Source organism: Sphingobium limneticum, from assembly GCF_008710155.1.
GTDB classification, from domain to species: Bacteria; Pseudomonadota; Alphaproteobacteria; order Sphingomonadales; family Sphingomonadaceae; genus Sphingobium; species Sphingobium limneticum.
The window spans coordinates 170,023-226,305 of record NZ_VYPZ01000006.1 but is presented as its reverse complement, the minus strand read 5'-3'; the positions used below and the strand labels follow the sequence as shown (position 1 = coordinate 226,305).

54 protein-coding genes and 2 tRNA genes (1 of these 56 only partly in view) are annotated in these 56,283 nt (G+C 64.2%); 22 read left to right on the top strand and 34 right to left on the bottom strand.

All coding sequences use genetic code 11. The features are described from left to right. The 4 genes from cobA to F4U94_RS10330 form a co-directional block, all read right to left on the bottom strand. Positions 1–803 carry the 5' portion of a uroporphyrinogen-III C-methyltransferase gene (gene cobA, locus F4U94_RS10345; protein WP_120249643.1) on the bottom strand. It extends 13 nt beyond the left edge of the window, so only the first 803 of its 816 coding nucleotides appear in the window; it begins with the start codon at positions 801–803; its stop codon lies off the left edge, out of view. Positions 804–916: 113 nt separating this feature from the next. Continuing rightward, positions 917–2,350: a succinylglutamate-semialdehyde dehydrogenase gene (gene astD / locus F4U94_RS10340; protein ID WP_120251977.1), complete on the bottom strand. Its 1,434-nt coding sequence runs from the start codon at positions 2,348–2,350 to the stop codon at positions 917–919. 68 nt (positions 2,351–2,418) lie between these two features. Further along, positions 2,419–2,796 carry a hypothetical protein gene (locus F4U94_RS10335; protein ID WP_120249644.1) on the bottom strand — a complete coding sequence of 126 codons (378 nt, stop codon included), beginning with the start codon at positions 2,794–2,796 and terminating at the stop codon, positions 2,419–2,421. A gap of 80 nt (positions 2,797–2,876) precedes the next feature. Further along, positions 2,877–4,277 (bottom strand): protein adenylyltransferase SelO family protein, encoded by a 1,401-nt coding sequence (locus F4U94_RS10330; RefSeq protein WP_120249645.1) that lies wholly within the window; start codon positions 4,275–4,277, stop codon positions 2,877–2,879. A gap of 37 nt (positions 4,278–4,314) precedes the next feature. Between F4U94_RS10330 and F4U94_RS10325 the strand changes: the two genes are divergently transcribed. From F4U94_RS10325 to F4U94_RS24340, 6 genes are all read left to right on the top strand, one after another. Next, the gene (locus tag F4U94_RS10325) at positions 4,315–5,184 is read left to right on the top strand and encodes an alpha/beta fold hydrolase (protein WP_120249646.1); all 870 of its coding nucleotides are present in this window, start codon (positions 4,315–4,317) and stop codon (positions 5,182–5,184) included. Further along, positions 5,177–6,307: a glycosyltransferase family 4 protein gene (locus F4U94_RS10320; RefSeq protein ID WP_120249647.1), complete on the top strand. Its 1,131-nt coding sequence runs from the start codon at positions 5,177–5,179 to the stop codon at positions 6,305–6,307. The genes F4U94_RS10325 and F4U94_RS10320 overlap by 8 nt, the downstream gene beginning before the upstream one ends. 90 nt (positions 6,308–6,397) lie before the next feature. Continuing rightward, the gene (locus tag F4U94_RS10315; RefSeq protein WP_120251978.1) at positions 6,398–7,801 is read left to right on the top strand and encodes an NAD(P)H-dependent flavin oxidoreductase; all 1,404 of its coding nucleotides are present in this window, start codon (positions 6,398–6,400) and stop codon (positions 7,799–7,801) included. A gap of 2 nt (positions 7,802–7,803) precedes the next feature. Continuing rightward, complete coding sequence (locus tag F4U94_RS10310; protein WP_120249648.1) at positions 7,804–8,016, top strand: DUF2093 domain-containing protein; 213 nt, start codon at positions 7,804–7,806, stop codon at positions 8,014–8,016. A gap of 394 nt (positions 8,017–8,410) precedes the next feature. Next, entirely contained in the window at positions 8,411–8,791 is a 381-nt protein-coding gene (locus F4U94_RS10305; protein WP_120249649.1) for a VOC family protein, read from the top strand. Positions 8,792–9,002: 211 nt separating this feature from the next. Next, on the top strand, positions 9,003–9,155 hold the full coding sequence (locus F4U94_RS24340) for a hypothetical protein (RefSeq protein WP_170271925.1): 153 nt from the start codon (positions 9,003–9,005) through the stop codon (positions 9,153–9,155). On the opposite strand, the gene astD (F4U94_RS10300) is transcribed toward F4U94_RS24340, so the two are convergent. Both astD (F4U94_RS10300) and F4U94_RS10295 read right to left on the bottom strand, forming a co-directional pair. Continuing rightward, a complete protein-coding gene (astD, locus tag F4U94_RS10300; protein ID WP_120251979.1) occupies positions 9,152–10,552 on the bottom strand; it encodes a succinylglutamate-semialdehyde dehydrogenase in 1,401 nt (466 codons plus the stop codon). The two genes, F4U94_RS24340 and astD (F4U94_RS10300), sit on opposite strands and share 4 nt — an antisense overlap. A gap of 5 nt (positions 10,553–10,557) precedes the next feature. Next, complete coding sequence (locus F4U94_RS10295; RefSeq protein ID WP_120249650.1) at positions 10,558–11,586, bottom strand: DUF1338 domain-containing protein; 1,029 nt, start codon at positions 11,584–11,586, stop codon at positions 10,558–10,560. Between the two features lie 86 nt (positions 11,587–11,672). Between F4U94_RS10295 and gcvA the strand changes: the two genes are divergently transcribed. After that, positions 11,673–12,575 (top strand): transcriptional regulator GcvA, encoded by a 903-nt coding sequence (gene gcvA / locus F4U94_RS10290; RefSeq protein ID WP_120249651.1) that lies wholly within the window; start codon positions 11,673–11,675, stop codon positions 12,573–12,575. 114 nt (positions 12,576–12,689) lie between these two features. On the opposite strand, the gene F4U94_RS10285 is transcribed toward gcvA, so the two are convergent. Further along, the gene (locus F4U94_RS10285; RefSeq protein WP_120249652.1) at positions 12,690–13,718 is read right to left on the bottom strand and encodes an SPOR domain-containing protein; all 1,029 of its coding nucleotides are present in this window, start codon (positions 13,716–13,718) and stop codon (positions 12,690–12,692) included. 204 nt (positions 13,719–13,922) lie between these two features. Here F4U94_RS10285 and F4U94_RS10280 point away from each other — a divergent pair, with 204 nt between their 5' ends. From F4U94_RS10280 to F4U94_RS10270, 3 genes are read left to right on the top strand one after another with little or no spacing between them, the layout of a single operon-like run. Then, positions 13,923–14,642 (top strand): ParA family protein, encoded by a 720-nt coding sequence (locus F4U94_RS10280; RefSeq protein ID WP_120249653.1) that lies wholly within the window; start codon positions 13,923–13,925, stop codon positions 14,640–14,642. Positions 14,643–14,656: 14 nt separating this feature from the next. Next, a complete protein-coding gene (locus F4U94_RS10275) occupies positions 14,657–15,196 on the top strand; it encodes a hypothetical protein (RefSeq protein WP_120249654.1) in 540 nt (179 codons plus the stop codon). Between the two features lie 19 nt (positions 15,197–15,215). Continuing rightward, positions 15,216–16,568: an SPOR domain-containing protein gene (locus F4U94_RS10270; protein WP_120249655.1), complete on the top strand. Its 1,353-nt coding sequence runs from the start codon at positions 15,216–15,218 to the stop codon at positions 16,566–16,568. 128 nt (positions 16,569–16,696) lie between these two features. On the opposite strand, the gene F4U94_RS10265 is transcribed toward F4U94_RS10270, so the two are convergent. The 4 genes from F4U94_RS10265 to moaA all read right to left on the bottom strand — a co-directional run bounded on the left by F4U94_RS10265 (position 16,697) and on the right by moaA (position 18,900). Continuing rightward, a tRNA-Asn gene (locus F4U94_RS10265) sits at positions 16,697–16,771 on the bottom strand. A gap of 193 nt (positions 16,772–16,964) precedes the next feature. Further along, positions 16,965–17,039, bottom strand: a tRNA-Asn gene (locus F4U94_RS10260). 77 nt (positions 17,040–17,116) lie between these two features. Then, a complete protein-coding gene (locus tag F4U94_RS10255; RefSeq protein ID WP_120249656.1) occupies positions 17,117–17,893 on the bottom strand; it encodes an NAD kinase in 777 nt (258 codons plus the stop codon). Further along, a complete protein-coding gene (moaA, locus tag F4U94_RS10250; RefSeq protein ID WP_120249657.1) occupies positions 17,890–18,900 on the bottom strand; it encodes a GTP 3',8-cyclase MoaA in 1,011 nt (336 codons plus the stop codon). Before moaA ends, F4U94_RS10255 begins: the two co-directional genes overlap by 4 nt. 145 nt (positions 18,901–19,045) lie before the next feature. Here moaA and F4U94_RS10245 point away from each other — a divergent pair, with 145 nt between their 5' ends. Further along, positions 19,046–21,061, top strand: a complete 2,016-nt coding sequence (locus tag F4U94_RS10245; protein WP_120249658.1) for a putative bifunctional diguanylate cyclase/phosphodiesterase — start codon at positions 19,046–19,048, stop codon at positions 21,059–21,061. Here the strand turns inward: F4U94_RS10245 and F4U94_RS10240 are convergent. The 5 genes from F4U94_RS10240 to F4U94_RS10220 form a co-directional block, all read right to left on the bottom strand. Continuing rightward, positions 21,058–21,453 carry an MAPEG family protein gene (locus F4U94_RS10240; RefSeq protein WP_120249659.1) on the bottom strand — a complete coding sequence of 132 codons (396 nt, stop codon included), beginning with the start codon at positions 21,451–21,453 and terminating at the stop codon, positions 21,058–21,060. The genes F4U94_RS10245 and F4U94_RS10240 overlap by 4 nt on opposite strands. Before the next feature lie 96 nt (positions 21,454–21,549). Then, the gene (locus F4U94_RS10235) at positions 21,550–22,287 is read right to left on the bottom strand and encodes a TorF family putative porin (RefSeq protein ID WP_120249660.1); all 738 of its coding nucleotides are present in this window, start codon (positions 22,285–22,287) and stop codon (positions 21,550–21,552) included. Continuing rightward, the gene (locus tag F4U94_RS10230) at positions 22,274–22,684 is read right to left on the bottom strand and encodes a hypothetical protein (RefSeq protein ID WP_120249661.1); all 411 of its coding nucleotides are present in this window, start codon (positions 22,682–22,684) and stop codon (positions 22,274–22,276) included. The genes F4U94_RS10235 and F4U94_RS10230 overlap by 14 nt, the downstream gene beginning before the upstream one ends. Before the next feature lie 531 nt (positions 22,685–23,215). Continuing rightward, the gene (gene mfd, locus F4U94_RS10225) at positions 23,216–26,689 is read right to left on the bottom strand and encodes a transcription-repair coupling factor (RefSeq protein ID WP_120249662.1); all 3,474 of its coding nucleotides are present in this window, start codon (positions 26,687–26,689) and stop codon (positions 23,216–23,218) included. Positions 26,690–26,826: 137 nt separating this feature from the next. Further along, on the bottom strand, positions 26,827–27,093 hold the full coding sequence (locus F4U94_RS10220; RefSeq protein ID WP_120249663.1) for an FAD assembly factor SdhE: 267 nt from the start codon (positions 27,091–27,093) through the stop codon (positions 26,827–26,829). A gap of 86 nt (positions 27,094–27,179) precedes the next feature. Between F4U94_RS10220 and recG the strand changes: the two genes are divergently transcribed. Next, positions 27,180–29,243 carry an ATP-dependent DNA helicase RecG gene (gene recG, locus F4U94_RS10215; RefSeq protein ID WP_120249664.1) on the top strand — a complete coding sequence of 688 codons (2,064 nt, stop codon included), beginning with the start codon at positions 27,180–27,182 and terminating at the stop codon, positions 29,241–29,243. Positions 29,244–29,493: 250 nt separating this feature from the next. After that, the gene (locus F4U94_RS10210) at positions 29,494–30,585 is read left to right on the top strand and encodes a mechanosensitive ion channel family protein (RefSeq protein ID WP_170271924.1); all 1,092 of its coding nucleotides are present in this window, start codon (positions 29,494–29,496) and stop codon (positions 30,583–30,585) included. Here the strand turns inward: F4U94_RS10210 and F4U94_RS10205 are convergent. Further along, positions 30,557–30,907: a PilZ domain-containing protein gene (locus F4U94_RS10205; protein ID WP_120249666.1), complete on the bottom strand. Its 351-nt coding sequence runs from the start codon at positions 30,905–30,907 to the stop codon at positions 30,557–30,559. The two genes, F4U94_RS10210 and F4U94_RS10205, sit on opposite strands and share 29 nt — an antisense overlap. Before the next feature lie 85 nt (positions 30,908–30,992). Further along, positions 30,993–32,225 (bottom strand): tyrosine--tRNA ligase, encoded by a 1,233-nt coding sequence (gene tyrS / locus F4U94_RS10200; protein WP_120249667.1) that lies wholly within the window; start codon positions 32,223–32,225, stop codon positions 30,993–30,995. 242 nt (positions 32,226–32,467) lie between these two features. Between tyrS and F4U94_RS10195 the strand changes: the two genes are divergently transcribed. Together F4U94_RS10195 and F4U94_RS10190 are read left to right on the top strand one after the other, a co-directional pair. After that, on the top strand, positions 32,468–33,238 hold the full coding sequence (locus F4U94_RS10195) for a prephenate dehydrogenase (RefSeq protein WP_197716421.1): 771 nt from the start codon (positions 32,468–32,470) through the stop codon (positions 33,236–33,238). Positions 33,239–33,425: 187 nt separating this feature from the next. After that, positions 33,426–34,511, top strand: a complete 1,086-nt coding sequence (locus tag F4U94_RS10190) for an anhydro-N-acetylmuramic acid kinase (protein WP_120249668.1) — start codon at positions 33,426–33,428, stop codon at positions 34,509–34,511. Positions 34,512–34,666: 155 nt separating this feature from the next. Here the strand turns inward: F4U94_RS10190 and F4U94_RS10185 are convergent, their stop codons facing one another. Both F4U94_RS10185 and F4U94_RS10180 read right to left on the bottom strand, forming a co-directional pair. Further along, positions 34,667–35,212, bottom strand: a complete 546-nt coding sequence (locus F4U94_RS10185; protein WP_120249669.1) for a DUF4136 domain-containing protein — start codon at positions 35,210–35,212, stop codon at positions 34,667–34,669. A gap of 58 nt (positions 35,213–35,270) precedes the next feature. After that, positions 35,271–36,446, bottom strand: coding sequence for a vWA domain-containing protein (locus F4U94_RS10180; RefSeq protein WP_120249670.1), 1,176 nt, complete (start codon positions 36,444–36,446; stop codon positions 35,271–35,273). A 146-nt stretch (positions 36,447–36,592) separates the two neighbouring features. Between F4U94_RS10180 and F4U94_RS10175 the strand changes: the two genes are divergently transcribed. Further along, positions 36,593–37,957 carry a methyl-accepting chemotaxis protein gene (locus F4U94_RS10175; RefSeq protein WP_211363296.1) on the top strand — a complete coding sequence of 455 codons (1,365 nt, stop codon included), beginning with the start codon at positions 36,593–36,595 and terminating at the stop codon, positions 37,955–37,957. Positions 37,958–38,048: 91 nt separating this feature from the next. On the opposite strand, the gene F4U94_RS10170 is transcribed toward F4U94_RS10175, so the two are convergent. From F4U94_RS10170 to F4U94_RS10130, 9 genes are all read right to left on the bottom strand, one after another. Then, positions 38,049–38,402, bottom strand: a complete 354-nt coding sequence (locus F4U94_RS10170) for an endonuclease domain-containing protein (RefSeq protein ID WP_232015852.1) — start codon at positions 38,400–38,402, stop codon at positions 38,049–38,051. A 124-nt stretch (positions 38,403–38,526) separates the two neighbouring features. After that, positions 38,527–39,564, bottom strand: a complete 1,038-nt coding sequence (locus tag F4U94_RS10165) for a hypothetical protein (RefSeq protein WP_172598751.1) — start codon at positions 39,562–39,564, stop codon at positions 38,527–38,529. 86 nt (positions 39,565–39,650) lie between these two features. Next, positions 39,651–39,815, bottom strand: coding sequence for a hypothetical protein (locus F4U94_RS10160; protein WP_232015854.1), 165 nt, complete (start codon positions 39,813–39,815; stop codon positions 39,651–39,653). Between the two features lie 113 nt (positions 39,816–39,928). Continuing rightward, positions 39,929–40,774 (bottom strand): AAA family ATPase, encoded by an 846-nt coding sequence (locus F4U94_RS10155; protein WP_120251982.1) that lies wholly within the window; start codon positions 40,772–40,774, stop codon positions 39,929–39,931. Positions 40,775–40,850: 76 nt separating this feature from the next. Next, the gene (locus F4U94_RS10150; RefSeq protein WP_120249672.1) at positions 40,851–41,531 is read right to left on the bottom strand and encodes a DUF6975 family protein; all 681 of its coding nucleotides are present in this window, start codon (positions 41,529–41,531) and stop codon (positions 40,851–40,853) included. A gap of 302 nt (positions 41,532–41,833) precedes the next feature. After that, positions 41,834–43,879, bottom strand: coding sequence for an RNA polymerase sigma factor RpoD (rpoD, locus tag F4U94_RS10145; RefSeq protein WP_120249673.1), 2,046 nt, complete (start codon positions 43,877–43,879; stop codon positions 41,834–41,836). A 44-nt stretch (positions 43,880–43,923) separates the two neighbouring features. Beyond that, positions 43,924–45,834, bottom strand: a complete 1,911-nt coding sequence (gene dnaG / locus F4U94_RS10140; protein WP_120249674.1) for a DNA primase — start codon at positions 45,832–45,834, stop codon at positions 43,924–43,926. After that, on the bottom strand, positions 45,831–46,244 hold the full coding sequence (locus tag F4U94_RS10135; protein ID WP_120249675.1) for an endonuclease domain-containing protein: 414 nt from the start codon (positions 46,242–46,244) through the stop codon (positions 45,831–45,833). The genes dnaG and F4U94_RS10135 overlap by 4 nt, the downstream gene beginning before the upstream one ends. A 59-nt stretch (positions 46,245–46,303) precedes the next feature. Further along, positions 46,304–46,756, bottom strand: coding sequence for a GatB/YqeY domain-containing protein (locus F4U94_RS10130; protein ID WP_120249676.1), 453 nt, complete (start codon positions 46,754–46,756; stop codon positions 46,304–46,306). Between the two features lie 154 nt (positions 46,757–46,910). On the opposite strand from F4U94_RS10130, the gene carA reads away from it, so the two are divergent. The 6 genes from carA (at position 46,911) to F4U94_RS10100 (ending at position 53,755) form a co-directional block, all read left to right on the top strand. Beyond that, positions 46,911–48,089 (top strand): glutamine-hydrolyzing carbamoyl-phosphate synthase small subunit, encoded by a 1,179-nt coding sequence (carA, locus tag F4U94_RS10125; protein ID WP_120249677.1) that lies wholly within the window; start codon positions 46,911–46,913, stop codon positions 48,087–48,089. Continuing rightward, complete coding sequence (locus F4U94_RS10120) at positions 48,086–48,454, top strand: ribonuclease E inhibitor RraB (RefSeq protein WP_120249678.1); 369 nt, start codon at positions 48,086–48,088, stop codon at positions 48,452–48,454. Before carA ends, F4U94_RS10120 begins: the two co-directional genes overlap by 4 nt. Before the next feature lie 424 nt (positions 48,455–48,878). Continuing rightward, entirely contained in the window at positions 48,879–49,199 is a 321-nt protein-coding gene (locus F4U94_RS10115) for a hypothetical protein (protein ID WP_145986195.1), read from the top strand. Beyond that, positions 49,199–52,534 carry a carbamoyl-phosphate synthase large subunit gene (carB, locus tag F4U94_RS10110; RefSeq protein ID WP_120249679.1) on the top strand — a complete coding sequence of 1,112 codons (3,336 nt, stop codon included), beginning with the start codon at positions 49,199–49,201 and terminating at the stop codon, positions 52,532–52,534. Before F4U94_RS10115 ends, carB begins: the two co-directional genes overlap by 1 nt. Before the next feature lie 82 nt (positions 52,535–52,616). Beyond that, on the top strand, positions 52,617–53,093 hold the full coding sequence (gene greA, locus F4U94_RS10105) for a transcription elongation factor GreA (RefSeq protein WP_120249680.1): 477 nt from the start codon (positions 52,617–52,619) through the stop codon (positions 53,091–53,093). A 2-nt stretch (positions 53,094–53,095) separates the two neighbouring features. Then, entirely contained in the window at positions 53,096–53,755 is a 660-nt protein-coding gene (locus F4U94_RS10100) for a rhomboid family intramembrane serine protease (protein WP_120249681.1), read from the top strand. Positions 53,756–53,874: 119 nt separating this feature from the next. On the opposite strand, the gene F4U94_RS10095 is transcribed toward F4U94_RS10100, so the two are convergent. The 5 genes from F4U94_RS10095 to F4U94_RS10075 all read right to left on the bottom strand — a co-directional run bounded on the left by F4U94_RS10095 (position 53,875) and on the right by F4U94_RS10075 (position 56,240). Then, positions 53,875–54,096, bottom strand: a complete 222-nt coding sequence (locus F4U94_RS10095) for a DUF4170 domain-containing protein (RefSeq protein ID WP_120249682.1) — start codon at positions 54,094–54,096, stop codon at positions 53,875–53,877. 105 nt (positions 54,097–54,201) lie between these two features. Then, complete coding sequence (locus tag F4U94_RS10090) at positions 54,202–54,831, bottom strand: DUF883 family protein (protein WP_120249683.1); 630 nt, start codon at positions 54,829–54,831, stop codon at positions 54,202–54,204. Then, positions 54,824–55,147 carry a hypothetical protein gene (locus tag F4U94_RS10085; RefSeq protein ID WP_120249684.1) on the bottom strand — a complete coding sequence of 108 codons (324 nt, stop codon included), beginning with the start codon at positions 55,145–55,147 and terminating at the stop codon, positions 54,824–54,826. Before F4U94_RS10085 ends, F4U94_RS10090 begins: the two co-directional genes overlap by 8 nt. Further along, positions 55,144–55,548, bottom strand: coding sequence for a phage holin family protein (locus F4U94_RS10080; protein ID WP_120249685.1), 405 nt, complete (start codon positions 55,546–55,548; stop codon positions 55,144–55,146). The genes F4U94_RS10085 and F4U94_RS10080 overlap by 4 nt, the downstream gene beginning before the upstream one ends. Positions 55,549–55,610: 62 nt before the next feature. Then, positions 55,611–56,240 carry a hypothetical protein gene (locus F4U94_RS10075; protein ID WP_120249686.1) on the bottom strand — a complete coding sequence of 210 codons (630 nt, stop codon included), beginning with the start codon at positions 56,238–56,240 and terminating at the stop codon, positions 55,611–55,613. Positions 56,241–56,283 lie beyond the last annotated feature (43 nt).

Here is a 56,283-nt window from a genome sequence, read left to right as displayed (position 1 = left end):
TTCCCGTTCGGTCCGATCGATGCCGGATCTTCGATATTCAATGTCGTGTCCCGATAGGCCATCAGCACGTCCTGTGCCAGCGCATGCGCGGCGACGTCGCCGACCACGATCAACGCCGGGCTGACCACCTGTTCCCGCACAACCATGTCGCCCAGGTCCGCGAGCAGCGTGCGCAGCGTCCGCATGTCGGCGCGGGTGCCGTTTTCCAGCACCGCCACGGGCAGCGTGGGCGATACACCGTCCGCGATCAGCTTTTCGGCGATGTCGGCAGCGGTCGCAACGCCCATATAGATGACGAGCGTGCGTCCTGTACCCGCCAGCCCGGACCAGTCCTGATCCGTCAGCCCCTTGCACTGGCCAGCGACGAAGCTGACGGCGCTGGATGCGGCGCGATGGGTGAGGGGGAGTTGCGCCGACGCCGCGCTGCCGATCGCGGCGCTGATGCCCGGCACGACCTCCACCGGCACGCCGGCGGCGCGGCAGGCTTCGACTTCCTCGCCACCGCGGCCGAAGATGAAGGGATCGCCGCCCTTCAACCGCACGACATTGCGGTCTTCGCGGGCAAGGTCGACCAGCAGGGCGTTGATAGCCTCCTGCGGCATGGAATGGCGGCTGCGCTGCTTGGCGACGGAAATGAGGTCTGCGTCGGGCGAGGCCAAAGCCAGGATGGAGTCGGACACCAGCCCATCATGCACGATGACATCGGCCGCGCCGATCAGGCGCGCGGCCTTGATCGTCAGCAGGTCCGGATCACCGGGGCCTGCGCCTACGAGATAGACTGTCGAGGGTGCTGTATCAGCCATGATGGCCAGATGGCGAAAGCGCGCCTGTAGTTCAATTCAGAATGGGTATGCAGGGGATTAGGAAATGTTTTTGCGCCCGGTTCTTGCACCACCTTCTTGCGCCAGGTCCGGCGTCAATCGCCCATCACGCTGACGTCGATATCCTTGAGGCCCACGCCGATGGAGGCGCGCGGCGTCTCGATCTCCGCCGAAACGACCGGATAGGCGCAATAGTCGGCGGCATAATAGGCGCTGGGCCGGTGATTGCCCGATATGCCGGTGCCGCCGAACGGGGCGGAGGAAGACGCGCCGTTGGTCGGGCGGTTCCAGTTGACGAGACCGGCGCGGATATTGGCCCAGAATTGATTATATTGTTCGGGCGACCCGCCGATCAGCGAAGCGGACAGGCCGTAGCGCGTATTATTGGCCTCCGCGATGGCATCGCCGAAATCCGACACGCGGATCACTTGCAGCAGCGGACCGAACAGTTCGACGTCGGGCCGCTCCTTCATGGCGGTGACGTCGATGATGGCGGGCGACAGGAAGGGCAGGCCCTTGTGCGGGCGGACCATATGCTTGATCGGCTTGCCGCCGTTGCTCATCAGATAGAGGAAGCTTTCGGTCAGCCCGTCGGCCGCCTGATTGTCTATGACCGGTCCCATATAGGGAGCAGGGTCGGCATGGGGATGATCGACGATCAGCCGGTCGGCCAGCTTCTTGATCTCGCCCACCAGCTTGTCGGCGATGCTGTCACGCACGATCAGGCGGCTGGCGGCGGTGCAGCGTTGACCGCTGGTCATGAAGGCGGATTGCACAACCAAAGTGGCCGCGGCGCTGATTTCGGGCGTGTCCCAGACGATGACCGGGTTGTTGCCGCCCATTTCGAGCGCGAGGATCTTGGAAGGCTGGGCTGCGAATTGCCGGTTGATCGCGATGCCGGTCTGCGCCGATCCGGTGAAAAGGATGCCGCTGATATCGGGATGGGCGGCCAGCGCCTTGCCCGTTTCGGCCGTGCCGATCAGCAGGCGGACGACGTCCACAGGCACGCCGGCCTCATGATAGAGTTTGACCAGATATTCGCCGACCGCCGGGGTCTTTTCGGACGGTTTGAATATCACGGCATTGCCGGCCAGCAGGGCGGGGATGATGTGGCCGTTGGGCAGATGCGCGGGAAAATTATAGGGGCCAAGCACCGCCATGACGCCATGGGGCTTGTGCCGCACCGACTGGCGCGCGCCCAGCGCCGCTTCCAGCCGGCGTTGTCCGGTGCGTTCGGAATAGGCGGCGACGCTGACGTCGACCTTTCCCATGACGGCGGCGACTTCGTTGCGGGCGTCCCACAAAGGCTTGCCGGTTTCGCGGGCGATCAGGTCCGCCAGCGCATCCTCATGCTTGCGCACGACATTGACGAAGCGGCGCAGCGTTTCGATGCGATAGGCGATTGGCTGGGCCGCCCATCTGGGCCAGGCGGCGCGGGCGCGGGCGACCTCTGCATCGACGTCGCCGGGTTCACCCTGCCAGAGCAGGGTGCCGGTGGCAGGTTCATGGGATGTGAGCGGCGCGACCATTTGGGGAACGGTATGGCGGAAATTGGTTAACGAAAAGGTGGCAATGGCAGGATGGCGCAAAGCGCCCTTCATTCCGGCGGCGGGAGGTCGTCGGCCATCAACCACATTTCAGCGGGCAGGCGCGAACTGAAGGCCGCGACTTCCGACCCGCGCAGCCGTTCGCGCAGCCATCGCTTCGACGATGGTCCAGGCGTCAGGATCGCGACCTGGTCGCCGGGCTGATAGGTGCGGTGGCATTCGTCCAGAATATGGTCGTTTATGCCCATATCATCGGTGCACGCGCTGCTCAGGTCCGACAGGACACGTATGGGATCGCCGTTTCGGCGCCTGCTCGCGACGATTTCGCGTAGCGCCGCGAAATGTTCGTCGATTTCTGCGCGGGTCCAGTCGCCGGACGATCGGACGGTGATGATCCCGTCCGGATCAGACAAATCACGCTCGATCATGGTCCCACCAAAATTGCATAATCTTCGATGGACTAACCCGCTTTGGTCTTCGCGTCATTAACATCGGTTCTTTACCCTGGTTATTTTCCGGGCGCGCCGGCGCCTTGCATGGCATCGCCCATGCGCCGGATCGCGGCAACCTTTGCCTGGAGCGGGGTCCAGTCGTCGTCCCTGTCGATCGCGCTCCAGATCGCCTCCACTTCGTCGATGTGCATGGAACAGGGGGCCTGGTCGGTCCAATAGGCATGATCCTTCGCGCCGGACACGGGCGTGAAATCGGCGAGCGCCATGTGCAAGGGGGCCCAGGCCGCGTCGGCATAGGCCGCGCCGTCGCGGGCTGCGCCCCCGCGCCAGTCGTGAAAGAAGCTGTCGATCGGGGTGCCGGTCGTCACCATGGCGCGGACGGCGGCCTCGATCATCGGGCCGGGATCGGCGCCGGGCTCCACGCCCAGCCGCCAGCAGAATCGGCGCTGCATCGCCTGCGCATACAGGTTCGGAAAGCGCTCCAGCTCTGCGATCAGCGGCGGCGCATCGGTCAGCGCGCGCAAGGATATGGCCAGTTGCGCCACGTCCCAATGGATTGCTTCGGCCTGTCGCCCGAAGGCGTAGAGGCCCTGATGGTCGAAATAGGCGGCGGTGAAATTGGCGTCCCAGAGCGGGGTGAAGCGCCATGGGCCATAGTCGAAACTCTCACCCGTCACGTTGATATTGTCGCTGTTCAGTACGCCATGGACGAAGCCCGCCACCATGTAGCTGGCGGCAAGGTCGGCGGTGCGCTCCGCCACATGGCCCAGCAATTGCGCCGGCGGATTGTCACCGGGCGCCTCTTCATACAGGCGGGTGAGGGCGTAGTCGGTCAGCTTTTCCAGCAGCGCCTTGTCTTCATGGAAAGCCGCGCGCTGGAAGGAACCGATGCGGATATGCGAATGGCTGAGGCGCACCATCGCCGCGCCACGCGTGGGGGATGGCTCGTCATTGCGATCCAGCGCCTCGCCCGTTTCGATGATGGAGAAGGTCTTGGACGTGTTGACGCCCAGCGCCTCCAGCATTTCAGTCGCCAATATCTCGCGCACGCCCCCCTTGAGCGTCAGTCGCCCATCGCCGAAACGGCTATAGGGTGTCTGGCCCGATCCCTTGGTGCCCAGGTCCAGCAACCGGTCCCGATCGTCGCGCAATTGCGCGAACAGGAAGCCGCGCCCGTCGCCGATATCGGGATTATAATGGCGGAATTGATGGCCATGATAGCGCAGCGCCAGCGGCCGGGGCAGGCTGCCTTCCAGCGGCGCGAAGCGGCCGAAATGGGCGATCCATGCCTCATCGCTCAGCCCATCCAGCCCGACCGAGGCGGCGGCCCGGTCGTTGCGATAGCGCAGGATCGTCTGCGGAAAGTCCGCCGCCGCGACCGGTGCGGCGATGTCCGGCATCAGTGCGTCGATTTCGGTGGCGGGGCGATATTTGGCGGCTTGCGGCATCTGGATCATATGGCGATATGGGGGAAGGTCACCTGAAGGATCAAGCTTGAGCGGCTATAAGGACGGATATTGGTGGTCGCCCGATGGACTTCGGCTCCATTATCGCGACTATGAAGGCGGCGACGATGGCCGTCCGCCCTTGCTCTGCCTGCCGGGGCTGACACGCAATGCGCGCGATTTCGAGCCGCTGGCGGGGCGGTTGGCGGGGGAGTGGCGGCTGATCTGCCCGGACATGCGCGGCCGCGCCGAAAGCGCCTATGCCAAGGACGCGATGACCTATGTCCCGCTGACCTATTTGCAGGATATCAGCCGCTTGCTCGCCGATCTGGCCATCACCCGATTCGTTGCGGTGGGGACGTCGCTGGGCGGGATCATCACCATGCTGATCGCCGCGACCCACAAGGAATGGCTGGCCGGCGCGCTGCTCAACGATGTCGGTCCGGCGCTGGATGAAGGCGGGCTGGACCGTATCCGATCCTATGTCGGCGTCGGGCAGTCGCACCCCACCTGGGTTCATGCCGCGCGCGCGCTGGCGGAGGCCAATGCGGACGTCTATCCCGGTTATGATCTGGAACAATGGCTGGCCATGGCCAAGCGGCTCTATCGGCTGAACAGCGGCGGTCGCGTCGTGCTGGATTATGACATGAAGATCGCCGAGCCGATCCGCGCCATGGGCAGCGAAGCGGGCGTCGATATGTGGCCGGTGATGCAGGCGTTTCAAGGCATTCCGACGCTGTTGCTGCGGGGCGAGCGATCCGATCTGCTGTCGGCTGCGTCGGCGCAGCGTATGGCGGACGGGATCGGTGCGACCGCCGAACTCGTCGCCGTGCCGGGCGTAGGCCATGCGCCGGCGCTGGATGAACCGGAAAGCGTCGCGGCGATCGACCGTCTGCTGACGCGGGTGCTGCATGGATAGACCGCCCCATATCCTGCATGTCCATGGCAGCTTCACGCTGGGCGGCAAGGAGGCGCGGGCGGTGCGCCTGATGAACATCTGGGGCGACAAGGCGCGGCACAGTATCGCCAGCGCCGACCCGCAGGCGATGAGCGCCCGCGATGCGATCGATCCGTCGGTCAGGGTGGACTATCCCGATGGCCCGTCCTTTGCCGGCAAGCCGGGGCTGGCGCGCTATCGGGTCATCACCGCTTTCCTCAAGCAGTTCGACCTTGTCCTCACCTATAATTGGGGATCGATGGACGCGGTCATGGCGCACCGGCTGGCGGGGGCATCGGCCGGCCTTCCACCGCTGATCCATCATGAGGATGGCTTCAACGCGGACGAAACCAACGGGCTGAAGACCAAGCGGAACCTGTTTCGCCGGCTCGCGCTGCACCGCGCGCATGCCATGGTGGTGCCGTCGGTCCGGCTGGAGGGGATTGCCCGGTCGGTGTGGAAACAGCCGGCGGAACGGCTGCACCTGATCCGCAACGGGATCGACGTCGATCGCTATGGCGAGGCGCCAGCGCCCGATGCGATCCCCGGCCTCGTTCGCTCGCCTGGCAAGCTGCTGGTCGGTACGCTGGCAGGGCTGCGCGCGGTCAAGAATATCCCGCGTCTGGTTCGTGCCGTTGCCGCGCACAAGGATCGGTTGCAACTGGTGGTGGTGGGCGAGGGGCCGGAGCGCGAGGCGATCCTGACGGAAGCGGCGGCCCATGGCATGGATGACATCCATATGGCGGGCTTCATGGATCGGCCCTGGCGCTTCGTCGGCCTGTTCGATATTTTCGCCTTGTCGTCAGACAGCGAGCAATTCCCCATTTCGCTGGTGGAGGCGATGGCGGCCGGCGTACCGGCAGCGTCCATGGATGTGGGGGACGTCGCCAACATGGTCGCGCCGGAAAATCGCCCCTTCGTCGTGGGGGATGAGCAGGCACTGGCCGACGCGCTGGGCGTGCTGGCGGGCGACGCCGATCTGCGCGCCCGGCTGGGCATGGCCAACCGCCAGCGTGCGACGCGCGACTATGCGGAAGCCGACATGGTAAATGCTTATGCACAGCTGTACGGCGAGGCTCTGGCCAGCCCCATGATTTTGCGCTAGGGCGCCCGCAATTCGTCATAGACAGCCAAAGCTGCTATAGGGTCGCTTTTTACCCGGTCGAGGGGGCCGGGGCATGTGCAGGAGATGTCGTTGTTCAAGGGGTTGAAGCCCATCGTCTATGGTGGCCGTGAAGTGTGGCCGATCGTGGAGGGCGGCAAGGGCGTTGCCGTATCCAACCATAGCAGCTCCGGCGCCTGGGCGGCGGCTGGCGGCATCGGCACCGTGTCGGCGGTAAACGCGGACAGCTATGACAGCTTCGGCAATGTCATCCCTCAACTCTATCACGGCCGCACGCGTCGTGACCGGCACGAAGAATTGATCGCCTATGCCATCGACGGCGCCGTCGAGCAGGTGAAGCGCGCGTTCGAGATTGCCGGCGGCAAGGGTGCGATCAACATCAACGTCCTGTGGGAAATGGGCGGCGCGCAGCGGGTGCTGCACGGCGTGCTGGACAAGACGCGCGGCATGGTGGCGGGCGTCACCTGCGGCGCGGGCATGCCCTATAAGCTGAGCGAAATCGCGGCATCCTACAATGTCAGCTATCTGCCCATCGTGTCCTCCGGCCGCGCTTTCCGCGCGCTGTGGAAGCGTGCCTATTCCAAGGCGGCGGAATGGCTGGCGGCGGTGGTCTATGAAGATCCCTGGCTGGCGGGCGGTCATAACGGCCTGTCCAACGCCGAAGATCCGCGCGCGCCGCAAGACCCCTATCCCCGCGTCCGCGACCTGCGCGCCACCATGCGCGAAGGCGGCATTTCAGACGATGTGCCGATCGTGATGGCCGGCGGCGTCTGGGCGCTCAAGGACTGGAACGACTGGATCGACAATCCCGAGCTGGGATCGATCATGTTCCAGTTCGGCACCCGCCCGCTGTTGACGCAGGAAAGCCCGATCCCGCAGGATTGGAAGGACCGGCTGATGCAGCTGGAGCCGGGCGACGTGCTGCTGCACAAATTTTCGCCCACCGGCTTTTACAGCTCGGCGATCCGCAATCCCTTCCTGCGCTCGCTGGAAGGGCGTTCGGACCGGCAGATCCCGTTCAGCACCGAACAGGCGGGCGACCATACCCACCAGTTGGATGTTGGCGTGAAGGGCAAGAATTTCTGGGTGACGCTGGGCGACCTTCAGCGTGCGCGCGAATGGTTCGGGGCCGGGTTCACCTCCGCGCTCAAGACGCCGGACAACACACTGGTCTTCGTCACCGAAGAAGAGAAAGCGGAAATCCGCAAGGACCAGACCGACTGCATGGGCTGCCTGTCGCAGTGCAGCTTCTCCAGCTGGATGGACAGCGAAACCAATTCGACCGGGCGTCTGGCCGATCCGCGCAGCTTCTGCATTCAGAAGTCGTTGCAGGAATCGGTCCATGGCGGCGACCTGGACAAGAATCTGCTGTTCGCCGGCCATGCCGCCTATCGGTTCAAGCAGGATCCTTTCTATTCGAACGGGTTCGTGCCGACCGTGAAGCAGCTGGTCGACCGCATCCTGACGGGCGACTGACGGTGGCGGACCTTCCGGGGCTGGCGGTGCTGCACTATGGCGCTGCCGATTTCGATATCGTGCGGTCGGGGCAGTTCGTGCTTTGTGCCGTGTCGGGCGCGCGGATCGACCTGCATGACCTGAAATATTGGAGCGCCGAATTTCAGGAGGCCTATCGCGGTCCGCAGGAATCGACTCGGGCCTTCCTGGAGCATCGCGGGCCCGACTTTCGGTAAAATAACAGCCGTTATCGTTCGCAATAAGCGCGTAAGGTCACGGAACGATCGTTCAAGGGGCGGTGAATGTCGGTTCACCGCCCTTTTCATGCGTCCCATCGTAACTTTCCTATTCCGACGCGGTAAAAACTGATGTAATCTTTCCTCAGAGGCGACGCAGATCGCCCCATTTGGAAGGATGTTATCTGATGTCTCGTATCGACGTCTTTGGTGATCGTATTTGCATCGTGTCGAGCCTGCTGATCGTAGGCTGGTTCCTTTACAGCACGATCTTCTGATCCCGACCCGGCCGATGGTCGCCTGACGCAGGCGTCCGACATCTGCGTGGTCAACATGCCATATCCGGGCATGGCGATGGCGCGTCTTCGTCGATATTTCATGCATAGGAGGGCTGATGTTCAGCCATGTCATGGTCGGCGCCAACGATATGGCGGCGTCGAAAGCCTTTTACGACGCGACCTTCGGCGCGATCGGTGCCAAGCCCGGCTTCTTCGATGACAAGGGGCGGGCCATCTATCTTCATGACGGCGCGCTGTTTATCGTGACGACGCCGATCGACGGGGCACCGGCCTGTCATGCCAATGGTGGGACCATCGGTTTCAAGATGGCGTCGCCGCAAGAGGCGGATGCCTGGCATGCGGCGGGTGTGGCAGCGGGCGGGACTGCCTGCGAAGACCCGCCAGGCGTGCGCGAAGGCGGGTTCGGCAAGCTCTATCTTGCCTATCTGCGCGATCCGGCCGGCAACAAGCTATGCGCCCTGCATCGGATCGCCTGACCGTCTGACCCGATCCGGCAGGCAAGTAGGGCTGGAGACGGCCCAAGCAAAGCTATGTCGATTTTCTCGACTCAATCGGTAGACATAGCCGCGAGCATTGCGCTCCGCGGCTTTTGAAGGATGTCAGCTTGCTCCGCGTCACCAACGGCTAAAGCGCACGGTGCCGAAGCGACCACGCCAGGTTTCGTGTTCCCTTGCAAAGGAGAAGACGATGACCCGCACGACCCAAAACCGCCGCCAGTCCCGGATCACTCAGCCGGATGCCGTTTATCTTCCCCATAGCAGCTGGACGCGCGTCGAGCGCAAGCCGGCCGCGAACAAGACGATCGCGCCGGCCGATTTCTGGGCGCGGCTGGGGCTTTAACCGTCCAGCCCGTTGACCGGAACAGCCGCGACCCCCTCCGCTTCGAAACTGGCGATGGGGTAGGCGCAATAGTCGGCGGCGTAATAGGCGCTGGGGCGATGATTGCCCGACGCGCCCAGGCCACCGAAGGGCATGTTGCCTGCCGCGCCGGTGGTCGGCCGGTTGCGGTTGACGACGCCGGCGCGGCTTTCCTCGACCACGCGCTGCCATAGCGCTTCATCCTGCGAGATGAGGCCGGCCGACAGGCCGAAGTTGGTGGCGTTGGCGGCAGCGATCGCGGCGTCGAAGTCTGGCACGCGGATGACGGTCAGCACGGGCGCGAAAATCTCCGCGTCGGGGGCCGTCACGCCGGTCATGTCCAGTATGGCCGGCGTAACAAACGCGGCGCTACGATCGGCTACCCCTTCAAAGGGGCGGATGGTGCGTGCCCCGCGCGCAATCAGGTCGCTGACGGCGCGATGAGAGGCTGCTGCCGCCTGATCCGATATGAGTGGCCCCATGAAGGCGTCACCCGTTTCGTTCCAGGCGGCGATCGGCAAGCGTGCGGCCAGGGCGGCGGTCGCCTCCACGATGGCATCGCCGGTCGCGCCCTGCGGTACGATCAGGCGGCGGGCGCAGGAGCAGCGCTGACCGGTGGTGATGAAGGCCGAATTGACGATGATCGATGCGGCAGCATCCGGACTGTCCCAGGCGATCAGCGGATTATTGCCGCCCAGTTCCAGCGCCATGACGACATGGGGGCGATCGACCAGCGCGCGGCGCAATGCCGCCCCCGCGCCCGCCGATCCGGTGAAGAGCAGGCCGTCAATATCGCCTGCGACCAGCGCTTCGCCGGTCGAACGGCCGCCCTGTACCACCGTCAACAGACCATCGGGCAGGCCCGCCGCCGTCCAGGCATCGGCCATGGCCGCACCGGTGGCCGGCGTGATTTCGGACGGTTTGAAGACGATGGCGTTGCCAGCGATCAGCGCCGGGACGATATGGCCGTTGGGCAGGTGGCCGGGGAAATTATAGGGGCCAAGCACCGCCATCACGCCATGGCCGCGATGGCGCAAGATCGCGCGGCCGAAGGGCATGTCGGCGGAGCGTTCGCCGGTGCGTTCGGCATGTGCCTTGATCGATACATCGACCTTGGCGATCATCGACCCGATTTCGGCGTCGCTTTCCCAGAGCAGCTTGCCCGTTTCGCGCGAGATGAGTTCGGCCAGCGCGGCGCGGCGTTCGCCCAGCACGGCGGCATAGCGGCGGGCGACCGCGATGCGATCATCGACCGGCAGTGCGCGCCAGCCGGGCAGCGCGGTACGCGCGGCGGCGATGGCAAGATGGCAATCATCCGCGCTCGCGACCGGGCCTTCCCAGATGAGTTCGCGCGAGGCCGGATCGAAGGACTGTAGCATGGCGTTCACCGGTTCGCTCCGTTTTGGGCACTGGTCATGGCGAATATGCCGGTGGCGTTGCCGGTGTCGAAGGCCAGGTCGAGCCGGCCCGTTTCCGGATCGATATCGCGGCTGATAAATTCGTAGAAGGAGCCGGGCACCTGTCGCCATTCGCCGTCGGCGAAGGGGCGCTCTACGCTGTCGGCGCGGAAAGCGGTCTGGCGCACGCGGCCGGTGGCGGAGATTTCCAGCTTCGCCTTCATCGGCCTGTCTTCCGCCTTCAATCGCTCAGCCAGCGCCGCGACATCCGCGACCCGGTCGGTGGCATGGTTGAAGCCATTGCCTTCGGTCGCGATCCAGGCGGCTTCGTTGGAGCGGGAGAGGAGCAGTTGATAATCCTCGAAAGCGGGCGGTTCATGCTGGCGGTCGAAAGCGGAGAGGATCACAGGGAGGGCAGCGATGGCGACAGCGAGTTGGACAGGTATGTCGCGTGCATATTGCGCCAGCAGGGCCTTGGTCGGTTCGTCTAGCGGGTCGCGGCTGGTGCCGAAGATACGGGCGGCGGCGTCGGCAAATTCATCGTCGAAACGATCGACATGCAGTTCGGACAGGAAGAATTGCGGGATCGCTTCGGGGAAGTCCCGGTGGCGATAGGCGCGTCCGGTCATGCGCAGGCGGTCGAGTGGATAGAGCGCGGCCATCTCGTACCCCAGAGGCAGGAAGATGCGGGTGAAGGCATCTTCGCCACCCGGAAGCGCGCCGGTCGGGCCGGCCGGGAAGCGGATGGAGCGCAGCGCGCCATGGTCGAACACCACCTTGCCGCCGCGGGCCAGCGTGTCGGCGACATAGGCGTCGCCGCTCGGCACCCGGCGCAGCAGATCGTCGAACAGGGCGACGTTCATGGCCATGGCGAAGGCGGCGCGGGAGACGGTATCGCCGCGCTGTGCCAACAGGGCTGGGTCGATCGCCAGCATGTCCAGCGTCTGCCGGCCAGTCTCCTCGCCCAGCGTTGCTATGACCAGTGTCTCTATCGTACCCATATTCTCATTCGACATGATATGCTCCGGATGACATCACCCTTATCGCAGGATATGCGGGATATTCAAAATGGCGACCTGTCATCTGTTGATGCGAGTTTGGAATGAATGGTGCGCGTAGATATCTGCCGCCGACGCAGGCGCTGATCGCGTTCGAGGCGGCCGTGCGGCATGGCGGCTTTTCCCGCGCGGGTGAGGAAATCGGCCTGACCCAGAGCGCGGTCAGTCGGCAGATTGCGCAGCTGGAGGATATGTTGCAGACGCCCCTGTTCGATCGGATCGGGCGTCGGGTGCGATTGAATGAAGCGGGGCGAGCCTATGCCGACGAGTTGTTGCCGGCGCTCGACGCCATCCGCCGGGCGACGGCGCGGGTGTCGGCGCGGCCATCCCAGACGGCCTTGCGTGTCGCGACCTTGCCCAGTTTCGGCATGCGTTGGCTGGCGCCGCGCCTGCCGCAATTGACGGCGCGGCATCCCGACCTGGTGATCGACTTTGCCGCCCGGTCGCAGCCCTTCGATTTCGGGCATGAGGATTTCGATGCGGCTGTCCATTTCGGTGTCGCGGCCGATTGGCCCGGCGTGGCGATGGACTTTCTGTTTCGTGAGGAGGCGGTGCCGGTCTGTTCGCCGGCCTGGCTGGCGGCGCACCCGCTGCGTGAGCCGGCCGACCTGCTGCATGCGCCGTTGCTCAGCCAGATATCGCGGCGCGATGCCTGGGCGCGCTGGCTGACGATGGCGGGCGTGGATGCGGGCGGATTGGCGCAGGGGCCGGCCTATGAGCATTTCCTGATGCTGGCGCAGGCCTGCGCGGCCGGGGTCGGGGTGGCGCTGATCCCCAGCTTCCTCATTCGGCCGGAGTTGGAGGCGGGGACGCTGGTCATCCCCTTCGCCCGGCCGCTATCCACCGAGCAGGCCTATTATCTGGTCTATCCGACAGGCGCGCTGGGGGCGGGGCCGCTGGCGCAGTTCCGCGACTGGATGGTGGAGCAGGCGCGGGTGAGGGAGTGATAAAACCCGTTCGTCCTGAGTAGGGGCTGAGCCCTTCGATACGCCGCTTCGACTTCGCTCAGCGGCTACTCAGGGCGAACGGGTTGTTTTGAGGAAAGGTGAACTGAAAGCCCCCTACATCTTCTTGGGCATGCAGTCGCCGCCGGCGGCCTTGATCGCGCCGCAGAGGCGGGTGGCGTCGCTGCTGCTGGCGATGGGGCCGGCCTGAAGCCGAGTCACGGCGCCGGCTTTCACCAGATAGGGCTGATAGGCGGACAGGCCGCCCACCTTGCGGCTAAGCTGAGTCCACAAAGCACGGGCGCGGGCGTCTTCACTGAAGGCGCCGAGCTGGACGCGCCATCCGCCCGATGCGGCCGGAGCCGGCGTGGCGGCGGCCTGACGGACGGGGGTGGGCGTGGGCGCGGCGGGCGCCGGTTTCGGCTTGGCCGCCGCAACCTGCACCGGCGGCTTGGCCGGGGCGGGGATCGGTTTGGGTGCCTGTGGAATGCTGGTCGAGGGCGGGAGTTCGGCGGTACGGACCGCCGATCCGCTGCGCGCGGGCGCAGGGGCGGGCGTCGCTACGGCGAGTGCGGCGTTGTTATCGCCCTTTTCCATGCCGGCGGCCATGGCCAGTCCCTGCTTGCGCTGATCCTCCGGAATATATTTGTCCATCTGCTCAAGGCTGGTCGCGGCCTGCGGCAGGCCGGACGCGGAAGCGCGGGTCATCAGCGCATAGGCGCGGACCCAATCCTTGCCGATCGTGTCTCCGTTGAACAGGGTGGTGCCCACGATATATTGGGCGCGGGCTTCACCGCGCATGGACGCGCGTTGCAGATAGGGCATGGCGGCGGCGCGGTCGCCCTGCTGGAACATCAGCAGGCCGAGATTATCTTCGGCGCGCATATGCCCCTGCGCCGCGGCCTTGCGATACCAGTCGATCGCGGTGTTGACGTCGGGCTGCACGCCGCGACCCAGCTTATAGGCCTGACCCAGGTTGAACTGCGCATCGGGATCGCCGGATTGGGCGAGGGGGCGCCATTCGGCGATCGCCTTGGCATAATCGCCCTGCTGCCAGGCGTCGACGCCGGTTTTCACGTCCGCCTGCGCAGGCAAAGTCATACCCAGCATCGCGGCCAGCGCTGCCATTCCCAACACATGCTTCATATGCACAGGCTCCAGTGCGAAAGAATAATTGACGACCGCAATGGCGAAATAAGGTTAAGCTGTTGTTAGCGTAACGGCAAAAGACTGGATAGCGACTTCACCATGGCGGGGCGTGCCGGCCATGAAGTTTCGCGCGTAATTAACCAATTTTTAGCGGCAGTCGTGCCAATCCCTTCCGGAACTGGATTTTCCTGGGGGGAATAGGTGCGGATTTTGGCAATGGCTTCGCAAAAGGGCGGATCGGGCAAGACGACCCTGTCGGGTCATCTGGCCGTGCAGGCGCAGCGTGCCGGCGCCGGCCCGGTGGTCCTGATCGATATCGATCCGCAGGGATCGCTCGCCGACTGGTGGAACGAGCGCGAGGCGGAATTTCCCGCCTTTGCCCAGACCACCGTCGCACGTCTGGCTGCCGACCTGGAAATCCTGCGTCAGCAGGGTTTCAAGCTGGCCGTCATCGACACGCCGCCTGCCATCACCATGGCGATCCAGAGCGTGATTTCCGTGGCCGAACTGATCGTCGTGCCGACCCGCCCCAGCCCGCACGACCTGCGTGCCGTGGGCGCCACGGTCGACCTGTGCGAACGGGCCGGCAAGCCGCTGATCTTCGTCGTCAACGCCGCCACGCCCAAGGCGCGCATCACGTCGGAGGCCGCCGTCGCCCTGTCACAACATGGCACTGTGGCGCCGGTGACGCTGCATCACCGCACCGATTTCGCCGCGTCGATGATCGACGGGCGTACCGTGATGGAGGTCGATCCCAAGGGCCGCTCCGCCGCGGAGGTGGAGGCGCTCTGGTCCTATGTGTCGGATCGGCTGGAGAAGAATTTCCGCCGCACGGTCTTTTCCGTGCCCCAGGGCAGTGTCGGTACCCTGGGTGCCGCGCGTCCCGCCGGTGGTGGCTTCGGCCGCCGCGTGAGCCAGTAAGGGAGGACGCAAAGATGGCCGAACCCAAACCGCTCGCGTCGCTGACATCCGGCCTGCTGGCCCGCAAGGGTGCGGCCCAGCCGGCGATGCGCCGCCCCATGCTCGGCTTTGGCCGGGCGCAGATGGCCGCCGTGCAGCAGGACGATCTGGGCTGGAACGACATGGGCTTCGATGTGGAGCCGGTCTATGAACCCGTCGAGGAGCCAGCCGCACCGATCGGCCTGACGCCGATGACGCCGGTCATACCCGTGCCGCCGGTGGTGGAGGAGCGCAAGGCGCTGGCCAAGCGGCTGGCCGCCAAACCGGTGAAGGCGAAGGCTGAAAAGGTCGTGGTCGAGCAGGCTGCGCCGATCGCTGCGCCCGTCGGCAAACGCAAGGCGGCCTTTACGCTGCGCCTGGATGCGCAGCGGCACCTGAAGCTGCGCCTCGCCTGCGCGATTACGGGCCGTTCGGCCCAGCAGATCGTGACGAAGGCGCTGGACGATTTTCTCAATGACCTGCCGGAGATCGACCGGCTGACTCAGCAGCTGCCGCATATGCGCGACGGCCAGTGAACGAAGGGTGGGTAAGATCATGAAACGCACGACATTCGGAAAGGCGGCCCTGTCATCCCTGCTGGTCGCCACCACCATGGTCGGTTGCACCGGCGCGGCATTCCGCCCGTCTGCGTCGGCCGTTCAGCAAAAGGGTGATCCGGGCAAGCTGGCCATTGCCGCCGAAAAGGCGCTGGCTGACCGTAACGGGAACAAGGCTGTGGAAGCGGCCGAAGCGGCGGTGCAGTTGCAGCCGCAAAATGCAGCCTATCGCCAGATTCTCGGCCGCGCCTATGTGTTGGCCGGTCGCTTTGCGTCGGCGCAAACGGCGCTGAGCGATGCGATAAGCCTGGGCAATACGGATGCCAGCACCATCGTCAGCCTGGCGCTGGTGCAGGTGGCGCAGGGGCGTGCCGACGATGCGCGCAGCCTGTTGGTTGCCCATGCCGATACCGTGCCGGCCAGCGATTATGGTCTGGCGATGGCGATGGCGGGCGATCCGGCCGAGGGCGTGCGGATCTTGTCCGAAGCGATCCATGATCCGTCCGCAACCGTGCGCACGCGCCAGAATCTGGCCTATGCCTATGCGCTGGGCGGCCGCTGGAAGGATGCCCGCATGATCGTGGGCATGGACATGGCCGCGCTGGACGCGAACAAGCGTATTTCCGATTGGGCGCAAATGGCCGAGCCGTCGCTGGCGCCGATGCGTGTCGCCGCGCTGATGGGTGTTACGATCAACGCAGCGGACGCCGGCCAGCCGGTCGCATTGGCGCTGGCGCCCGCCGCCGCTGATGCGCCGGTGCAGATGGCGGAGGCAGCGCCGGAAGCTGTGCCTGTGCCGGCTGCTGAGCCGGCCGTGCCGGTCCAGGTGGTGCAGGCTGCTTCGGTGTCTCAGCCGTCGGTCGCGGCCGCACCGATCATCAAGGCGTCGGCCAAGCCGGTGCGCGTTGCTGCGCGCGATTTCATCGTCGAGGATCATAACGCGCCCAAGGGCCGCGCCAAGACGTCGTCAGCGCAATATGCCGTCGCCGCGCCGGTCGCACGGATGCAGCAGGCCGCCTTCATCAAGCCGGTCGCCACTGGCGCCAGCAATTGGGTGGTGCAGTTGGGCGCCTATGACAATGCGGCGATCGCCAAGGAAAAATGGCAGGGCATGGCCGGGCGTAGCAGCACGCTGGCGGCTTTCCCGGTGTTGACCAGCCAGGCGACGGTGAATGGCAAGGCCTATCACCGCCTGGCCATCAGCGGCTTTGGCAGCCGGGCGGATGCGATGGTGGCGTGCCGGACGATCCGTGCCCAGCATGGCCAGTGTTTCGTGCGGGAAGGTGCCGCTGGTGCCACGCCGCAGCGCTGGGCCGTGGCCAGCCGAGGGCGCCAGTTCGCATCGCGCTGATTTGATCTCCCAAGCGTGACCTATAAAACGCGCGGGGCCTTCGGGCTTCGCGCGTTTTTTTATTGGGCGTGACTGGAGGTGCGGCGGCGAGGGCCGGGTGCTGCGTATGTCGATGCTGGTGGAAAAGGTGGCTCCCCGAGTAGGATTCGAACCTACGGCCATTCGATTAACAGTCGAATGCTCTACCGCTGAGCTATCGGGGAACAGCCGGCTTTCGCCGGGCAGGCCGCGCCTATGCCTTGGCCCGACAGGAATGGCAAGGGCCTTAAATGGTTAAATTCGCAAAAAATTCCACGCGAAAGCAAGACGATGGAATGGGGGTGCTGGGATGAGCTGCCTTGCATTGTCGAAGGCGCCGGACATGTCAGGAGGCCGGAAGCTGTGTCCGGAAAAATGTGGCTCCCCGAGTAGGATTCGAACCTACGGCCATTCGATTAACAGTCGAATGCTCTACCGCTGAGCTATCGGGGAGCAACCCGCTTCCGCTGGGCAGGCCGCGCCTATAGCAGCGGTTTTCCGAATATGGCAAGCGCCAAATGACGGAATTTTTACGCGATGAATTGTTCCGCGGCGATGCGGTCGTCCAGCGTATGTTCGGGATCGAACAACAGGGTCAGCGGCGTCGCACGGTCGATGCCGATTTCCACCTGCGCGACATCGCGCACTTCACGCTGGTCGGCCACCGCGCTGACCGGCCGCTTGACCGGATCGAGCACGGTGAAGCGGATGGCGGTATTTTCCGGCAGGATCGCGCCGCGCCAGCGACGCGGGCGAAAGGGGCTGATCGGGGTGAGCGCGACGAGGCCCGAGCCGAGCGGCAGGATCGGGCCGTGAGCGGACAGATTATAGGCGGTGGAGCCGGCCGGCGTCGCCACCAGCACGCCGTCGCACACCAGTTCGGGCAGGACGGGGCGGCCATTAACCTGCACCTCCAGCTTGGCGGTCTGGCGGGTTTCGCGCAGCAAGGACACTTCGTTGATGGCGGGGATGGAGAAACGTTCGCCATCCACCGTGTCGACGGTCATCCGCAGCGGATTGACCTTGAAGCTCTTGGCCTTTTCCAGTCGCTGGTCCAGCCGTTCCAGCCGCCATTCGTTCATCAGGAAGCCGACGGTGCCCAGGTTCATGCCGAAGATCGGGATGATCCGCCGCGCTTCCAGCATGGAATGGAGCGTCTGGAGCATGAAGCCGTCGCCGCCCAGGGCGATGATCATGTCGGCCTGTTCGAACGGGACGAAATCATAGGCGGCGCGGAGCCGCTCTTCCGCCGCGCGGGCCGCTTGCGTGGGGGACGCGACCAGTGCGCGCCGTGGTTCGCTGTTCATCCGCCGGTGACGCTCATATGCCGTTGTGTGGCGGCGCTCATGCCGGCGCCGATGCGGAAGTCGTGGGCGGCGGGCTTCAATCGCAGCGCCCGGTCGATCAGCGGGTGCACGGCAGCAACGCCCTGTTCGCGCAAGGCGGTCTTGAAATCGACATGGTCTTCATGACCCAGGCACATGAAGATCTTGCCCTCGCACGTCATGCGGATGCGGTTGCAGTCGGCGCAGAAATTCTGCGTCAACGGGGTGATGAGGCCGAGCCGGATGTCCATGCCCTCCACGGCGTGATAGCGGGCGGGGCCGCCGGTGCGGTGGGCGAGCGGGGTAAGTGCATGCTGCGCGCGAATCATGTCGGCCACCTGCGTCAGGGGCAGATAATGATCGGTGCGGTCTTCGCCGGTATCGCCCAGCGGCATCGTTTCTATCAGGGTCAGGTCGAACCCCTGCTCGCCGCACCAGCGCAGCATCGGCAGGATTTCGTCGTCGTTGACGCCCTTCAGCGCGACCATGTTGATCTTGATCGCGAGACCGGCGGCGCGCGCGGCGTCCAGACCGTCCATCACCTGTTCGATCCGGCCGCCGCGCGTCACATGAGCGAAGCGGGCGGGATCGCGGCTGTCCAGGCTGACATTGATCCGCCGCACGCCGGCATCGGCCAGCATGGCGGCATGTTCGGTCAGTTGCGTGCCGTTGGTGGTCAGCGTCAGTTCGTTGAGGCCATGGCCCAGATGCCGGCCGATACGATGCACCAGATCGCCGATGTCCCGGCGGATGAGCGGCTCGCCACCGGTCAGGCGGATCTTGTCGATACCACGCGCGACGAAGAGATCGGCCAGCAGCGCGATCTCTTCCAGCGTCAGCACTTGATTCTTGGGCAGGAACTGCATCCGTTCGGCCATGCAATAGCGGCAACGCAGGTCGCAGCGGTCGGTGACCGATATGCGCAGATAGCTGATCCGGCGGCCAAGGCCGTCGGTCATCGGCGCGCGCGAAGGGTCGGCCATAACCATGCCGACTAGCTAGGCGATGGACAGGGCCGGTGCAAGGGCCAGCACAGCTGCCCCGGTCGCACGTCACGGAAGTTGCAGGCGGGGCAAGAGGTCGGTAACGCCTGTTTGATAAAGACGTCGCGATGCGCGGTGCCGGGGACATATATTGACAAGCGGGGATCAGAGCGCGGAAGGCCAGCGCAGCCTGTTCATCCTGTCGCCGGGCGACCGGGACGGGCTGATCCAGATTGCGCAGAGCCTTGGCTGGCGCGCGATCGGCGCGCGGCGGGCCAAGGACGCGCCGCAACGGTACCTGCATAGCGAGGCGCAGATCGCGCTGGTCGACCTGCGTGGCGGCGGCGACGTCGGCAATCTGCTGGCGCCGCTGGTACCGGCGATGGAGGCTGGTGGCGGCGCGATCCTGATCCTGATCGACGAACGCCATCTGGACCAGGTGCCCGCGCTGCTGGCGGTGGGGGCGACCCATTATCTGGCCGGGCCGGTGACGGACCTGCGGCTGAATGCCGCGCTGACGTCCGCGCATCGGCTGGTCGAGCGGCTGGGCGGCGGGGTCGCCCATAATCAGCGGGCGCAGCGCATAAGGCGCGGGGACGCGCTCTATTGGGCGTTGGGGCATGACGGGTTGCTGCGGCTGAGCGACAGCCTGGCGCAGCATCTGGGCGTGGATGCGGCGCGGATCGCGCCGGCGGCGCTCGTTCGGCGGCTGCCAAGGGTGGAGCGGCGGACGTTGCTGGCGGCGCTCAGGATGATGCGGCTGTCGGGCCGCCCGGCGGTGTTGGCGCATGGATTGCCCGCGCGGCCGGGGCAGCGGCTGGTGCATCATCTGCGGGAGGCCGATGGCGCCATTGCCGCCGATGTCGAATGGCTGTCGGACGGGCAGGCGCAGGATGGCGGCAGCCGCGATCACCTGACCGGATTGCGATCGCGGCAGGCGGCGCTCGACTGGCTGGACCGGCGGGCGGGATTGCCGACGACGATCCTGCTGCTGTCGATCAGCCAGTTCGACCGGATGAACGCCGCCTATGGCCAGGTGGTGGGCGACGCGCTGCTGGGGCGGATCGCCCGGCGGATCGAGCGGATGGTGGACGATGTCGCGCCCGGCACCATGGTCGCGCGCATCGCCGGGACCGAATTTCTGGTCGGCCTGACCGGCGAAGTGGCGGGCAGCGACCGGGCGACATTTTTGGCGCGGCAGTTGATCGGCGCGGTCGGGCAGCCGTTCAGCGCCGGGGATCACCTCATTCGCCTGATCGCCCGCTGCGGCATCGCGCAGGCGCGTGCGGAGGATGATGTGACGCAATTGCTGCGCCGCGCCGGCACCGCTCTGTCCGACGCGCGGCAGGCAGGGGGCGAGGGCATCCGCATCCTGTCGGCCGAAAAGCAGAGCCGGCAGGTGGATGCCGACCGGCTGGAAACCGACCTGCGGCTGGCGCTGGACCGGGGCGAGATCAGCATCGTGTTCCAGCCGCAATATCCGGTCGATTCCGACAAGATCAGCGGTGTCGAGGCGCTGGCCCGGTGGAATCATGCGCATTATGGGCCGCTGGGCGCGGGCATATTGTTCGCTACGGCCGAGCGGTCCGACTATATGCTGCCGCTGTCCGCGCATATTCAGGCCGAGGCGCTGCGGCAGGCGGCGGCCTGGCCACGGGCGCTGGCGGAGTTGCGGCTGTCGATCAACGTGACGGCGGCGGATATCGCGCAGCCGGGTTTCATGGTCGATTTTCTGGGGCTGGTGGACCGCAGCGGCTTTCCCCGGTCTCGGTTGACGGTGGAGATAACCGAGAGCGGGCTGATCGAAGATGTCGGCGCGGCGTCTGCACTGTTGACGGCGCTGCGGGCCGAAGGGCTGGGGGTTGCGATCGATGATTTCGGCACGGGCTATTCCAGTCTGGCTTACCTGAAGAACCTGCCGCTCGATTATCTGAAGATCGATAGCGGACTGGCGCAGGATATCGCCGGGACCGCGCGGGACCGGATCATCGTGCGCGGGGTCATCCACATGGCCAAGTCTCTGGGGCTGAAGGTGATTGCCGAAGGGGTCGAGACGGAAGAGCAGCTTGCCCTGCTGTCGCGCGAAGGATGCGACTATTATCAGGGCTTCCTGCGGTCGGCGGGCGTGTCTTCCGCCGACCTCATCAATCTGGTGCTGGCGGGTTAGAAACCGAGCAGCGGCCAGAGGGCGATCAGCAGCCCGACAAGGCTGGCCATGAAGATGATGGTGCGCACGACCGGCACGCCAAAGCCGTAGAGCGGCAGGTAGACGATACGCGCGCTAAGCCAGATCCAGCCGCCCAGCGCCGTCCATTCGCTCGTCCGCCCGGCTACGACCACGCCGATCAGCGCGACGATGGCGATGGGCAGGGTTTCCTTGTAATTGGCTTCCGCGCGGGCGAGGCGGCCGGCGATGGGGTTGAGCGGCGGCAGGCTTTCGTCGCGCGCGCCCATATTCCATTTGGGGCCATATTGCTTCGTCTTCACATGCGCGGCGGCGAAGATGTGGACGAGGAGCAGGATCATGCCCCAGGCGATGATGGTCAGTTCTACAGGCATGAAGATGTCCTCCCGCCGCACTTGTAGCAAGGCGGGAGGATGTAGGACAGGGCCGTGCTTTCCGTTTCTCGACAGGCTCGAAACGAACGGGGTGGCTTAGAGCGTGAAGCCGACCCTTGCGATCAGGCTGGCGCCGGCATGCGCGCTGTCGGGCGCGTCGATGTCCGTATCGGCATAGCGCAGGCCGGCGGACCAGCGGCCCTGATACCAGTCGAGCGCGACGCCATGGTCCCAATAGTTGCCGTCCGGGCGCAGGCGGGCGGCGCGGAGGGGATCGCGCACGTCGCCCGATGACCGACCCACATGGCCGGACAGGGTGAAGGGCGTGCCGGGGATGCCGACCGCCGCGCTGGTCGAGAGATAGAGATTGTCGCCGCCGATCGCCGACTGGCGCGGGGCGTAGCGGGCGCCGAGATCGAGATTGGCCGGGCCGAGCGTGAAACCGGCGATCGCGCCGACTTCGCCATAGCCCTGGTTCGAGGCGCCGGGGAAGAGGTGGTAGCGGCCTTCGCCAGTCAGGCGGAAACCGCCCAGATCCCTGGCATAGGTGGCGCCAAGATCCAGCACGGCGTCAACGCCGCCATGGCGGTTGCTGCCCCAGAGCGTCGTGGCGGCGCCGTCGAGGCTGAGGCCATCGGCGACGGGCACGGAGACTGAGCCGCGCAGTACCGCGTCGCCATCGCTCCAGCTGAGGCCGCGACGGCGTTCGTCGCTGGCGGCTTCGAGCGTGGCGGTGATGCCGGATGCGTTTTGGGCGGTAGCAGCATGGGCATGGCCGGCGAGCAGGAGCGCTCCCAGCCATGCCGAGCGGCGAAGACGATCAGTTGGATGCAAGATTACGTACCGAGTCCAGTTCAGCCAGAAGAGGCGCGCGGTCGGCCTGAGCGACTGCGACCAGATGCGCTTCTATCTTTTCGCGATGCTGGGCAAGGTTGCGCGCGCCCGAATTGCGACCGGGCGTGCAGGCGCCGGCTTCGCTGCCCGAAAATTGCTTGTCGGTGGCGATGGTGCGGGCCAGCGCCGGGCCATGATCTAGCTTGCGGTCGACGACCACGGTCGCGGTCCACTGGCAACGCTGATTGTCCATGCGGTTGGGGGTCTTGGCGCCGATCGTCTTGGTGCGCATTTCGGTGCGCGCGGTGTAGGTTGCGCCCAGTTGCTGGCCTTGATGGTCGATGGTGACGCTGTGCGACGCGGCGGCGGCGGCCAGCGCGATGAGGGTGATGCTCATATTCATTCTCCTGCTGCGACGCCGGACTTTGCCGCCCGGTCGTCATGGCAGGATTTAGATTTCCACTGTTGCTGTCGCGTTTCCCGACGATGAGGAATGGCGACATGAGGGTCGGATCGGAAGGTCATCATGGCGCGTCACCGGCGAAGTTCACAGTGTCGCTGGGCCAGTGTTTTTGCGGTTTCTCGGGGCAAGTGCGACGGGTGTGCGACGGCGATGCGTCTGTGGTGCGGCATCGAGGCGTCGGTTGGATCATCGGAACGCGGCATCTGCGCGCCGGATAGGTCACAGGCAAGTCACGGCTTTGGCTGGGGCGGCGGGTCGGGCCGGGGCTATGGCGGGGCTGGTCCATCCGGCAGGATAGATCAGAGAAATGTCGAGTAGGACAGAGGAAGATCGCTGCGCTCAGATATATGGGCTTGCCTCATAGGGAGCGTTCCCCGGCGCAGGCCGGGGGCCAGTTCAGACCGTGGAGCTGGACCCCGGCCTGCGCCGGGGAACAGAGATGTAGGTTCACGCCATTGTCAGTTGTTACCCTGCTGCCTTCATCAGCCCCTTCGACAATTGCAGCGCGCCGTTGAGGCGGGCCTGTGGGTCGGGCCAGGCGCGTTCGACGACGATCTTGCTGTCGGGGCGCAGGCGGGCGACGCCGTTGAGTTTCTGGACATAGGCGACGAGGCCGGCCGGCTTGGGGAAGCGATCCTCGAAGAAGCTGACCAGCGCGCCCTTCGGTCCCACATCGATCTTCGAGATGTTGGCGATCAGGCAGTTTTGCTTGATCTCTATGATCTTGAGCAGATTTTGCGTCGGCAGCGGCAGCTTGCCGAAACGGTCGATCAGTTCGGCGGCAAAGGATTCGAGGCCGTTGCGGTCTTCCAGTTCGTTGATGCGGCGATAGAGACCCATGCGGAGGTCAAGGTCGGGGACATAATCGTCCGGGATGAGGATGGGCGCATCGACGCTGATCTGGGGCGAGAAGCTGTCGCTGCGGCGCTCGATACCGACGCCGCCAGCCTTGGCGTCCATGATCGCCTCCTCCAGCATCGACTGATAGAGTTCGAAGCCGACTTCCTTGATATGGCCCGATTGTTCGTCGCCGACGAGGTTGCCCGCGCCACGAATGTCGAGATCGTGGGAGGCCAGCTGGAAGCCCGCGCCCAGCGTGTCGAGGTCGGACAAGACCTTGAGCCGCTTTTCCGCCGTTTCGGTGATGATGCGGTTGGCCGGCGTGGTGAAATAGGCATAGGCGCGCGTCTTCGACCGGCCCACGCGGCCGCGCAGCTGATAGAGTTGGGCGAGACCGAAGCGGTCGGCGCGGTGGATGATGAGCGTGTTGGCGCTGGGAATGTCGAGGCCGGATTCCACGATCGTGGTGGACAGGAGGACATCGTAACGCTTGTCGTAGAAAGCGGACATGCGTTCCTCGACATCGGTGGCGCTCATCTGGCCATGGGCGACGATGGGTTTGATTTCGGGGACTTCGGTGCGCAGGAACTCCTCGACTTCGGTGAGGTCGGCGATGCGGGGCACGACGAAGAAGCTCTGACCGCCGCGATAATGTTCGCGCAGCAGGGCTTCGCGGATCACCACGCCGTCCCAAGGCATGATGTAGGTGCGCACCGCCAGGCGATCGACCGGCGGGGTTTGTATGACGGAGAGTTCGCGCAGGCCCGACATCGCCATTTGCAGCGTGCGCGGGATCGGCGTGGCGGTTAGCGTCAGGACATGGACGTCGGTTTTGAGGGACTTCAGCCGTTCCTTGTGGGTAACGCCGAAACGCTGTTCTTCGTCCACGATGACGAGGCCGAGGCGCTTGAACTCCAGCCCCTTGGCCAGCAGGGCATGGGTGCCGACCACGATGTCGATCGTGCCGTCGGCCAGGCCCGCCTTGGTCGCCTTCGCTTCCTTGTCGGGGACGAGGCGGGAGAGGCGGCCGATATTGACGGGGAAGCCGCGGAAGCGCTCCTCGAAATTCATGTGGTGCTGGCGCGCAAGGAGTGTGGTGGGGCAGATGACCACGACCTGCATCCCCGCCATCGCCGCGACGAAAGCGGCGCGCAAAGCAACCTCGGTCTTGCCGAAGCCGACGTCGCCGCAGACGAGGCGGTCCATCGGCTTGCCCGATCCCAGATCCTCTACGACATCGGTAATGGCACGGTCCTGATCCTCGGTTTCCTGATAGGGGAAGCGGTCGACGAAGGCGGGATAGCCAGCCTGATCGGGTTCAGCGACGGTGGCGGCGCGCAGGGCGCGTTCGGCGGCGGTTTTCAGGAGTTCGCCCGCGATTTCGCGGATTCGCTCCTTCATCTTCGCCTTGCGCCGCTGCCAGGCTTCGCCGCCCAGCTTGTCGAGGCTGACGCCTTCGTTTTCGGAGCCGTAGCGGGACAGGACTTCGAGATTTTCGACCGGGACGTACAGTTTGTCGCCGCCGGCATAGGTGAGCGCCACGCAATCATGCGGAGCCTTCGCCACCGGGATCTGGGTCAGCCCTTCATAGCGGCCGATACCGTGATCCATATGGACGACGAGGTCGCCGGGCGAGAGGGTGGCCAGTTCCTGAAGGAAGGCGTCGGCGCTTTTCTTGCGCTTGGCGCGGCGGACGAGGCGGTCGCCCAGCATATCCTGTTCGGTGAGGACGGCGACGTCGGGCGCGGTGAAGCCATGGTCGAGCGGCAGGACGGTGAGCGTCACGCTGCCATTGGCGGCGGTGCCCAATGCTTCCTGCCAGTTGTCGGCGGCGGCGAGGCGGGCGACGCCATGGTCGGCGAGCAGGCCGGAGAGGCGCTCACGCGCGCCGCCGGAATAGCTGGCGATCACGACCTTCTTCTTGTCGCGGCGCAGGGCGGCGATGTGCTTGCCGACCGCTTCGTAGATGTTCGTGTTCTGTGCGCGTTCGGGGGCGAAATCGCGGGGGCCATCGACGCTGAAGTCGAGGACGGTCGCGCTGTCCGGTTCGTGGAAGGGGGTCGTGCCGTGCATGGGGAGCGTCGCGACGGCGGCGTCCCATTCGGCGGCGTTCAGGTAAAGGGCGTCGGGCTTTAGCGGGCGATAGGAGCCGGGATCGGACGATTTCGCCTGCACGCGGTTGGCGTGATAATCGCGGATCGCCTCGAACCGGCTTTCCGCTGCGCCGGCGACGCCATGGTCGCGGATGAGGACGGTGCCTTCGCCGAGGTGATCGGTCAGGGGAACCAGCTTTTCCTCGAACAGAGGCAGCCAATGTTCCATGCCGGCCAGACGCCGGCCGTCGCTGACCGCCTGATAGAGCGGGTCGCCGGTCGCGGTCGCGCCGAATGTTTCGCGGTAGCGGCCACGGAAGCGCTTGATCGTGTCTTCGTCCAGCAGGGCTTCCGACGCGGGAAGGAGGGTGAAGCCGTCGACATTCTCGATCGTGCGCTGGTCGGACGGGTCGAAGCGGCGGACCGTCTCGATCTCGTCACCGAAGAAGTCGAGGCGCAGCGGCATCTCCTCGCCGCCGGGGAAGAGATCGACGATGCCGCCGCGAATGGCGAATTCGCCCCGGTCATGCACCGTGTCGGTGCGGACATAGCCGTTCGCTTGCAGCATTTCGGCCAGCTTCTGGATGGCGATCCGTTCCTTGGGCGCGAGTTTGGCGACCAGTTGGCGGACGCGGAAGGGCGTCAGGGTGCGCTGGGTCATGGCGGCCAGCGTGGTGACGACCAGTTGCGGGCCTTTGGGCTTGGCCTGCAAGGCGTGGAGGCCCGCGAGTCGGGCGGACGCGGCGCGGAGCGAGGGGCTGGCGCGATCGTAGGGCAGGCAGTCCCAGGCGGGGATTTCGATGATTTCGATCTCCGGCGCGAAATAATGCGCCGTGTCCGCGACGGCGCGCATCAACTGCTCGTCCGATGCGATGAAGACGGCGCGGCCACCCGCAGCGCCGGCCGCGCGGGCGATGTCGGCCAGCAACCAGGGCTGGAAACCGGCGGGCACGCCCGACAGAGTGAGCGGCGCCTTCGCCTTCAGGATTTTCTGGAGATCGGTCATATCATTTCGCTCATCATTCCTCCCCTGCAAGGGGAGGGGGACCGCCGCAGGCGGTGGAGGGGTGTCACGCTATCGAGAGGTTGCTACCCCTCCGTCAGGGCTGCGCCCTGTCACCTCCCCTTGCAGGGGAGGATGTGTCAATTTTCGATCTTCACGAAATCGAGTTTCAGGAACTTGTCCATCATCGGGCCTTTCCATTCTTCGGGAACGGGGATGGTGCCGAGCGCCCAGCCGATGATGTCGGCATCCTGCTCCTCCATGAACCGTTCGAACCAGGCGATTTCTTCCGGGTTCCATGTCGTGTAATAGCGTTCGAAGAAACCGCCGACCGTATAGTCCGCTTCCCGCGTGCCGCGATGCCAGGCCCGGAATTTGATGCGGCGCATCTGGGGATTGTCGTTCACAATTTGTTCCTTTTGCGGGCATGGCAAAATGGCCGATCGGGGATTTGTATGACTGCCCCGGCTAGGTTAGAGCGCAGCAGATAGCCATGCGACCCGATATTCTCAATCCGCTCTTTGCCGAAATATCCCTGTTCAAGGGGATCGGCCCCGCGCTTGCCCGTCCGCTGGAGCGGCTGGGGCTGGCGCGCGCGGTCGATGTCGCCTTCCATATCCCGGTCAGCTGGGTGGACCGGCACCTGACCGACGAACTGGACATGGCCGACGCGGGGCGGGTGATCGGCACGATACTGACGCCGGTGGATTATAAGGCGAGCAGCAGCCCGCGCGCCCCTTTCCGGGTGCAGGCGATCGACAAAAGGGCGAATGTCGTATCCCTCGTCTATTTCGGGAAGAATAGCGGCTGGCCGCGCAAGCTGTTGCCACTCAACGAACCCAAATTCGTGTCCGGCAAGCTGGAGGCCTATGGCGACAATCTCCAGATGGTGCATCCCGACTATGTGCTGCCGCCCGAAGAAGCGGACACGGTGCCGGCGCGCGAATCGGTCTATGGCCTGTCCGAAGGGCTGACCAACAACCGGATGCGGGATATCGCGGCGCAGGCGCTGACGCGGGCGCCGGAATTGCCGGAATGGATCGAGCCGAGCCTGCTGGCGCGCAAGGGCTGGCCCGCGTGGCGGGAGGCGCTGGGGCGGGTCCATGCCGATCCGTCGGACGCCAAGGCGCGCGAGCGGCTGGCCTATGACGAGATTTTCGCGGGGCAGCTGGCGCTGATGCTGGTGCGGCAATCGTCGCGGCGGCGGCGCGGCGTGTCGATACAGGGCGACGGGCGGTTGCGCGATATGCTGAAACTGCCCTTTGCGCCGACGGGCGCGCAGCGGCGGTCGATCGGCGAGATTGACGGCGACATGGCGCAGGCGACGCCGATGCTGCGCCTGCTTCAGGGCGATGTCGGGTCGGGCAAGACTTTGGTGGCGCTGATGGCGCTGCTGAATGCGGTCGAGGCCGGGATGCAGGGCGCGATGCTGGCGCCGACCGAAATCCTCGCGCGGCAACATTATGAGACGCTGCGGAAAATGGCGTCGGGCCTGCCGATCGAGATTGCGATCCTGACCGGGCGCGAGAAGGGCAAGGTGCGCGAAGCGACGCTGATGGGGCTGGCGGATGGGAGCATCGACATCCTCGTCGGCACGCACGCCATTTTTCAGGAAGCGGTGCAATATAAGGCGCTGGGTCTGGCGGTGATCGACGAACAGCATCGCTTCGGCGTGGCGCAGCGGATGATGCTGGCGAGCAAGGCGGAGCGATCGCCGCACCTGCTGGTGATGACGGCGACGCCGATCCCGCGCACGCTGACGCTGACCTATTATGGCGAGATGGAAGTGTCGCGACTGGACGAAATGCCGCCGGGGCGCCAGCCGATCCAGACGTTGGTGATGGCCGCCACCCGGCTGGACGAGGTGGTGGAGGCGCTGGCCCGCCATGTCGAGGGCGGGGGGCAGGCCTATTGGGTGTGCCCGCTGGTCGAGGAAAGCGAGACGAGCGATCAGGCGGCGGCGGAAATGCGCGCGGAGTCGCTGCGGGCGCGGTTCGGGGAGCGGGTCGGGCTGGTCCATGGTCGCATGAAGGGACCGGACAAGGACGCGGCGATGGAGGCCTTTTCGGCCAATCGGACGCAGATATTGGTGGCGACCACGGTGATCGAAGTGGGCGTGGACGTGCCCAACAGCAGCCTGATCATCATCGAGGGTGCGGACCGGTTCGGGCTGGCGCAGTTGCACCAGTTGCGCGGGCGGGTGGGGCGTGGTGACAAGCCGTCTACCTGCCTGCTGCTGCGCGGCAATGCGCTGGGCGAAACGTCGCGGGCGCGGCTGGCGCTGATGCGGGAGACGAATGACGGGTTCCGCATCGCAGAAGAGGATCTGAAGCTGCGCGGCGCGGGCGAGGTGCTGGGTACGCGCCAGTCGGGCGAGGCGGAACTGAAGGTCGCGACGCCAGAGCATGTCGCCGCACTGGTGGATAGTGCGCGGGATGACGCGCATCTGCTGATCGAGCGGGACGGTGGCCTCGACAGTGCGCGGGGGCAGGCGGCGCGGACGTGCCTCTATCTGTTCGAGAAGGATGCGGCTGTGGGGTTGCTCAGGGGGGGGTGATTTTTCCTTCTCCCCTTGATGGAGAAGGATATGGAGCCTTCGCGTAGCGGCTAGGCGGAGTTGGATGAGGGGGCGCGTGCGTTCGATGGGGCGCTGACCCCCTCACCCAGCTCCGACTAGGCAGCACGCTGCCAAGTCTGCGCAGCCCTCTCCCCCTTGGGGAGAGGGATAAAAACCGGCGTTTCTGCCCCCTCCCAAAAACATCTCGCACCTGCGAAACAAACTGCGGCGCGCCTGCGTTGCCCCTGGCATGACCGATATCAGCCTGACCCACATCACGCCGATGGCGGTGATGTCGATCGCCATTTCGGTGGCTGCCGCGTTCCTGATCCATTGGGCGCTTTACTGGATCGCGCTGCGGGTCGCGAAACATTCCAAGATCGAGCCGGTGCTGTTGCCCGCCATCTTTCAGCCGACGCGCTGGCTGGTGGTGTTGCTGGCGCTGGGGGCGGGATTCAAGTCGCTAGACCTGGCGCCGCGCACCGAGGATATATGGTCGATCGGCGGGCGGATGGTCTTCGCATGGCTGGTCGGCTGGCTGGTGTTCCGCCTGATGCGCGCGGGCAAGGCGATGCTGGAGGTGCGCGCCGACATCAGTGTCGAGGATAATCTGAAAGCCCGGCGGCGGCGGACGAAGATCAGCATCCTCTATCGCATATGCCAATGTATCGTCGGTTTCCTGGTGATCGCGATGATGCTGATCGCCATTCCGGGTGTGCGGACGATCGGCGTGTCGTTGATGGCATCGGCGGGTCTGGCGGCTTTGGCGGTGGGCGCGGCCGCGCAACCGGCGCTCAAAAATCTGATCGCGGGCATCCAGATGGCCTTTTCCGAACCGATCCGGCTGGACGATGTCGTCATCATCGAAGGCGAATGGGGGCGGATCGAGGAGATCAAGCTGACCTATGTCATCGTGCGTATCTGGGACGATCGGCGGATGGTGGTGCCTGTATCCTATTTTCTGGAGAAGCCGTTCCAGAACTGGACCACCAAGACGTCGGACCTGCTGGGCACGGTGTTCCTCTATGTCGATCCGACCGCCGATATCGAGCGGATCCGCACGCGCTTCGTCGAGGCGGTGAAGGCGAACGGGCGCTGGGACGGGCGGGTCGCGATCCTGCAAGTGACGGATCATCGCGCCGATGCGCTGGAACTGCGCGGGTTGTTATCGGCGCGCAATGCGGGCATCGCGTTCGACCTGCGCTGCGAGGTGCGGGAGGCGATGCTGACATTCCTGCGTACGGAAATGCCTGAAGCGCTGGTCCGCGGACGTCAAAAACTGGAGGCGGAGGGGGGCTTGACCAGCCCGCTCATCACCATGCCGTCCGGCGCGGCGGGATGAGGCCGAGCATCGCGTCGTAGATTTGCGGCGTGATCGGCTCCAGAAATTCCATGCCGAGCCGGCCATCCTCGACCCAGCGGATTTCGGCCGCATAGTCCTTCACGATCGGCAGCCAGACGCTGACCTGTTCGTGCGCCATGAAGCTGCTGTCGCTGCGGCACATCAGGCCGAGCGCGGAGATATTGATGATCCGGATGCCATGGGTGCGGCCACCGGTCGTGATGTGGCTGAGCATATCGACCAGATCGCGCGCCGCGCGCCGCTGATCGACCCCAGGGTCGCGGGAGCGCAGGACGTGGCCGAGATTGGCGAAGACGGACATGGTCCATCCTCTACGCCTTCGAAAATGGAGGCTTTACCAAAGAAGAGCGTTAACCGCCGGCTAACGCTCTTTCCCGATTCTGTGGTCAGGTGACGATCAGGCCATGCTTCTTCGCGCCGAAGCTGAGCTTGTCGCCGGCCTTGAGCGTCGCGGCGGGATCGGTGACGACCTCGCCATTCAGCTTGATCGCATTTTCGCCCAGCTTGCGGCGCACTTCCTTGTTCGACGTCGCAAAGCCCAGGCCCGTGACGGCCTGCACCACGGTCAGGCCTTCGGCGCCCAGGCTGACGGTCGGCAGGTTGGCGTCCGACGCGCCTTCCTCGAAGGTCAGCCGCGCGGTTTCGGCCGAAGCCTGCGCGGCGTCGAGCCCACGGCAGAGCGCGGTGGCTTCGTTGGCGAGGATCTTCTTCGCCTCGTTGATCTCCGCGCCTTCCAGCGCGGCGAGGCGGTTCACCTCGTCCATCGGCAGGTCGGTGAAGAGGCGCAGGCGATTGGCGACGTCGGCGTCGGCGGTGTTCCGCCAGAATTGCCAATAGTCGTAATGCGAAAGCTGATCTTCATTCAGCCAGACGGCGCCGCCAACGGTCTTGCCCATCTTCGTGCCGTCGGCATTGGTGAGCAAAGGCGTGGTGAGGCCGAACACCTGTTGCCCATCGACGCGGCGTGCGAGTTCAACGCCGTTGACGATATTGCCCCACTGGTCCGAGCCACCCATTTGCAGGCGGCAGGCCGAGCGGCGCGACAGCTCCAGAAAATCATAGGCCTGGAGGATCATATAGTTGAATTCGAGGAAGCTGAGCGACTGTTCGCGGTCGAGCCGTGTCTTGACCGAATCGAAGCTCAGCATCCGGTTGACCGAGAAATGCTGGCCGATGTCGCGCAGGAAGGGGATATACTCCAGGCGGTCGAGCCATTCGGCATTGTCGAGCATGATCGCGTCGGTCGGACCGCCCTCTTCACCTTCAGGCGCGAAGGTCAGGAAGCGTTCGAACACGCGCTTGATGCTCGCGACATTGTCCGCGATGATATCGGTCGTCAGCAGCTTGCGCGCTTCGTCCTTGAAGCTGGGATCGCCGATCTTGCCGGTGCCGCCGCCCATCAGGATGATGGGCTTGTGGCCCGCCTTCTGCAACTGGCGCAGCATCATGATCGACACCAGATGCCCGACATGCAGCGACGGCGCGGTCGGATCGAAGCCGATATAGCCCGGCACCACCTGCTTGCCGGCAAGGGCGTCAAGCCCCTCCGCATCGGTCATCTGGTGGATGTAGCCGCGTGTTTCCAGCAGGCGTAGGAGATCGGACTGATAGTTGCTCATGGCGCGGGCCTGTAGCATCGCGGCCGGGCGACGAAAAGGCTTCGCGTTGACATGGTTCGCCGAACGGCCTAGCCCGGCTCCATGGCCAGAAACGTCATCCTGTTCCGGAGCTATTACCGCCGCTGACATAAGCGGTGGGTTTCTTGTCGTCCTTTCAACCGCTGCGCCAATCAGCGGTTGATCCTGAAAAATCCCCGACCAAAGATTTGCGCGGCTCTCTTCAAAAAGAAGCGAGGCTTTGCGTGATCCTGTTTTCCCCTCCTGTCCGGCCCAGCTTGGGCATTATCGGCCTTGGCGCCTTCGGGCGGTTGATGGCGGAGTATCTGGCGCCGCATGTTGCGGTGCTGGCCCATGATGCGCGGGCGGTTGAGATGCCGGTGGGTGTCGAGCCGGCGTCGCTGGCGCAGGTGAGTGGGTGCGATATCGTGATATTGGCGGTGCCGGTGGCGGCGATGCGGGCGGTCTGCCGGGAGATGGCACCGTATCTGAAACCCGGCGCGCTGGTGATGGACGTGGGGTCGGTGAAGGTCGAGCCGGCGGCGATATTGCGGGAAGAGTTGCCCGCGCATGTCGACCTGATCGCCACCCACCCCTTGTTCGGGCCGCAGAGCGTGGGGCAGGGGATGGCAGGGTTGAAGATCGTGCTGTGCCCGTTGCGGGGGACGAGGGCGCGACGGGTGGCGACTTTCCTGCGCAGGACGTTCGGGCTGGCGGTGCTGTTCGCCACGCCGGAGGAGCATGATCGCGAAGCGGCCTTCACCCAGGGGCTGACGCACCTGATCGCCAAGGCGATGCTGCGGATGGAGCATCTGCCCGAGCGGATCACCACGCGCAGTTTCGACCTGATCCGACAGGCGGTGGAGATGGTGCGCCATGATGCGGTGGGGGTGAGCCGGGCGATCGAGCAGACCAATCCATTCTCGGCGGCGGCACGGGATTGTTTCTTCGCGGAGATGGAGGCGGTGCGGCTGGAGTGCGAGGGGCCTCTATCGCAAGCGATCGCCCGGCTATAAGGAATGACTCCGTTCGTCCTGAGTAGGGACTGAGCGAAGTCGAAGTCGCATATCGAAGGGCGGTAAGCGACTTATCCTTCGATACGCCGCTTCGACAGGCTCAGCGGCTACTCAGGACGAACGGCCTAGGTTACATGCTTTTTCCTAAATGCCGCAAATAAGAGGATCATCCGTGACCAACGCCCCCATGCTCGCCATCGGATTGATGTCCGGCACTTCGCGCGACGGGATCGACGCGGCGTTGATCGAGACGGATGGGGAAGGGGTGACGCGGCCGGTCGCTTTCCATGCGATGGCCTATGATGACGGGTTCCGGTTGCGGCTGGCCGAGGCGTGCCAGAGGGCGATGGCGATGGAGAAGCCGGGCTTCGAACCGCTGATCGCGTCGGTCGAGGTGGAATTGACCGAACGGCATGTGCAGGCGGTCGCGGACCTGCTGGGGCGCAGCGGGCATATTGCGGAAGATGTGGGCGTGATCGGCTTTCATGGCCATACCGTCGCGCATCGGCCCGAATGGAATTGGACCTGGCAGATCGGCGATGGCGCGGGGCTGGCCGGCGGGTTCGGGATTCCGGTCGTGGCCGACTTGCGCAGCGCCGATGTGGCGGCAGGCGGACAAGGTGCGCCGCTGATGCCGGTCTATCATCGGGCGCTGGCCGACGGGCTGGTCAAGCCGGCGGCGATCCTCAATCTGGGCGGGGTGGCGAATATCAGCTTCATCGGGTCGGACGGGACGCTGATCGCGTTCGATACCGGGATGGCGAGCGGGTTGATCGACAATTGGATGCAGACGCATGGCGGCGCGGCCTATGATGAGGGCGGCGCCACGGCTGCGCGGGGGCAGGTGGATGCGGCGCGGCTGGCGGCGATGATGGCCGATCCCTGGTTCGCCGTGCCGCCGCCCAAGAGCATCGACCGCGAGCAGTTCAGTATCGAGGCGGTGCGGGGGCTGAGCCTGGAGGATGGCGCGGCGACCCTGACCGCTTTCACCGCTGAGGCGGTGGCGCGGGCGGTGGAGCATCTGCCCGAGCGGCCGGCGCAGATCCATGTCGCGGGCGGTGGGCGGCATAATGCAACGCTGATGGCGATGCTGGCGGCGCGGACCGGGGCGCAGGTGTTGAGCGTCGATGGCCTTGGCTGGGATGGCGATGCGCTGGAGGCGCAGGGTTTCGCCTATATGGCGGTGCGGCATTTGCGGGGGTTGGCGATCAGCTTTCCCGGCACGACCGGGGTGCCGGAGCCGATGACCGGCGGGGTGTTGTTTCGGGCTTAACTTCGCATATTTCCCGCCGGATGCGACATTTTGTTATGCCGGGCTGATCCTATCGGGAAGTCCCGGCGGCAGGCCGGCGTCCAGTTGAGGCCGTGGGACTGGGCCCCGGCCTGCGCCGGGGAACGGAAAAACGCAGGTTCTGCTGTAATTGGCGCTCAGGGCACGCCGATGACGGCGTCGGATTGGGCCGGATATTGGCGCAGCAGGGCGTTGGACAGGTCGGCCGCGATATTGCCCGGCGTCGCGGAGTTGCGGACCGTGACGGCCGAACCGCGCCATATCACGTCCGTTTCGCCGCGTTTGCGCAGGGTCATGTCGAGTTGGGTCCGTTCCAGGGCCACGCGGCGGGATTTGCCCGATGGCACCTGTATCTTGACCGCCGATCCGACCCCGCTCCTCAGGCCGCCATTCTCGATCTTCGGGCCTGTGGTGGTGACCTTTGCGTCTACGGTCCCGACCTGCGTCACCGACACTGCGAGGTCCATCGTGAAAGCGGCGTGGCCGGCGCCGTCCAGCAGGGTGAAGCCCGTGTCCGCCAAAGCGCTGGCTGTGGCGTCGCGGAACAGGTCTTGCCCCGCATCGATGCTGTTTGCCTCGACGGCCATGGTGCCTTCGGTGGGCGGAGCGGCGGCGAGCGTGGCGGCTGGCGTCAAAGCGAGGAGGGCGAAGGCTGCGCGGGCTGCCTGTTGGCGGGTGAACATGGCGAACTTCCTCCGGAAAACGGGTCTGGCGGGATATAAGTTGTTGGACGGCAAGCCGCTACCGCTTGCGCGTCAATTCCCGCATGGCGGCGTCGATGCCTTCGATCGTCAGGGGGTACATGCGGTCGTTCATCAGGTCGCGGATCATCTGGGTCGACTGGCTATAGCCCCAATGCGCCTGTGACGCGGGATTGAGCCAGACGGTGGCGGGATAGGTGCGGGTGACGCGGTCCAGCCAGACGGCGCCGGCTTCTTCATTCATATGTTCGACAGAGCCACCCGGATGGGCGATCTCATAGGGGCTCATCGCCGCGTCGCCGACGAAGATCACCTTATAGTCATGGCCATATTTGTGGAGGATGTCCCATGTCGGCGTTCGTTCCGAAAAGCGGCGGCGATTATCCTTCCAAACGCCTTCGTACAGGCAGTTATGGAAGTAGAAAAATTCCATATTCTTGAATTCGCCGGTCGCGGCGGAAAAAAGTTCTTCGCACAGGGTGACGAACGGGTCCATCGAGCCGCCGACGTCGAGGAAGAACAGCAGTTTCACCGCATTATGGCGCTGTGGCCGCATACGGATGTCGAGCCAGCCCTGCCGCGCGGTGCCGCGGACCGTTTCGTCGAGGTCCAGTTCGTCCGCCGCGCCCTCCCGCGCGAAGCGGCGCAGGCGGCGTAGCGCCACCTTGATATTGCGGGTGCCGAGTTGTTTCATGCTGTCGAGGTTCGCGAATTCACGCTTTTCCCAGACCTTGATCGCGCGCTTGTGCCGGCTTTCGCCACCGATCCGGATACCCTCCGGATTATAGCCGCCATGGCCGAAGGGAGAGGTGCCGCCGGTGCCGATCCATTTATTGCCGCCCTGATGCCGCTCCTTCTGTTCCTCCAGCCGCTCCTTGAGGGTCTTCATGATCGTGTCCCAATCGCCCAGCGACTTGATCTGCGCAATATCCTCCGGGCTGAGATATTTTTCGGCGACGAGAAGCAGCCATTCTTCGGGAATGTCGGCTTCGATGCCGTCCTGATCGAGTACGCCCTTGAAGACTTTGGCGAACACCTGATCGAAGCGGTCCAGCAGCCCTTCATCCTTCACATAGGTGGCGCGGGCGAGATAATAGAAATCCTCCGGCCGGCGGGCGATAACGTCGCGATCCAGCGCCTCCAGCAGCAGCAGATGCTCCTTGATGCTGGCGTTGATGCCGGCGGCGCGGAGGGCGTCGAGAAAATTGAGCAGCATGGGTCGCTTGTCGGCCAGCGGCAGCGGGGATGCAAGCTGCCGCGGCGAGCCGGGATTGTCCGAATATTAAGTGTTGCAGCGCATGGTTAATCCGTCATCATCCAGTCATAATAGATTTCGGCGGGGCGCACTTGGAAAACAGGGACTTGTTGGCTGACCTGGGGGAACGGTCGGGCGACATCGCATTGCAGTGCAGCGAAACGGCTGGATATCTGAGCGAGCTCAATCGTCGCATTCAGGGGGATTCGGCGCATCTCGCCGATTTGCAGGCCAATATGGCGACGCTGGCGGCGAGCCAGAATGAGAGCGTCGCCGCTGCGCAGGAATTGAGCCTGACCGCGCGGCGCGCCGGGCGGATCATCGCGGACGGGCATGATGTGATCGGCCTGTCACTGGGCGAGGTGGCAGGCCTGGTCGAGCATGTCACCGGGCTGGAAGGGCATTTGCGCCAGTTCCTGACCGTGATCGAGGCGGTAGGCGACATCAGCGAGGAGTTGGGGGCGATCGCGCGGCAGACGCGGTTGCTGGGCGTCAACGCCGCGATCGAGGCGGCGCGCGGCGGGGCGGCGACGCAGGGCTTTGCGGTGGTTGCGGACGAGATCCGGCGGTTGGCGGGGCAGGCGGGGGAATCCGCCGCCTCGGTCGGCGACAAGCTGGGCCAGCTGGACCGCGATGCGCGGGCGCTGATCGGGGGCGTCGAGGCGAATATCGTGCGCGGTCGGGGGGTCGGCACCCATATCGACCAGTTGCGCCTCAGCATGGCGGAGATCGCGTCACTGGTGACGCAATTTGGCGAGCGGTCCGACGCGATCGTCCATTGCACCGACGCCGCCGACGGCGATGTGAGCGCGCTGCGGCACGGGTTGGCGACATTCGGCCGGTCGGCGAGCGACAGCGCGTTGCGCGTGGATGCCGCGCGCGAGCAGTTGGAAGGGCTGGAGGGCATGGCCAATGCGATGCTCAACCGCGCGGCGCATGGACCGCAAAAGACGCGCAACAGCCGTTATATCGCGCTGGCCGAGGATGGCGCGGAGGAGATTAGTGCGTTGATCGAGGATGCGGTGCGGGACGGAGAGATCAGTCTGGCGGCGCTGTTCGACAGCGATTATCGCGCCGTGCCGGGATCAAGCCCAACCCAATATCTGAACGGCTTCACCGCCTTTGCCGACAATCGCGTGCGGCCGGTGCTGGACCGGCGGACGAGCGAGGATAGTGCGATCATCGGCTGCTGCCTGCTGGACATGAACGGCTATCTGCCGACCCATATCAGCACGCGTAGTCAGCCGCAGCGGCCGGGCCTGTCGGACTGGAATATGGAGCATGCGCGTAACCGGCAGATATTCATGGACAGCCAGACGCGCCGCGCTTTGCAGGAGGAAGGCGATTTCTTTCTGTTCACCTACCGACAGGATCTGGGCGAGGGGCGCTATCGTGCGCTGCGCAGCGTGTTCGTGCCGTTGGTGTTCGGCGGGCGGAAGTGGGGGCTTTATGAGGTGGGGTATCTGATTTGAGGGGTGGGTGGCGTTATTTTGAAAACGGCCAGATCTGGACGGTTTGAAGCCCTCTCCCGCCTTCGCGGGAGAGGGTTGGGTGAGGGTCTTTCTACTGGATGAGCGCCAGGCGGACGGCTTCGATTGCACCATCGAAGTTCTCGGTCGCTTCGTGGTTCCAGATACGCAAAAGTCGATAGCCTTGGGCCTGCAACCATTTAGATCGCGCTACATCCCTGTCTTCGTCATGCTGGCCGCCATCGAGTTCGATGATTAGCCGTCGTTCTACACACAGAAAATCGACAATGAATGGACCGATCGTTGTCTGACGACGGAATTTAAAGCCATCCAATTGGCGATTGCGAAGGACCATCCAGAATTTTTGTTCAACGTCCGTTGTGTTTCGGCGTAGTCGCGCCGCATGCGGGCTGATCTGACGTCGAACTGGATACATCCAGATTACCATACAGAAAAAAAGACCCTCACCCAACCCTCTCCCGTAAAGACGGGAGAGGGCTAGAGAAGCAGAAAATATTTCAATATAGTTTTAGCGCCGCTCGCAATCACAAATGATTTCTCGATCCCGGCGCTTACCGGCTGAGCGTCACATCCCCGTTGGCGGCGTAGGTAGCGATGGCGGCGGCCTGGGCGGTCTGGGGGTCTTTGCCGTCCAGGATCGCGGCGATCTGGTGCGGGTTGGGAACGCGGTCGTAGAGGCCGTAGAGGTCGGTCTGGCCGACCATGTGGATCGACAGCTTGTAGCCCTGAGCATCGGTGGCCGGATCGAAGGCGAGGACGGTGCCGCTGTCATCGACCGGCACGATGATCGGGCCGTCGCCGCGCCCGGCCTGTTGCAGCATGTCATAGCTGCCCTCGGCCGTGGTCACGGTGCCACGGACGCACAGCGCATCCTTGCCGTCGCGGGGGATGAGGACGTTCTGGGGCACGGCATGGTCGGTCGGCTTGGCTGGGGTCAGTTGCGCGTCGGCTGTGGCAGCAGCGGGGCAGGCGGCGAAGCTGGCCGGGGCGGTGGCATGCAGGCTGGCGGGATCGTCCACCGTCAGCTTGGCGAGCATGCCGTCAAGGCCCTTCAGCACTTCGGTGCGGCGCTCGGTGGGGCCGGTGATGCGGATCTTCACGATCCAGCGTCCGGCATGGATGAAGCCCGCCGCCGTCGTCAACGCACCGTCGGCTGCGTCGTCATAGACTGCGCGGATCGCGCTGGCCGCCCGGCCGGCGGCAGGGGCGCTGGCATAGGCGGTGCGGCGGGTCTTGGCGCCGAACCGCTCCATCACTGCCTTGTCGGTCATATAGGCGGCGAGGGAAGCGTCGGCATAAGTGGGCAGATAGACGTAGAGGGTCGCCTGAATGGCGCCATCCTCCGACAGATATTGCGCATAATTGTCGACCGCGCGGCCGCCATTGGAGGCTTCGCCGCTTTTGGACAGGGACAGGCCGGCGACGGTCTGCGGCAGGCTGATACCCGCAGCGTCAGCGCGGATACTGTCCTGGGTCGGGGTCCAAGCTTCGCCGTCCGCGGCTTGCGCGAGCGAGGGGACGGCAAGGCACAGGGCGGCCGCCGACAGAAAACGAGTCATGAGACTTTGGGCGCACTTGGGCAACGGCATCCCTCTCCAGATCTAGACCGTCTTGGTGCGGCCTTGAACTATGACAGGGAGGCTACAGACTAAACCGGGGGGCGCAAGAGGCTAAATCAGGCGACCGGCGGGATTTGCGCGGGATAAGGGGGCAGGTCGGGGTCATGATGCGCCCAGTGCGGCGCGGCGCCGGTCCGGATCACCGCCTGCGGGCCGATGAGGGCGGGATGGTCCGGCGCGCCGGCGCGGATGAAGGTTAGATGCGGGCGCGAGTCGGCCATGCTGGCATGCCAGCGGACCTCGCCGGTGGTGGCGATGCGAAGGCGTCAGGGAGGGGGGGGGAGTGACCTGACAGGCCCTCATTAAACCCCTCCCGCAAGCAGGCGGGGAGATTTTACCGCCCCTGTCGCCGGGCCATGAAGGCGAGGCGTTCGAACAGCATGATGTCCTGCTCATTCTTGAGCAGCGCGCCGTGGAGCGGCGGGATCGCCTTGGTCGGGTCGCTGTTCTGGAGGACGTCCAAGGGCATATCCTCGTTCAGCAGCAGTTTCAGCCAGTCGAGCAACTCGCTGGTGCTAGGCTTTTTCTTGAGGCCGGGGACGTCGCGTATCTCGTAGAAGATATCCATCGCCTTGCCGACCAGGATCTTCTGGATGCCGGGGAAATGGACGTCTACGATGGCCTGCATCGTGTCGCGGTCGGGGAATTTGATATAGTGGAAGAAGCAGCGGCGCAGGAAGGCGTCAGGCAATTCCTTCTCATTATTCGACGTGATGATCACCACCGGGCGATCGGCGGCCGCGATCGTTTCGCCCGTTTCATAGACATGGAACGCCATGCGATCGAGTTCCTGCAACAGGTCGTTGGGGAATTCGATGTCGGCCTTGTCGATTTCGTCGATCAGCAGGACGGGGAGTTTGGGCGCGGTGAACGCCTCCCACAACTTGCCCTTGCGGATATAATTGCCGATGTCGTGGACGCGTTCGTCGCCCAGCTGGCCGTCGCGCAGGCGGGCGACGGCGTCATATTCGTAGAGGCCCTGATGTGCCTTCGTCGTGGATTTGACGTTCCATTCGATCAGGGGGGCGTCCAGCGCCTTGGCGATTTCCTGGGCCAGGACGGTCTTGCCGGTGCCCGGTTCGCCCTTCACCAGCAGGGGACGGCGCAGCAGCACGGCGGCGTTGACCGCGACCTTCAGATCGTCGGTGGCGACATAGTCCTGCGTGCCTTCAAAGCGCATCATCCCGTCCCATTCGGTTGTCGATGACAACCGGACTAGGCAATGCGGCAGGCCGGTGCAATCGGTAAGGAGAGGATCAGGCGGTCTTTGCGCGGACGTCGGCGCGGGCGGCGAGCAGATCCCACAGGCCGCGATGCTGGTTCAGAAGCTGGCGCGCGCCGAACTGGATCGCGCGGTCGATGCCGTCGTCGCCGCCGATCGCGCGGGCGACGTCCAGCGTGGCGGCGCGTTCGGGCAAGGCGCAGGGATGGGGTTCAAGGCCGACGCGCAGGGCGGCCTGATCCAGCACATGGCGCACGGCGCGCCAGTCGAGCACCAGCGCCATCGCCGCGCCCATGGCGCATCCGCGCCGGTCGGACTGAGCCAGCATGTCGAGCGCATGGCGTTGCTGGCTGACGGCGGTTTCGCAATCGGCCTGGCCCGCCGTGCTGGGCGCAGGGCCGACGGCCACGGTGACCTGGGTCAAATAGGCGCGTTCGCGGGCGAAGGCGTCGCCTGCCTCGATCAGCCATTGGCGCGCGGCATTGTCGGCGGAGCGGGTGGCCGCATGGTCGATGACGCCGGGATGGCGGCCGTGGAGCATGCAGAGATAATAAGCGCCATCGGCCAGATCGGAGAGCGACAGCAGGGCGTCGCGGGCCACGCCGGCGGCGGCGCGATTGGCATAGGGATGGGCAGCCGTGCCGTCGGCAGCGACCAGCGCTTCCAGGATTCGCGCAATGTCGCCAAATTGGTAGCGCGGTGCCGCTTCGCTCATGCTCTCATCCCTGTTGGTCCCGCAGGCGCGGGCTGTAGCCACAGGGATAGGGGAACCGGGTAAACGTCCGGTTTACGGAATCAGAAAGGGCGACCCTGAAAGCCGCCCTTTTCCGTCAAGAATGGTTAATTTAAATTTACCGATCCAATTTAATTTAACCGCTTTACATACCCAAAAGCCATGAGACTGACTCATATGGAGTGTTCCCCGGCGTAGGCCGGGGTCCAGTCCCACGCTCTGAACTGGACCCCGGCCTGCGCCGGGGAACGCTTAGCCGAGGCTCCAATCATTGCTTGGTGGTATTACTGGTCCAGGAATGACCGCATCTTGCGCGAGCGCGAGGGGTGCTTGAGCTTGCGCAGCGCCTTCGCCTCGATCTGACGGATGCGTTCGCGGGTCACGCTGAACTGCTGGCCCACTTCTTCCAGCGTATGGTCGGTGTTCATGCCGATACCAAAGCGCATGCGCAGCACGCGCTCTTCACGCGGAGTGAGCGAGGCGAGGACGCGGGTGACCGTTTCCTTCAGGTTCGCCTGGATCGCGGCATCGACCGGAATGATCGCGTTCTTGTCTTCGATGAAGTCGCCCAGATGGCTGTCTTCCTCGTCGCCGATCGGCGTTTCGAGGGAGATCGGCTCCTTGGCGATCTTCATCACCTTGCGCACCTTTTCGAGCGGCATCGACAGACGCTCGGCCATTTCTTCCGGCGTCGGTTCGCGGCCCTGCTCGTGCAGGAACTGGCGGCTGGTGCGGACCAGCTTGTTGATCGTTTCGATCATATGAACCGGGATACGGATGGTCCGCGCCTGATCCGCGATCGAGCGGGTGATCGCCTGACGGATCCACCAGGTAGCATAGGTGCTGAACTTGTAGCCGCGGCGATATTCGAACTTATCCACCGCCTTCATCAGGCCGATATTGCCTTCCTGAATGAGATCCAGGAACTGAAGGCCGCGGTTGGTGTATTTTTTGGCGATGGAGATGACGAGGCGAAGGTTCGCCTCCACCATTTCCTTCTTGGCGATGCGCGCTTCACGTTCGCCCTTTTGCACCATGTTCACGATGCGGCGGAATTCGCTCAAGGACATGCCGGTCGCCTGCGCGATTTCGCCGACCTCGTTGCGGATGCGATCGACGGCGCGGCCTTCGGCAGCGACGAAGGCGGACCATTTCTTGTCCAGGCCGCTGACCTTGTCGAGCCAGCCATCGTCCAGCTCATGGTTTACATAGCGGTCGAGGAAATCCTTGCGGCTGACCTTGTGACGCTCGGCCAGACGCAGCATCTGGCCGCCCAGCGCGGTGAGGCGGCGGTTATAGGCGTAGAGCTGATCGACGAGATATTCGATCTTCTGCTGGTGGAACTGGACGCTCTCGACTTCGGCGGTCAGCTGTTCGCGCAGGTCGTGATAAGTGTCTTCGGCCTTCTGGCTCAGGCTGTCGCCATTGGCCATCGCGACCATGCGCGCTTCCTGCGAAGCGGAAAAGGCGCGGAAGATTTCGGTGATGGTGGCGAACTTCTCAAGCGCCATCGGCTTGAGCGTCTCTTCCATCTGGGCGAGGGAAAGGGTGTTGTCCTCTTCCTCTTCTTCCTCGGCGCGGCGGGCACGGGGAGCGCCGTCCTCATCCTCGTCGGCGTCGGCGGATTCCTCCTCCGGCTCTTCTTCTTCCTTGAAGCTGGGGCCGGCGGTCTTTTCGCTGATTTCGCCGTCGTCGTCTTCGGCGCCCTCTTCCATGCTTTCGGGAGCGGGATCCTTGGAGAGCATGGCGTCGAGATCCAGGATCTCGCGCAGCTGCATTTCGCCGTTGTTAAGCGCGGTCGACCATTCGATGATGGCGTTGAAGGTGGTCGGGCTTTCGCACAGACCCAGGATCATCGTGTCGCGACCGGCCTCGATCCGCTTGGCGATGGCGATTTCGCCTTCACGGCTGAGCAGTTCCACCGCGCCCATTTCGCGCAGGTACATGCGAACGGGATCGTCGGTGCGATCGACCGTTTCCTTCTTCTTTTCGGTGACGAGCTTGGGGCCGTCATCGTCGCTCGATTCATCCTCGGCGTCCTCGGCATCCTCACGCTCGCGCTGTTCGTCGCCGTCTTCGCTGGCCTCCTCATTCTCGACGATATTGACGCCCATCTCGTTGAGGGCAGCCATGATATCCTCGATCTGCTCGGAGGACATTTGGTCCTGCGGCAGGGCATCGTTCAGCTCGTCATAAGTGATGTAGCCGCGCTTCTTCGCGCGGGCGATCAGCTTCTTGACGGAGGCTTCGTTGAGATCGAGCAGGGGCGCATCGCCACCTTCCTCCGCATCGCTTGCCCCGCCATTTTTGCTGTTCGCCTTGGTCGCCATGTAATCGCCTTACTTCGTCGCCCTGATAAGAGGGCTAACCTAAATCAAACAATGTCTTCGGACTGCGCAAGTTCCGCAACGCGACGGTCGTGATCGGCCTTCAGCATGCGAATACGCTGCTGCTCAGCGAAATTGGCTTCGCTGAAGTCGCTCTCGAACCGTTTCGTGGCTTCCACCAGTGCCGTTTCCAGCTCCGGTCCCTGCGCCATCACTCGAATGGCTTCCTCCAGATCGCGCGATAGGCGATCAGGGTCGGTTGCCATCCTGTCGGGAGTGAGTGTGAAAGCGTCGGCCCGGAGCATCCCCTTGGCCATATTATACAACTCACCTTGCCCCAATATGGTAAGGAGGGCCTGTGTTTCAACTGTTTCTTTGCGGAAGGACAGGCTGATCATCGCAGCGAGCATCTGCGCCAGCATCGGATCGCCGATTTGCAGGGCCGAAAGCATCTCCCGATGAGGGGCGATCTGGGCCGGATGGCGTAGCAAGGCGGCAAGGACGGCACGCAGCAGGCGCTGCTCCATCCCGCTGGCGCCGATCGCGCGGACTTCGGTGCCGGCGGGGGGAATCGGCGCCTTCCAATTGCCGCGCTTGTCCCGTTGCCAGCGGGCGGCATTGCCGCCACCGCCGCCCTGAAATCGCTGCTGCGCGGGCGCGGAGTCACGGCGGGCGAAGAAGCGGGCGTCGTAGCGTTCGCGAAATTCATGGGCGTAATGGGCGCGCACGTCGGGATGGGCAATCGCATCCGTTATGGCGCGAAGCCGCTGTTTGAGCGCCGCCTTCTGCTCGGGCGTTTCGAGCGGCATGGCGGAGAGTTCATGGCTCCACAGCCGTTCGATCAGCGGTTCGGCCGCGTTCAGCACCGCCTCCATCGCCTGCGCGCCGCTGGCGCGAATCAGGTCGTCGGGGTCTTGCCCGGGCGGCAGGGTGGCAAAGCACAGGCTATGGCCGGGGCGCAGCAGGGGCAGGGCACGGGTGGCGGCGCGAATCGCGGCCTTCTGCCCGGCCGAATCGCCGTCGAAGCAGAGGACGGGGACTTCGACCATCTTCCACAGCCGTTCGATCTGATGTTCGGTCAGCGCCGTGCCGAGCGGGGCGACGGCTTCGCCAAAGCCGGCCTGGGCCAGCGCGATGACGTCCATATAGCCCTCCACCACGATGACGCGGCCGGTCGAGCGACTGGCGGGGGAGGCGCGGTCGATATTATAGAGGGTGCGGCCCTTGTCGAACAGCGGGGTGTCGGGCGAGTTCAGATATTTGGGCTCGCCCGCACCCAATATGCGGCCGCCGAACGCGATGACCCGGCCGCGAATGTCGCGGATGGGGAACATGAGGCGGCCACGGAAACGGTCGTAGCTTTCGCGCTTCTTCCCGGCGCCCTTGCCCTGTTCAAGTGCTTCCGGGTCGATCAGCAGGCCGGCTTCGACCAGCATCGGTTCGCCGAACTCCTTGAGCGCGGTCTTGAGGCGGCCGCGTCCGTCCGGCGAGAAGCCGAAGCCGAAGGCGCGGCGCGTGGCGTCGGTCATGCCGCGTTTTTGCAGATAGGCGCGTGCTTCGCCGCCATCGATGCCGCCCAGTTGCTCCTCGAAGAAGGCCTGCGCCGCGCCCATCGCGTCGTGCAGGCCTCTGGCCGCTTCGGCGCGCTTGGCCGCGCGGGGATCGGCGGCGGGCACATCCATGCTGGCGGCGGCGGCCAGTTCCTTCACCGCCTCCATGAAGGGCAGGCCGCGCTGGTCGGTCATCCAGCGGATCGCATCGCCATGCGCGCCGCAGCCGAAGCAATGGTAGAAGCCCTTCTCGTCGTTGATCGTGAAGCTGGGCGTCTTTTCATTATGGAAGGGGCAGCAGGCCTTATATTCGCGGCCGGCCTTGGTGACCTTCACGGTCTTGCCGATGAGGGTCGACAGCGACGTGCGCGCGCGCAGCTCGTCCAGCCATTGCGGGGTGAGGGTCATGCGCCTTCTTCCCCCTCCCGCGTGCGGGAGGGGGGCAGGGGGGTGGGCTCAACCGGGCCACCCAAAGCTGCCCTGACGATAGTTTCCAACACGGCCTCTAGATTCTCAATGAGATCATTATTCCAGAAGCGGATCAGCCGGTAGCCCTGCGCTTCGATCTTTCTGGTCCGCATGGCGTCATAATCTGCTGCATCGGCATGCTGGCTGCCGTCCAGTTCGACGACCAGCTTGCGGGAGCGGCACACAAAATCACAGATGAAGCCGGCTATAGGCATCTGGCGGCTGAATTTCAGGCCTTCGAGTTGGGCGCCTTTCAATCGGCTCCAGAGCAGTCGCTCAGCTTGCGTGGCGTTGTTGCGCAGATTGCGTGCGCCATCGGTCGGGCGCGCAAGTCGATAGGGTGAGCCCACCCCCCGGCCCCCTCCCGCAGGCGGGAGGGGGAGATCAGGTGGCGCTCCCCCGTCTTCACTCACACAAGCGCCGCTTTCACCAGGCCGCTTGCCTTGCTCATGTCGATGACGCTGCCGTGGCGTTCTTTCAGCACGGCCATCACCTTGCCCATGTCCTTCACGCTCTCCGCGCCGACTTCGGCCTTGATGCCTTCGATCGCGGCCTTGGTTTCCTCTTCGCTCAGCTGGGCGGGGAGGAAGCTTTCGATCACGTCCAGTTCGGCCTGTTCCTTGGCGGCCAGTTCGTCGCGGCCGCCGGTCTTGAACATGTCGATCGATTCGCGGCGCTGCTTCACCATCTTCTGGAGCACTTCGACCACTAGGGCGTCGTCGTCCGGCACATTGGACGCGGTGCGCAATTCGATGTCGCGATCCTTCAGCTTCGCCAGGATCAGGCGCACGGCGGCCAGGCGTTCCTTGTCGCCCGCCTTCATCGATTCAATCTGGGCGCTCTTGATGGTGTCGCGAATCATGGCGAACGAATCCTGTTTCTTTCGGGAAAGGAGAAGATATAGCGGCAAAAGAGATTTTTAACAGACGTTGACCTGAACGTCGCACGGGCATAGGTGACCGGCCGTTTAACCCGCACCAGACGGGTTCCCGCAAAAGCATAAAGGACCGCAGACCATGGCAGACGCCAAAACCCTTACTGTGCCTAAAGGAGCGACAGGGGTCGTGGTTTTTGCCGATGGCAGCGCCGTGTTCGGCCGCGGCTTCGGTGCGGTGGGCGATGCGGTGGGCGAGCTGTGCTTCAACACCTCCATCACCGGCTATCAGGAGATCATGACCGATCCGTCCTATGCCGGGCAGATCGTCAATTTCACCTTCCCCCATATCGGCAATGTCGGCACCAATCTGGACGATGTGGAGGCTTTGCTTCCTCATGCGCTGGGCTGCATCGTGCGGCAGGACGTCACCGCGCCAAGCAATTTCCGCAATGTCGAACCGTTCGACCAGTGGATGAAAGAGCAGGGTCGCATCGGTCTGGCCGGCGTGGATACCCGCGCGCTGACCCGCCTCATTCGCATCAAGGGTGCACCCAATGTCGTGATCGCCCATGATCCCGATGGCAATTTCGATATCGAAGCGCTGAGCGCGAAGGCCGCTTCCTGGCCGGGGCTGGAGGGCATGGACCTTGCCATCGAAGTCACGGGCAAGGAAAGCCGCTTGTGGAAGGATGGCGTGTGGAAGCTGGGCTTTGGCTATGGCCTGAATGAAGCGGGCGATGAGCGCCCCCATGTCGTCGCGATCGATTATGGCGCGAAGAACAATATCTTCCGCAATCTGGTGCAAGCCGGCGCGCGCGTGACCGTGCTGCCCGCCACCGCATCCTATGAAGAGGTGACGGCGCTCAGCCCCGACGGCGTGTTCTTGTCCAACGGTCCGGGCGATCCGGCCGCGACCGGCGCCTATGCCGTGCCGGTGATCGCGGCGCTGCTGACCGACAATGTGCCGATCTTCGGCATTTGCCTTGGCCATCAGCTGCTGGGTCTGGCGGTGGGCGCCAAGACGATCAAGATGCATCAGGGCCATCGCGGCGCCAACCATCCGGTCAAGCGCCTGTCGGATGGTCTGGTCGAGATCACCAGCATGAACCATGGCTTTGCGGTCGATGTCGACACGCTGCCTGCCAATGCGCGATCGACCCATGTGTCGCTGTTCGACGGCAGCAATTGCGGTATCGAGCTGACCGACAAGAACGCCTTTTCGGTGCAGTACCACCCCGAAGCCTCACCGGGGCCGCAGGACAGCTTCTATCTGTTCAAGCGGTTCGTGGACGGCCTGAAAAAGCCGGTCGCGGCATGAGCCAGAACCTGCCCCCCGTCGACGAAGCGCGTCTTGCCGCCGAGTGGGAGGCGGACAAGGACGTCCTCGCCAACCTGGCCGCCAATGGCGACGTGGCGCGCATCGCGCGGCCCGTGGATGTCAGCTTCCGGGGCAGCGAGAAGGATTTCGAGCGCGTCCTCATCCTCGCCAGCCAGTTCGGCTTCGTCGAGCTGGACCGGGAAGAGGATGAGGAAGGCGACCTGTTCCTGTTCCTGGAATGCGTGCAGCCGGTCGATGAAGCGTCGATCCGCGCGCTGACCAAGAAATGCCTCCAGATCGAAATCCTCTGCGGCGTCGAATATGACGGCTGGGGATGCGAGGCTCAGGCGGGGGGCGTGCATTGAGTATTCGAACAAAATTTATCAAGCCCCAAAACTAAGCGCTTTAAGTTCGGTGACGAATTCGAGAAAGAATAGTTGATGATTCAAACGCCTTGGTCTCACACGCGGGAATTTCCTAGAAAGAACATTCTCACGCCAATCGGGGCGTTGGCTAGCATCATATTTCCTACATGCGCTGCGGGAGCCGCATTTACATATCCATCTCAACTAAGCTGGGTATTATTATGCATAGGCTGTATTCCACTTGCAGTCGCAATTTGGGCCTACATCTACTTCGTTATATCTGATCCTGATCGATTGCAGACAGAAGATTACCGAATTCAACATCAGCTGGTATCTAGAATATCAAATGTGTCTGGTGTGACTGAATCTCAGTTGCCGCCCCGCAATGCGAAGCTGGTTGTGACGAGCGATAAGGTGAGTCATCATGACTGAAATATATTCTGTTTCCTATAGTAGCGATTTAGCTGAACCTTATCGGGATCAGCTCATCGCATACTTGAAAAATGGAAAGTATATTATTGATTGGAACATGCCTTTTGATGGATTAATATTGCTTACGTCAAATCTTAATTCTGAGGAAGTTGCCGAACTATTCGCTGATTTCTTTGCGAATGAATTGCCTATTTTTGCAACCAAGTTGGTAATGCATCATAATTATGGGTTTTTACCTGAGCAATCTTTTGAGTGGTTTGAAGAGCAGAAAAATAAATACTGGCTTTCATCTTTTTTAAGTTCGGAATCGTGATGCCCAAACGCACTGACATCTCCTCCATCCTCATCATCGGCGCTGGTCCGATCATCATCGGCCAGGCGTGCGAGTTCGATTATTCGGGCACGCAGGCGGTCAAGGCGCTGAAGGAAGAGGGCTATCGCATCATCCTGGTCAATTCCAACCCGGCCACGATCATGACCGACCCGGAATTTGCCGACGCGACCTATGTCGAGCCGATCACGCCCGAAATCGTGGCGAAGATCATCGAGAAGGAGCGGCCGGATGCGGTGCTGCCGACCATGGGCGGGCAGACGGCGCTGAACACCGCGCTGGCGCTGTTCAACGACGGCACGCTGGCCAAGTACGGCGTGCAGATGATCGGCGCGGACGCCGAGGCGATCGACAAGGCCGAAGACCGGATCAAGTTCCGCGACGCCATGGACAAGATCGGTCTGGAAAGCGCCCGCTCGCGCATCGCCCACACGATGGAAGAGGCGCTGGAGGCGCTGGAATTTACCGGCCTTCCCTCGATCATCCGCCCCAGCTTCACCATGGGCGGCACCGGCGGCGGCATCGCCTATAATCGCGAAGAGTTTGTCAACATCGTGCGCGGTGGCCTGGACGCGTCGCCGACGACCGAGGTGCTGATCGAGGAATCGCTGATCGGCTGGAAAGAATATGAGATGGAAGTCGTGCGGGACCGCAACGACAATTGCATCATCATCTGTTCGATCGAAAATGTCGATCCGATGGGCGTCCATACGGGCGACTCCATCACCGTCGCGCCGGCGCTGACGCTGACCGACAAGGAATATCAGATCATGCGCAACGCGAGCATCGCGGTGCTGCGTGAAATCGGCGTGGAAACAGGCGGTTCCAACGTGCAGTTCTCGGTCAATCCGAAGGACGGCCGCCTGATCGTGATCGAGATGAACCCGCGTGTATCGCGCTCGTCCGCGCTGGCGTCGAAGGCCACCGGCTTCCCGATCGCCAAGGTCGCGGCGAAGCTGGCCGTGGGCTATACGCTGGACGAGATCACCAACGACATCACTGGCGCGACCCCGGCGTCGTTCGAACCGACCATCGACTATGTCGTGACGAAGATCCCGCGCTTCGCCTTCGAAAAGTTCAAGGGCGCCGAGCCGCTGCTGGGCACGGCGATGAAGTCCGTCGGCGAAGTCATGGCGATCGGCCGCAACATCCATGAATCGATGCAGAAGGCGCTGCGCGGTCTGGAAACCGGCCTCTCCGGCTTCAACAATGTCGATCATCTGGTCGGCGCGCCCAAGGACGATATCGTCGCCGCGCTGGCGCAGGCGACGCCCGACCGGCTGCTGGTCGCCGCGCAGGCGCTGCGTGAGGGGCTTTCCGTTCAGGAAATCCACAATATCGCCAAGTTCGACCCCTGGTTCCTGGAGCGGATCAAGGAAATCGTCGATGCGGAAGGCGAAGTGCTGGCCAATGGCCTGCCGCAGGATGCGGACGGCATGCGCCGCCTGAAATCCATGGGCTTTTCCGACAAGCGGCTCGCCTATCTGGCGCTAAAGTCGGCCAATCTGCGCGGCATGGAGCGCGGGATCGCACGCGGGTCGGGCCTGATCCACGAAGCGGTCAAGGCGATGACCGGCGGCGTGACGGAGGATGAAGTGCGCAAGCTGCGCCACAAGCTGGGCGTGCGCCCCGTCTTCAAGCGCATCGACACCTGCGCCGCCGAGTTCGAGGCGAAGACGCCCTACATGTATTCGACCTATGAAGCGCCGCTGTTCGGCGAGGCGGAGAATGAAGCCGCGCCGACCGATCGCAAGAAGGTCGTAATCCTGGGCGGCGGGCCGAACCGGATCGGGCAGGGGATCGAGTTCGACTATTGCTGCGTCCATGCCTGCTTCGCGTTGAGCGAGGTCGGCTATGAAACGATCATGGTGAACTGCAACCCGGAAACCGTGTCGACCGACTATGACACGTCCGACCGCCTCTATTTCGAGCCGCTGACGGCCGAAGACGTGCTGGAAATTCTCGCCGTCGAAATGTCGAACGGGACGCTGGCGGGCGTGCTGGTGCAGTTTGGCGGGCAGACGCCGCTCAAGCTGGCGCAGGCGCTGGAGGATGCGGGCATCCCGATCCTGGGCACCAGTCCCGATGCCATCGACCTGGCCGAAGATCGCGAGCGTTTCGCCGCGCTGATCGACAAGCTGAAGCTGCGCCAGCCGGCCAACGGCATCGCGCGCAGCCGTGAGGAAGCGATCGCAGTCGCCAATCGCATCGGTTATCCCGTCCTGATGCGGCCCAGCTATGTGCTGGGTGGCCGGGCGATGGAGATTGTCGACGGTCAGGCGCAGCTGGAGGAATATATCACCACGGCGGTCAAGGTATCGGGCGACTCGCCGGTGCTGATCGACCAATATCTGCGCGACGCGATCGAGGTCGATGTCGATGCGCTGTGCGATGGCGACGATGTGGTCGTGGCCGGCGTGTTGCAGCATATCGAGGAAGCGGGCGTCCATTCCGGCGACAGCGCCTGTTCGCTGCCGCCCTACAGCCTGTCGGACGAGATCATCGCGGAAATCGAGCGCCAGACCGAAGTGCTGGCCCACGCCCTGTCGGTGCGCGGCCTGATGAACATCCAGTTCGCTGTGAAGGACGGCGTCGTCTATCTGATCGAAGTCAATCCGCGCGCCAGCCGCACGGTGCCCTTCGTCGCCAAGGCGATCGGCACGCCGATTGCCAAGATCGCCAGCCGCGTGATGGCGGGCGAGAAGATCAAGGATCTGCCCAGGATCGACCGCAATGCGATCAGCCATGTGGCGGTGAAGGAAGCGGTCTTCCCGTTCAACCGCTTCCCCGGCGTCGATCCGGTCCTGTCACCGGAAATGAAGAGCACCGGCGAAGTCATGGGGATCGATAGCAATTTCGCGATCGCCTTCGCCAAGGCGCAGATCGGCGCGGGTACCGTGTTGCCGACCAGCGGCACGGTGTTCATTTCGCTCAAGGACACGGACAAGCCGGTCATCCTGCCGGCGGCTGCCAAGCTGGTGGCGATGGGCTTCAAGCTGATCGCGACCGGTGGCACGGCCGATTATCTGGCGGACCATGGTATCGCGGTGGAGAAGGTGAACAAGGTCGCCGAGGGTCGTCCGCATATCGTGGACAAGATCACCGATGGCGATGTGCAGTTGATCTTCAACACGACCGAGGGCTGGCAGTCGCTCAAGGACAGCAAGGCGATCCGTACCAGCGCGCTGCGCCAGAAGGTGGCGAGCTTCACTACGGCGGCCGCCAGCGTCGCTGCGGCGGACGCGATCGAGGCTTTGCGGGGCCATCCCCTTGAAGTGCGCTCGCTCCAGTCCTATTATCCCCTGTCGCACGCTTGATCCCCTGCACAGGAATGATGCTGCGGGGCGGTTCCTGAAGAAGGGGCCGCCACAGGGAAGTTTTGACGAAGGATTTTAGGGAATGGCGACCGTCGAGAAGATGCCGATGCTGCAAATGGGCTATGACAAGCTCAACACGCAGCTCCGCGAATTGAAGGCCGAACGGCCCTTGATCGTGGACGCCATCGAAGAAGCGCGCGCGCATGGCGATTTGTCGGAAAACGCGGAATATCACGCGGCCAAGGAGCGCCAGGGTCAGGTCGAAGCGACCATCAACGACCTGGAAGACAAGCTGTCGCGTGCGCAGGTGATCGACCCCACGACGCTGTCGGGTGACAAGATCATCTTCGGCGCGACCGTGACGCTGCTGGACGAAGACGACAAGCCGGTGAAATACCAGATTGTCGGCCAGGCAGAAGCGGACGCCAAGCAGGGCATGATTTCGTATAACAGCCCGCTGGGCCGTGCGCTGATCGGCCGTACCGTCGGCGAAGATGTGGAAGTGTCCGTCCCGTCGGGCGACAAATTCTACCAGGTCGACAAGATCGATTTCATCTGACCGTGAAACTGCCGGCCGGACGATTGACCAACGGGATCGCGGCGATCACTTTCGCCGCGTTCCTGCTGCTGTTTCTAACGGGGCAGGTGGATAATGCCGCCATCATCGGCGGCTTCATTCCCGCGCGGCTAGGTGACGGTGCGTTGCTGGATGGCATGGCCGCCGTGCCGGCCTGGCTGACGCCGCTCAGTTGCACCTTCATCCATGCTGGTTGGCTGCATATCGGCTTCAACCTGCTGATGCTGCTGTTCTGCGGCCGGCAGGTGGAGCATGTGCTGGGCTGGGGCGGGACTTTGGCCCTCTACATCGTCGGGGCCTATGGCGCCTGTCTGGCGCAATGGGCGATCGATCCCGGCTCGACCAATCCGATGGTGGGCGCGAGCGGCGCCATTTCCGCGATCATCGCGCCCTATGCGCTGCTGTACAGCCAGCAGCAGGTGCGCGCTTTCGGGCCTTTTTCGGCCAATCTGGTGCGGCTCTTGTGGCTGGCGGCCGGCTGGATCGCGGTGCAGTTGATGATCGGGATCGCCAGCGGTGCCGGTATGAACGAATTGGGGAAGATCGCGATTGCCGCGCATATCGGCGGCTTTATCGTGGGGCTGGCTATGACGCGGCCCTTGCTGCGCTGGCGGTTTCGGAAGAAGCCGCGGGCGGTGCAGTAACGCCCGTCTGGGCGAAGATTTTCAGATTGGCTGGATAAACGCCCGTTCGTGTCGAGCGAAGTCGAGACATGATAGCGCTGGGCGCTTCTCGACTTCGCTCGAAGCGAACGGATGAACTGTTAGGCGCTCGGCAATTCCGGTTCGAGCAGACGGTGCAGATGCACGATCACATAGCGCATTTCGGCATCGTCGACCGTGCGCTGCGCGGCGCTGCGCCAGGCCTTTTCAGCCGAAGCATAGTCGGGATAGACGCCAACCAGATCGACGGCGGACAGATCTTGAAATTCCAGCGTCTGCGGGTTGGTTACGCGGCCGCCCATCACCAGATGCATTTTGCTCATGGCTTTTTATATTCTCCTGTGGCTGATGGCGACGCCTTAGCATCGTCGCTGGCATCAGCCAAGGAGAGGAGCGGCAAGCGTCGATTGCGTTTGCCGCAATCGCGATTAGTTTTTGGGCAATCGTGCCTTGATGGCGTCGCTGAGCGCGTCGACCTTGGCCGCGACCAGCGCGGTGACTTCATCGGCGAGCTTGGATGCCTTGGCCGGCAGGTCGGCGGACGCCACGCTGTCGCGCGCATCGGCCGCGACGTCGCTGGCCGCATGAAGGGCGTTGGCCGCGCTCTTTCTGATGCCGCCTGCGCTGTCGGCGGCGGAATGGAGAGCGCTGGACGCACCCTGCTTGACCGTTTCGGCGCCTTCCGCAGCGGCGGCGCGGGCGGCCACGGCGGCTTCCAGCACGCGCGACCCGGCGGTCACGGCCAGGCCCGGCAGCGCCTTCATCACGCGGCGGCTCTTGGGGAACATCCAGGCGACGACGGCGCCCACGGCAACGGCGCCGGCCACGGCGACGATCGGATGTTCCTGGACGATTTCATTGGCGCGGGTTGCGACGCGCTGGGTCCGGTCCTTAGCGTCCCCGTAAGCTTCGCTCGCCTTGTCGCGGCCGGTCTGGATCAGGTCGCCGGCGCTTTCGCGGGCCTTGTCGGTGGTGTCCTTGATCTTGTCCGTCGCATTGATGGCCGCATCATTGGCGGCCTCGCGAACGCGGGTGATCTGGGCGCGGATGTCAGCCATCATCATTCTCCGAAATATCTGCGTCTATGTTCCTGAAACGAACGTACAGCCGCCCGAAAAGTGCCGCCAGCGGGCGACGGAAGAGAAAGAGGCCGAAGGCGGTGGCTGCTGCGCCGATTGCGACGGGGCGCTGCTGCGCCTTGGCCGCGATCCGGGCGATGCCGCCTCGCACCGCGCCACTCGCCTTGTCCTTCGCATCCTGCTTCAGCCGGGCAGGGGTGATACGGGCCTTGGCCTCTTCCGCCGTCAGCTGGAGGCGGCCTTTTGCGGTGTCGGCCCGATCGCAGGCGGCGCGATAGCGGCTTTCCAGATTCATGGCGCGATCGCCTTCTTCATGCGCGTGATGCAGCCCTTGGCGGCGAGCAGCAGCAGCAGGGTGACAAGCAATCCGCCGCCCACCACGATCAACGTGGCCCAGATCGGCGCCATCAGTTGGGAAAGTGCGATCACCAGACCCACCAACAAGGCGATGATGCTGGCAAAGGCGAGCATGAGCGCGACCACGGCAAAGATGGCGGCGTTGCGCACGCCAGTACCGATGATGCCGGCGCGCAGCTTCTGCTTTTCCGCTTCGGCGGCGGCATAGGCGCGGCCGTCGGCATAGAGCCGCGCCAACACCTCTTTCACGCTTTCGTCGCGCGCATGATCTTCGGGCGCGCCGTCGGGCTGCCCATCGGTCGGCAGCGTTGCCGCCGTATCCGCTGGTTCGTCAGTCAATTAGCCCTCCGCCCCGCCTTGCGGGCCTGTGCGTCGGTCGGAATATGCGATCGAACGAAGGCTTACGCCTTGTCGTCCGATCCCTTGGCAAGGCGCATCAGCACGAAGCCGACCACGGCCGCCGCGCCGATCGCGACCGCCGGGCTTTTCCGCACGAAATCGCGCGCTTCGCCGATCAGCTGGTCGACATCCTTGGCATCCAGCGAATCCGCCGCACCAGCGACCGATTCCGCCGCCTGACGGGCATAGTCGCCATATTGCGGGCCGAGTTTGGAATCGACCGTGCCGGCCGTGTCGGAAATCAGCTTGGCCAGGCTTTGCAGCGTGGTGCCGGTCTTGTCCTTGGCGACGCCGGCGGCGGACTTGGCGGTCTTGCCGGCCTGTTCCTTGATCGGGTCGATATGCGCCTTCCAATCGACCGCGTTGAACTTGTCGGTGGCGACCTTGGCCGCCTTTTCAGCCTGCGCCTTGATCGGTGCGATCTGCGCGGTCCAGCCATGCGAGGCGGCGCCATTGCCGGGCTTCTTCACTGCGGGCGCCTTGCGGATCGCGGCCTTCTTGACCGGGGCGGTCTTCACGGCGGGCGAGGAGGGGCTGGCAATCGGCGACTTGGCCGCCTTCGCCTTCGTCGGCTTGACGACAGCCGTCTTCTTCACGCGCTTGACGGGCGGGGTTTCCGGTGTGTCGGCCATGGTCCTCGTATCTCCCTTTCAAATTCGGCATGGGGCCGGCAAG

Excerpts from the sequence above, each read along its gene's own strand:
- F4U94_RS24340 (WP_170271925.1), top strand. The coding sequence starts at position 9,003 with ATGACCCGCACGACCCAAAACCGCCGCCAGTCCCGGATCACTCAGCCG.
- F4U94_RS10275 (WP_120249654.1), top strand. The coding sequence starts at position 14,657 with ATGGCCGAACCCAAACCGCTCGCGTCGCTGACATCCGGCCTGCTGGCC.
- F4U94_RS10285 (WP_120249652.1), bottom strand. The coding sequence starts at position 13,718 with ATGAAGCATGTGTTGGGAATGGCAGCGCTGGCCGCGATGCTGGGTATG.
- recG (WP_120249664.1), top strand. The coding sequence starts at position 27,180 with ATGCGACCCGATATTCTCAATCCGCTCTTTGCCGAAATATCCCTGTTC.
- F4U94_RS10090 (WP_120249683.1), bottom strand. The coding sequence starts at position 54,831 with ATGGCTGACATCCGCGCCCAGATCACCCGCGTTCGCGAGGCCGCCAAT.
- gcvA (WP_120249651.1), top strand. The coding sequence starts at position 11,673 with ATGAATGGTGCGCGTAGATATCTGCCGCCGACGCAGGCGCTGATCGCG.
- F4U94_RS10185 (WP_120249669.1), bottom strand. The coding sequence starts at position 35,212 with ATGTTCACCCGCCAACAGGCAGCCCGCGCAGCCTTCGCCCTCCTCGCT.
- F4U94_RS10130 (WP_120249676.1), bottom strand. The coding sequence starts at position 46,756 with ATGATTCGCGACACCATCAAGAGCGCCCAGATTGAATCGATGAAGGCG.
- greA (WP_120249680.1), top strand. The coding sequence starts at position 52,617 with ATGGCGACCGTCGAGAAGATGCCGATGCTGCAAATGGGCTATGACAAG.
- F4U94_RS10320 (WP_120249647.1), top strand. The coding sequence starts at position 5,177 with ATGGATAGACCGCCCCATATCCTGCATGTCCATGGCAGCTTCACGCTG.
- F4U94_RS10295 (WP_120249650.1), bottom strand. The coding sequence starts at position 11,586 with ATGTCGAATGAGAATATGGGTACGATAGAGACACTGGTCATAGCAACG.
- F4U94_RS10170 (WP_232015852.1), bottom strand. The coding sequence starts at position 38,402 with ATGGTAATCTGGATGTATCCAGTTCGACGTCAGATCAGCCCGCATGCG.
- mfd (WP_120249662.1), bottom strand. The coding sequence starts at position 26,689 with ATGACCGATCTCCAGAAAATCCTGAAGGCGAAGGCGCCGCTCACTCTG.
- F4U94_RS10165 (WP_172598751.1), bottom strand. The coding sequence starts at position 39,564 with ATGCCGTTGCCCAAGTGCGCCCAAAGTCTCATGACTCGTTTTCTGTCG.
- F4U94_RS10205 (WP_120249666.1), bottom strand. The coding sequence starts at position 30,907 with ATGTCCGTCTTCGCCAATCTCGGCCACGTCCTGCGCTCCCGCGACCCT.
- F4U94_RS10230 (WP_120249661.1), bottom strand. The coding sequence starts at position 22,684 with ATGAGCATCACCCTCATCGCGCTGGCCGCCGCCGCCGCGTCGCACAGC.
- moaA (WP_120249657.1), bottom strand. The coding sequence starts at position 18,900 with ATGGTTATGGCCGACCCTTCGCGCGCGCCGATGACCGACGGCCTTGGC.
- F4U94_RS10210 (WP_170271924.1), top strand. The coding sequence starts at position 29,494 with ATGACCGATATCAGCCTGACCCACATCACGCCGATGGCGGTGATGTCG.
- F4U94_RS10155 (WP_120251982.1), bottom strand. The coding sequence starts at position 40,774 with ATGCGCTTTGAAGGCACGCAGGACTATGTCGCCACCGACGATCTGAAG.
- tyrS (WP_120249667.1), bottom strand. The coding sequence starts at position 32,225 with ATGAGCAACTATCAGTCCGATCTCCTACGCCTGCTGGAAACACGCGGC.
- F4U94_RS10095 (WP_120249682.1), bottom strand. The coding sequence starts at position 54,096 with ATGAGCAAAATGCATCTGGTGATGGGCGGCCGCGTAACCAACCCGCAG.
- F4U94_RS10255 (WP_120249656.1), bottom strand. The coding sequence starts at position 17,893 with ATGAACAGCGAACCACGGCGCGCACTGGTCGCGTCCCCCACGCAAGCG.
- dnaG (WP_120249674.1), bottom strand. The coding sequence starts at position 45,834 with ATGACCCTCACCCCGCAATGGCTGGACGAGCTGCGCGCGCGCACGTCG.
- F4U94_RS10305 (WP_120249649.1), top strand. The coding sequence starts at position 8,411 with ATGTTCAGCCATGTCATGGTCGGCGCCAACGATATGGCGGCGTCGAAA.
- F4U94_RS10115 (WP_145986195.1), top strand. The coding sequence starts at position 48,879 with ATGACTGAAATATATTCTGTTTCCTATAGTAGCGATTTAGCTGAACCT.
- F4U94_RS10330 (WP_120249645.1), bottom strand. The coding sequence starts at position 4,277 with ATGATCCAGATGCCGCAAGCCGCCAAATATCGCCCCGCCACCGAAATC.
- carB (WP_120249679.1), top strand. The coding sequence starts at position 49,199 with ATGCCCAAACGCACTGACATCTCCTCCATCCTCATCATCGGCGCTGGT.
- F4U94_RS10270 (WP_120249655.1), top strand. The coding sequence starts at position 15,216 with ATGAAACGCACGACATTCGGAAAGGCGGCCCTGTCATCCCTGCTGGTC.
- carA (WP_120249677.1), top strand. The coding sequence starts at position 46,911 with ATGGCAGACGCCAAAACCCTTACTGTGCCTAAAGGAGCGACAGGGGTC.
- F4U94_RS10240 (WP_120249659.1), bottom strand. The coding sequence starts at position 21,453 with ATGCCTGTAGAACTGACCATCATCGCCTGGGGCATGATCCTGCTCCTC.
- rpoD (WP_120249673.1), bottom strand. The coding sequence starts at position 43,879 with ATGGCGACCAAGGCGAACAGCAAAAATGGCGGGGCAAGCGATGCGGAG.
- F4U94_RS10085 (WP_120249684.1), bottom strand. The coding sequence starts at position 55,147 with ATGAATCTGGAAAGCCGCTATCGCGCCGCCTGCGATCGGGCCGACACC.
- F4U94_RS10335 (WP_120249644.1), bottom strand. The coding sequence starts at position 2,796 with ATGATCGAGCGTGATTTGTCTGATCCGGACGGGATCATCACCGTCCGA.
- astD (WP_120251977.1), bottom strand. The coding sequence starts at position 2,350 with ATGGTCGCGCCGCTCACATCCCATGAACCTGCCACCGGCACCCTGCTC.
- F4U94_RS10160 (WP_232015854.1), bottom strand. The coding sequence starts at position 39,815 with ATGGCCGACTCGCGCCCGCATCTAACCTTCATCCGCGCCGGCGCGCCG.
- F4U94_RS10150 (WP_120249672.1), bottom strand. The coding sequence starts at position 41,531 with ATGAGCGAAGCGGCACCGCGCTACCAATTTGGCGACATTGCGCGAATC.
- F4U94_RS10190 (WP_120249668.1), top strand. The coding sequence starts at position 33,426 with ATGCTCGCCATCGGATTGATGTCCGGCACTTCGCGCGACGGGATCGAC.
- F4U94_RS10075 (WP_120249686.1), bottom strand. The coding sequence starts at position 56,240 with ATGGCCGACACACCGGAAACCCCGCCCGTCAAGCGCGTGAAGAAGACG.
- F4U94_RS10120 (WP_120249678.1), top strand. The coding sequence starts at position 48,086 with ATGAGCCAGAACCTGCCCCCCGTCGACGAAGCGCGTCTTGCCGCCGAG.
- astD (WP_120251979.1), bottom strand. The coding sequence starts at position 10,552 with ATGCTACAGTCCTTCGATCCGGCCTCGCGCGAACTCATCTGGGAAGGC.
- F4U94_RS10180 (WP_120249670.1), bottom strand. The coding sequence starts at position 36,446 with ATGCTGCTCAATTTTCTCGACGCCCTCCGCGCCGCCGGCATCAACGCC.